This window comes from Actinoplanes teichomyceticus ATCC 31121 (genome assembly GCF_003711105.1).
Classification (GTDB): Bacteria; Actinomycetota; Actinomycetes; order Mycobacteriales; family Micromonosporaceae; genus Actinoplanes; species Actinoplanes teichomyceticus.
The window spans coordinates 114,436-170,311 of the sequence record NZ_CP023865.1; the positions used below are offsets into that span (position 1 = coordinate 114,436).

The window sequence follows — 55,876 nt, forward strand, 5'->3', positions numbered from 1 at the left end:
ATGTCCACGAGGAGTCAGGGTACCGGCCCGCTGGTGCGGTCAACCTGTACGACCGCTGTGGATACCTTGTGCTTCCGGTCGAGAAACCCGCCGGTCACACGCGGTCGGTCCCGGGTTCAGCGGAGGGTGTTCGCCCGGCCCGGGTGCCGGTCGGACGGCCGACCGGCACCCGAACCCTCCGTCACAGCCGCGGGTCGACCGGCTCGGACTCGGCGGCCAGGATGGCGAAGACCAGCTCGTGCACCCGCCAGAACGGCGCGCCCTCGGCCAGCCGGTCCAGCGCGGCCAGGCCCAGACCGTGCTCGCGCAACGCCAGGCTCCGTTTCCGGCCCAGGTTGCGCTGCCGCAGCCGCTCCAACTGCTCCGGGCGGGTGTACTCCGGGCCGTAGATGATCCGCAGGTACTCCCGGCCGCGGCACTTCACCCCGGACTGCACCAGCCGCCCCCGGCCGTCCACCGCGGCCAGGCCGGCGTACGGCTTCACCACCATGCCCTCGCCACCGGCCCCGGTCAGCGTCAGCCACCACTCGGTGGCCTCAGCCTCCGCGGCCGGGTCGGCCAGGTCCACCACCATCCGGCGGGTGGGCGTGAACAGCTCGGGATCGGCGGCGACCAAGCGGTCCGCCATTGCCAGATGCCAGCCGTGGTCCTTGCCCGCGAAGGACACTCCGGCACCGGCGAGCACCGCGAACGGCGCCAGCGTGACGCCCGCCAGGCCGTCGGTCGGTTTCACGTACGCCCGGTACGCCGCCGAGTAGCCGTCGATCTCCGACGAGCGCAGCTCGATCCGGTCGCGCAGCGCGGCCACGTCCAGTCCGCGGGCGGCCACCTGATCCAGCAGCCGCAGGGCGGCCGGCAGCGCGGCCCGGCCGGCCGCCCCCACACCGGCGTAGTGCTCGCGGATCAGGCCACCCGCCTTCGCCGACCAGGGCAGCACTTCCGCGTCGAGCAGCAGCCAGTCGGTGTCCAGCTCGGCCAGGATCGGCTTCACCGCCGCCCGGACCCGCGCCAGCAGCGGCTCGTCCAGCTCCGGGCCGAAGAACGGCCGCCCGGTACGGGTCCAGATCGCGTCACCGGCGCCCGCGGCCGAGACCCGGACCACGGCCCGGGAACCCATGTGCTTCTCCTCGCAGACCACCCGGTCGACGCCCGCCGCGCGCAGGTCGGCGAAGGCCGAGGACGGGTGCTCCAGGTAGCCGTCGACGGTCGAGCTGGAGCACGGCGCCATCGTGGGCGGCAGCCAGACCAGGGTCGCCGGATCGACCGAGAACCGGCCCATCACCTCCAGCGCGGCCGCGGCGTTCTCGGCCGGGACGGTGATCCGTCCGTACCCGTAATCGAGGTGCTTGCGGCCGGTGACGTCGGCGATGTCCAGCCCGCGCTCCGGCGCGGCCGCGACCGGAAGCAGCGGCCGGACCGGGGCGTAGTACTCCTTCGCCGCCGGGGTGTCGACCAGCTCACGCTCCGGCCAGCGGAGCGCGGTCAGCGCGCCACCGAAGACGCACCCGGTGTCCAGGCAGATGGTGTTGTTCAGCCACTCCGCTCGCGGGGTGGGCACGTGGCCGTAGACCACGGCGGCGGAACCGCGGTACTCCTGGGCCCACGGGTAGCGCACCGGCAGGCCGTACTCGTCGGTCTCGCCCGTGGTCTCGCCGTAGAGCGCGAAGCTGCGCACCCGCCCGGACGCCCGCCCGTGGTACGCCTCCTTCAGCCCGGCGTGCGCCACCACCAGCTTCCCGCCGTCGAGCACGTAGTGGCTGACCAGGCCCTCGATGAAGGCCTGCACCTCGCGGACGAACTCCGCCGGCTCGGCCGACAGCTGCTCCAGTGTCTCCGGCAGCCCATGGGTGAGCTGTACGTTGCGCCCGTTCAGCTTGCGGGCCAGCTTCTGCTCGTGATTGCCGGGTACGCAGATCGCGTGACCGGCCGCGACCATGCCCATCACCAGGCGCAGCACACCGGGCGAATCCGGGCCACGGTCCACCAGGTCGCCCACGAACACCGCCGTGCGACCCGCCGGGTGCACCGCGTCGACCGGGCGGCCGTACGCGTCCCGGACCAGCTCCCAGCCGAGCTTGCCGAGCAGGGTCTCCAGTTCCGCGCGGCACCCGTGCACGTCGCCGACGATGTCGAACGGCCCGTGCTCGTCACGCCGGTCGTTGAACAGCTTCTGGTAGCGGATCTCGGCGGCCGCGATCTCGTCCGGCCCGCGCAGCACGTGAATCTTGCGGAAACCCTCGCGAGCCAGCTGACCGAGGGAACGCCGCAGGTCACGGTGCATCCGGGTGAGGACCCGGCGATCGAAGGAACGGTCCGGCCGAGCCTGCGTGCGCTCCCAGGCCAGGGACTCGGGCACGTCCAGAACGACCGCGACCGGCAGTACGTCGTGCTCCCGGGCCACCTTGATCAGGCCGGCCCGCGCGTGCGACTGCAGGTTGGTGGCGTCGACCACGGTGAGCCGGCCGGCGGCCAGCCGCTTGGCGGCCACGTGGTGCAGCACGTCGAAGGCATCCGCGGAGGCGGACTGGTCGTTCTCGTCGTCGGCGACCAGGCCCCGGAAGAAATCCGAGGAGAGCACCTGGGTGGGCGCGAAGTGGGTGCGGGCGAACGTCGACTTGCCGGACCCGGAGATGCCGACCAGCACGACCAGGCTGAGCTCGGGAATGTCGATCATGCGGTCACCTCCGTACTCGTCTCGTTCGTCATTTCGGCCGTCGCCTCGCGGGCCGTCGCGGCCGGGTGCGGGGATGCGGTCGCCGGGCCGGTCGCCGCCGCGGTCCGGGTGAAGAGCGCCAGCTGCGTGGGCGCGCCGGTGGTCTGGTCCGGGTCGCCGACCCCGCGGATGGTGACGGAGTAGCCGTAGCGCTGCGCCACGCCGGCCGCCCAGGCGGCGAACTGCGCTCGGGTCCACTCGAAGCGGTGGTCCGAGTGCCGCATCCCGGTCAGCCCGGGGTAGTGCACGTTGTACTCCACGTTGGGCGTGGTCACGACCACCGCGCCGGGTCGGGCGCGCCCGAACACGCCGGCCTCCAGGGCGGGCAGCCGGGGCAGGTCGACGTGCTCGATCACCTCCATCAGCACGGCCGCGTCGTAACCGCCGAGCCGCTCGTCGTGATAGGTCAGCGCGGTCTGGATCAGCCGGATGCGGTCCCGCTGGCGCTGCGGCAGCCGCTCCAGCCGGAGCCGGCGGGCCGCCTGTTCCAACGCCCGGGCCGAGACGTCGGCCCCGACGATCTCGGTGAACCGGGGGTCCTCGAGCAGGGCGGCGAGCAGCGCACCGGGCCCGCACCCCAGGTCCAGCACCCGGGTGGCGCCGACCTCGGCGAGCGCGGCGAGCACCGCGTCGCGGCGCTGCCCGGCGAGCGGCGCCTTGCGGGCCACCGGCAGCTCCGCCTCCTCCTCGGTGACCGGCTGATCCGCGTCCAGCAACTCCAGCGCGGTGGTCGCCAGCGACTTGCGGTGCGCCAGGTAGCGGCGGGCGATCAGCACCTTCGCCGGGTGGTCGGCGAGCCAGCCGGCGCCGGAGCGGAGCAGTTTCTCGATCTCGTCCGGGGCGACCCAGTAGTGCTTGCCGTCGTCGAGCACCGGGAGCAGCACGTAGAGATGGTTCAGCGCGGCGGCGAGCCGCAGCGTGCCGGTCAGGGTCAGATCGACATAGCGGCTGTCGCCGCCGAGCTCCGCCTCCAGCGGGATCGGCGTGGCGGTCACCGTCCAGCCGAGCGGGCCGAACAGCCGGGTGACCAGCTCGGCGCCGCCACGCAGCACGGGCACCCGGATCTCCAGGGGGATCGCCTCGGCGGCCAGCTCCGGCCGGTCCTTCGAGGCGCCACGCAAGGCGGTGCGGAAGACCTTGGCGAGTGCGCTGGCGAGCAGGCTGGAGGCGGCGTAGGGACGGTCGTTCACGTACTGACCCAGCTCGAAGGTGTCGGCGCGGGCGCGCAGCCGCTGCGGGTCCACGTCCAGCAGCAGGGCGGCGGTGCACCGGTCGGCGGTGGCCTCGGGATACATGACGTAGGCCGTGCCGGTGGGCATGTCGAACGCATGGACCTTGCCGGGGTGTTTGACCAGCAGGTAGCCGAGGTCCGTCGCGGGCCGGTGGGTCGTCGTCACGGTGAGCAGCACGCCGTCGATGGTGACAGCGCCGGACGACGCGGGCGATCGAATTGCCGCCGCCTGTGGACAACGCCGATCCATCGATTTGCCGGCGGCCGCAATGATTCGGGTTCCCGGAACCGTCGTAGGAGCGGAGGTGCCCGTGACCTACGAGGAATTCGCCGACAGCCGGCTCAGCGCGTTGCTGCGCTATGCCGTCATGCTGACCGGCGACCCGAACACCGCTCAGGACCTGGTGCAGGAGACCATGCTGCGGGTCCAGCTGAACTGGCGGCGGGTGGCACACAGCGACTCACCCGACGGCTACGTGCGCAAGATCCTGACCAACCAGTTCGTCGAGTCCCGCCGTGCCTCCTGGTGGCGTCGCGTGCTGTTGCGAGCCGACCCGGATCCGGTGGTCGCGGCACCCTCCGACCACGCCGCCGAGAGCGCCGAGCGGGACCGGGTCTGGTCCCTGCTCGCCAGCCTGCCGCGCCGTCAGCGAGCCGCCCTGGTGCTGCGCTATTACGAGGATCTGCCCGATCAAGAGATCGCCGACATCCTCGGCTGCGCCGTCGGGACGGTGCGATCGTCCATCTCGAGAGGGCTCGACGCGCTTCGCGCCGAGCTGGTGGAGGCCCGATGAGCAGGGTTGAGGAAGAGTTGCGGGCCGCCTTCGCGCGGCACGAGGCACTCACGCCGGCCGTCGGGCCGGTCCGCGACCGCATCGATTTCGCTTGGGTACGCGTCAGACGCCGACGTGCCAAGCGACGGGTGATCGGCGCCGCCGCGGCGGTGCTGCTCGCCGGTGCCGCACTGCCGGTCGTGTCCGCCTCCTGGCGGCACGGGGGACAACCGGAGGTGTCGGACGCGGCGGTGCTGTCGGGCCAGAGCGCGGCGGCTGCCCCGGTCACCGGCCCGGTGGACGTGCTGCTGATCGGCAGTGACCGGCGGGTCGGCTCGGCGACCGCGCTGGCCGACACGGTCATGCTCCTGCACGTGCCGGCCGACCGCGGCGCCGCGTGGATGGTGAGCTTCCCGCGGGACGGGCTGGTCACCATTCCCGGCCGCGGGACCATCAGGCTGAACGCCTCGCTCGCGCTGGGCGGTCCCGATCTGGTCGCGAAGACGGTGACCACGCTGACCGGGGTGAAGCCGGACGCCACCGTGACAGTCGACTTCACCGCCCTGCGCGCGGTGACCGAGGCGGTCGGTGGCGTGCGGATGTGTCTCGAACAGGCGATTCCCGCCGGCTTCGGTCGCCGGGGTTTCGCCGCGGGATGCCAGCCGATCGACGGCGACGACGTGACGGCGTTGCTGCGGGCACGGTATGGATTGGAGAGGGGCGCCTACGACCGGGATCGGATCAACCAGCAGTTCCTCCGGGCCCTGGCCGACAGGGTGACGGCGGGTGGCGCGGTGCCGGACGCCTCCACGATGCAACGGCTGCTGGCTCAGGCGAAAGACGGCATCCGGGTGGATGGCGACATGACCAGGCTGCTGCAGGTGGTGGAGGCGCTGGGCTCGCCCCGGCTGGCCGGCATCAGCGAGCAGACCTTCCACAGCCAGGTGACGGATGACCACTGGCAGGGTGAGCGGATCTACCCCACCGTGGGCAAGGAGCTCTACCAGGCCATCCGCGACGACAAGTTGGCCGCTTGGGCCGCGGCCAACCCGGACTACGTCTCCCGCTGAGGGCTCCGCCTCCGGAGGCGCTCGCGCCAACTGTCGCTTGCGCCTGGCGCTGCCCGCGCCCGGCCGGACCGATTAGGCCGCGTTTCGTAAGTGCGGGCGAGGTGTGACGTGTCCCGGCGTGGCGGTTGTCGATACGAAGTGAGGTCTCCGGTAAACGGGTTAGCGACCAAGCAAACCTGAACCACCGGAGACCTCGTGCCCAGGGTAGCGGCAGCGAGGCGACACGATCTCACCGACGTTCAGTGGGCGGTGCTGGAACCTGCGCTGCCTGCGGAGCCACGGCGAGGCCGTCCGCCGCGATGGACGAAACGGCAGATCATCGATGGGATCCGGTGGCGGGTCCGGGCGGGAACACCGTGGCGGGACGTGCCCGAGGTGTACGCACCCTGGCAGACGTTGTATCGCTGGTTCCGGCGCTGGCAGCGCGACGGGACGTGGGCGAAGATCCTGGCCCGGCTCCAGACCCGGGCCGACGCCGCCGGTGACATCGAGTGGGCGGTGAGCGTCGATTCCACGATCAGCCGTGCCCATCAGCATGCCGCGGGTGCCCGTCGTGATGGTGACCTGCAGAAGGAACCGCCGGGTGGGGTGTTCGCCGAACCCGGCGATCATGCTCTGGGCAGGTCCCGGGGCGGGTTCACCACCAAGACCCATCTGGCCTGTGAGCAGGGTCGTAAGACGCTGTCGACGGTGATCACCGCTGGTCAGCGGGGTGACAGTCCGCAGTTCATCAAGGTCCTGGAACGCATCAAGGTCTATCGGGTCGGTGGTGGCCGGCCCCGTACCCGGCCGGATCTGGTCCTGGCGGACAAGGCGTACACCAGCCGGGGCAATCGCGGGTACGCCCGCCGCCGCAGGATCAGGGTGTGCATCCCGAGCAAGGCCGACCAGGACGCCTACCGCAAGGCCAAAGGCTCCAAGGGCGGGCGTCCTCCGGCGTTCGACCCGGTCGTGTACCGGCAGCGTCACGCCGTGGAATGCGGCATCAACCAGCTCAAACAGAACCGGGCGATGGCCACCCGGTACGACAAGCTTGCCGTCCGCTTCGAAGCCACCGTCACCATCGCCGTCATCAACCAATGGCTCTGATGACCTTTACGAAACGCGGCCTAGTGCTTGCGCCCGGTGCGGCTTGCCGATCGTGGAGGCTTGCGTCCGGTGGTTGCTCGCCTCCGGGTGGTGGAGGCGGGTGGTGCAGGCTTGCGTCCGGTGGTTGCTCGCCTTCGGGTGGTGGAGGCGGGTGGTGCAGGCCTGCGTCCGGTGGCTGCTCGCCTTCGGTGGAGGTTTGTGTCCGTTGGTGCCTGCCGTCGGTGTGGCTTGCGTCAATGGCGCTGGTGGGGTCTGCGCCCGGCGGCGCTGTGTCCGCCGGGCGCAGCGAATGGCCCGGGCCGCCTCCGCGCAGTGAATGGTGCCGTAATGCGCGCAGCCGTGACCGACGGCCGCGGCCTGCGGTCGTGGCGGCAGGGCGTGGTCGGTGGTGTCCATATGCTGTGTTGGCCGGGCATGGCCAGCCATGTTGTGGACTGTCGCGCGCGGCGGTTGCAGCCGGCCGCGTTCGGCGGCGTGCGCCCGGATCGACGGCGTGCCCGGATCTGGGCGTGCGCGGATCAGCGGCGTGCGCGGATCAGCGGCGTGCGCCTCGATCAGCGGCGTGCGGTCAGATAGCGGGGCGTGTCCCGATCAGCGGTATTCGTCGTCGAACTCGACGACACGACGCTGTTCGTCGGCGTCCCACTCGTTGGCCTCGGTGAACGCGGGTGTGTCGTCAGGCTCGTCCTCCTGCCACGTCGGTACCGCGTTCAGCCGCTGCTCGGCGGCGTCCACCTCGGGTGTCTCCAGGGCGGCTTCCTCAATCAGACGCATCATCTCGGCTCCCTTCTCGTGTCGCCGGTTCCTGTCCATGGTGCGCGTCCGGGGATCCGAATGCCCCCCAAACCGACACGATCCCCCTTTTCGCGTGTCGCTAAGCATGCGTCCGCCCCCGAATGGCGTAAGTCGGGTAACGGCGCGGCGGATGTCGGGATCCAGGCGGCCGGGTGAGACCTGCGAACCACCGGGTTACCCGGCACTGCCGAGCCGGAGTGTCCGGTTGTTCGGTGCGGCGGTTGGGGGTGTGCCGGTTGTTTCGGTGCGGCGGTTGGGGGTGTGCCGGTTGTTTCGGTGCGGCGGTTCGGGGTGTGCCAGCTGTTTCGGTCCGGCGGTTCGGGGTGTGTGCCGGCTGCTCCGGTGTGCCTCGCCCGGAGTCCGCCGATCGTCTCCGGTGCGGGAACCGATCGCCGGGAGCACGGCGACGCCCAGCGCCCGAGAGCGAAGCCCCAGCCACCCGTACGACAGCGGGCCGAAGGTCCGGGGTTCGTAGGTCGAACGGGCGTAACCGGGATCACACAGCACGAAGGAGGCGCCGTCGGGCCCGGTCCCCGGGGTGCCGGGAGGCCGTGGCAAAGCCGGTGATTCCGCACCGATGCCGGACCAAGCAGACCGCCCGGAGGACCCGGCGACCAGGCATGAAGACCTTTCGTGGCACGGCCGCCGGACCTACCGGCTGCGGCAACATCGGCCTGTTCAGGCCGGGTGAAAGGCGTCGGCGAGGGCGGCGTCACGACGGAGTGCGAGCGCTCTCGTGGCCTCGACCGTGTCGATCTGTCCCACAACAGGCGGAGATGACCGGTAGCTATTTATCCCTTTCACGGCATCTGCGAGATTCCGGTTGCGAGTTTCGGGGTGATTTCCGCTACGCACCGCAACTGCGGAATACTGCCTGCTGGAGGACAGCGCGGTCCTGCCCTCTGCTGCCCGTATGTAAAGAGCAAGGAGCGCACCGATGCCTATCGCTTCCCCCGAGGTCTACGCCGAAATGATCGATCGCGCCAAGGCTGGCGCGTTCGCGTACCCGGCGATCAACGTGACGTCCTCGCAGACCCTCAACGCGGCCCTGCAGGGCTTCGCGGAGGCCGGCAGCGACGGCATCATCCAGATCTCCACCGGTGGCGCGGAGTACGTCTCCGGCCCCACCGTCAAGAACATGGTCACGGGTGCTGTCGCGCTGGCCGAGTTCGCCACCGAGGTGGCGAAGCACTACCCGGTCAACATCGCCCTGCACACCGACCACTGCCCGAAGGACAAGCTGGACAAGTACGTCCGGCCGCTGCTCGCGATCTCCAAGGAGCGCGTCGCCAAGGGTCTGGCCCCGCTGTTCCAGTCGCACATGTGGGACGGCTCGGCCGTACCGCTGGACGAGAACCTCCAGATCGCCGAGGAACTGCTGGCCGAGGCCGCGGCTGCGAAGATCATCCTGGAGATCGAGGTCGGCGTCGTCGGTGGCGAGGAGGACGGTGTCTCCGCCGCGATCGACGACAAGCTGTACTCGACCGTCGAGGACGGCCTGGCCACCGCCGCCAAGCTGGGCCTGGGCGAGAAGGGCCGCTACATGACGGCCCTCACCTTCGGCAACGTGCACGGCGTCTACAAGCCGGGCAACGTCAAGCTGCGTCCGGAGATCCTCAAGGAGATCCAGGAGGCGGTCGGCTCGAAGTACGGCAAGGAGAAGCCGTTCGACCTGGTCTTCCACGGCGGCTCCGGCTCGCTGCTCTCGGAGATCCACGGCGCGCTGGACTTCGGCGTGGTGAAGATGAACATCGACACCGACACCCAGTACGCGTTCTCCCGTCCGGTCGCGGACCACTTCTTCCGCAACTACGACGGTGTGCTCAAGGTGGACGGCGAGGTCGGCAACAAGAAGGCGTACGACCCGCGCGCCTGGGGCAAGCTGGCCGAGAACGGTCTGGCCAAGCGCGTCGTCGAGGCCTGCGAGCACCTCCGCTCGACCGGCACCACGCTCGCCAAGTAAGTAGTCCGGCGGGAGAACCAGTCTCTCGACGTAAGCAGGCATAGCGGCCGGTCCCCGTAGGCGGGGACCGGCCGCTCTCGTCTTGCAGGCGTACGCGGGGGAATGGGTACGATCGTGCGGTCTTGATCAAGGGACGGTGATCGTGCTCGCTATCGAGGGCTGGAAACCCGAGTGGCATCACGATGCCGAGGCCCTCGCCGCCACGCACCGGCACATGTTCGTGCGGCTCATCGGGCGGAGACTGCGATCGAGCTGGCTGCTCTGGGATGTCGCGCAGCGGGGCTGGTTCGCCGACGGGCCGGTCATCCTCGACTTCGGGACGAGCCGGGTGGAAATCAGCCACCGCAAGTTCGACGAGTGCGCGATCACCTGGGATCAGATCGACATGTCCGTTCCGATCGACATGTATGAGCACTTCGACTGGCGTGCCGACCCGCACGCCGCGCTGCGCAGGGCGCGTGGCTGCCGGCTCCGCGCGGTCAACATCATCGAACGGACCACTTCCGCGGACTGGCGGCCACGGGTGCTGCACGCGGTCGAGTTCCTGTTCGACGAGGCCCGTCTCGCCGTCTACAACGCGATGGACGAGAACGGGCTCACCGACGTACCGGAAGGGGATCTTCCCGCGGCGCACTGGCGCCGCGTCCACATCGCCTGAACCGCCCGCGCGGCGCGGAAGCCGGCGGCTTCCGGGAGCCGGCGCACTGAATCGTCAGCAATCCCGGCAGCCCGGCATCGGCAGCGCGGCATCGGCGTCGGCCGCGTGGCACCGGCAGCCCGGCACCGGCATCGGCAGTCCGGCACCGGCAGCCCAGCGTCGGCCGCGTGGCACCGGCAGCGCGGCATCGGCAGCCCGGCACTGGCACCGGATGGCCGGCACCGGATGGCCGGCACCGGATGGCCGGCACCGGATGGCCGGCAGCTTCCCGTGGCCGGCGCGCCGGACCGTCAGCAGCTTCCGGCGCCGCCGCTGTCGCAACCGCCCGCCGACCCGGCGGCGCCCGCACCGCCCATGGCGTGCAGAGCGCCGAGCCCTTCGTAGCCGGTCGAGGCCGGCGCACGGTACGTCTGGTGGTCGGCCACCCTGCTGTTGCCCCGCCGGACCACCCGGATCACTCCGGCCAAGCCCAGTGGCAGGCCCACGGCGATCAGAAGAACCGTCAACATGTGTGTCCCCCGCTGTCAGTAGCTGCCGCTGCCGCTGTCACCGCCGCCGAACGAACCGCCGCTGTCGCCCCACGAGGAGGACGACCCGCTGTCCGACCAGGACGACCCGCTGTCGTGGTGCCCGGAGCCGTGGTGACCCCCGTGGTGCCCGGAGTCGTGGTGACCGCTGTCGTGATGGCCATGGTAGTGGCCGTGTGAGTGGCCGTGGTGGTGGCTTTCGGCGCTGCCCGACGGGCTGTCGTCCACCGGGATGTAGCTCAACGCGGAGTCCAGCGACGCCGCCGTGCCGGTGCTGACCGGCCCGGCCGGATGCCGCCGCTGGGCCCGCCGTCCGGTCAGCACCGTGACGAGCGCCAGGATCGCGATGCCCGCGAGGGCGAGGAGCAGGATCGTCATGACCGCAGTGTGCGCCCCGCTGCCAACCCCGCCTGACCTGCGCTCATCCGGACAGCGCCGCCATCGCCTCGTCGAGCGAGTCGGTGACCACTATCAACCCGGACTGGTCGCCGTGCGGGGAGCGGGCCAGCAGCGTTCCGAGCAGATCCACCACCGGCAGCTTGGTCCAGTGCTCGACGCCGAGGAAGACGAACGCCCCGGACGGCCCGTCGGTGCGGTAGAACGTCTTCGTCGCGGCCTGGAAGATCTCCTGGACCGTGCCGGCCCAGCCGGGCGCGAAGACGATCCCGCCCCGGGACAGGCGCAGGATCGAGTCCTCCCGGACGGCGTTCGAGAAGTACTTGCCGATCTGCCCGGCGAACAGGTTGGCCGGCTCGTGGCCGTAGAGCCAGGTGGGCAGGGCCAGGCCACCGTGCCGGAGCCGGTCGGCCAGGTCGGTCGCGGGCGGCGGATAGGTCGCCCGGACGCCCAGGGCCGCAGCGGTGTACGGCTCATGGTCGGAGAAGTACGGTGCCGGTGCCAGCATGTCGATGGCGGCGGCCAGCTCCCGCTCGGTCCGGGAGGCGAAGTACGCCCCCAGGTTCGCGGCCTCCATCACGCCCGGCCCGCCGCCGGTCACGATCAGCCGGCCGGCGCGGGCCAGCCGCCGGGCCAGCGACGCGGCCATCCGGTACGGCTGCGACCCGCGCGGCTCGGCGTGCCCGCCCATGATCCCGACCGCGCCCGCGGTGCCGTGCGTCGCCGCCCAGGCGGCCAGCGCCTTGCCCAGCGCGTTGTCGATCCCGGCGTCGTGCAGTCGCTGGGCGAGCGCCTCGCGGACATCCGGGACGGCACCGCCGCGCTCGACGAAGTGCCGGTAGACCACGGTGTCGTACATGCCGGCGAAGCCGGACTCGGTGAACCCGGCGGCCAGGTCGTCCGGGGTGTAGAGCATCGCGGGATGCGTCGGGTAGGGCAGCGTGCGGAACGGGGGAACCAGGTGCGCCCCGCGGCGGATCAGGTCGATCTCCACCTCGGGTGAGGCGAGCCGGCAGCCGACGAACAGGGTGTCCCGGACATCCACATCCGACAGATCGGGCGGATGACGGTCCAGCCGTAGACCAAGAACGATCAGTCCGGCCAGGGTGCCCTTGGCGACGTGTACGTCGAGTTCCGCGCGGGACTCGATCTCGGAGGCGGTGGAGTCGAACGGCACATCGCCGCCGAGCACCGGTTGCAGGGGATCCGGCATGCGTCCATGTTGCTCCTGCCGCGCGAGCACCCGGCAGGCACCCGCCCGTTGACACCGAACCTAGAGTTGTCGCATGCGTGCTGCGTCGGGATCGATGTTCGGGCTGGCCTACGGCGATGCGCTCGGTAAGCCCACCGAGTTCATGAGCTACCCGGCGATCGTGGCCAGGTACGGTCCGGCCGGCCCACGGCGGCTGGAGGGCGAGCCGGCGCTGGTCACCGACGACACCCAGATGGCGCTCGCGGTCGGTGAGGCGCTGCTGCAGGTGCCCAGCCCGACCGCGCAGTCGTTCGAGCCGGTGCTCCGCCGTCGTTTCCTGGCCTGGGCCTACAGCCCGGAGAACGACCGCGCGCCCGGTATGACCTGCCTGCGTGCCTGTGACGCGCTCGCCGACGGCCGGCCGTGGACCGAGGCCACCCAGACCGGCTCCAAGGGGTGCGGGGCGAACATGCGGGTCACCCCGGTCGGCCTGGCGCCCGGGCTGACCGACGACCAGCGGGCCGGTGTGGCGCAGTTGCAGGCCGCCCTCACGCACGGGCATCCGACCGGGCTGGCGGCGAGCGAGCTGACGGCGTACGCGGTCTTCTGGCTCCGCGGCGGCCTGCCGCCCGCGCACCTGCTCGCCGCCCTCCGGGATCGCTGCCATGAGCAGCGCAAGGTCTATCGCGCCGACTGGCTGGGCGAGCTGTGGCGGCAGCCGGCGGTGGCCTCGCCGGAGGAGTTCATCGCACACGGCTGGGACGAGTGCGCCGCGGCGCTGGACCGGGTCGCCGCCGGGCTCGCCGCCGGTCGGTTCGAAGGCGACCCGTGCCTGGTCACCGGCGCGGGCTGGATCGCCGAGGAGGCGCTGGCCGGGGCCCTCTACTGCTACCTGATCTCCCCGGAGGAGCCGGTCGCCTGCCTCGGCCGCGCCGCGGCCTCGTCCGGCGACTCGGACTCGATCGCCTGCCTGGCCGGCGCGTTCGCTGGCGCCGCGCTCGGCCTGGGCGCATGGCCCGCCGGCTGGCAGACCCAGATCGAGTACGCGGGTCGCCTGGTCCGGCTCGGCACCGCCTGGGACTGAGTCGCATTCCGGTACGCGGGTCGCCTGGTCCGGCTCGGCACCGCCTGGGACTGAGTCGCACTCCGGTACGCGGATCGCCCCCGATCCGACTCGGCACCGCCGGGGACTGAAGTTCGTTCCGGTACGCGGGTCGCCCGGGCTGCGCCGGCACCGCCCAGGGACTGCATCGCACCCCCGTGGGCGGAAACGCCGAGCCGCCGGAATGATCCCCGGGCGACCGGGTTGAATGAGGACATGCAGAACCTCCTTCCCGAGCCGCCGGCGACCCGACTCCCGGCCGACGCCGAAGCCGACCAGGCCCTGGCCGCCGCCGCGGTGGCCGGCACCGACGAGGCGTTCAAGGCGGTCGCCGCCAGATATCCCGCATACAGCGCCGCGTGGGCGCCGCTGGCCGCGAACGCGCTGGCCGCCGGCGAGGCGGTGACCGCGTACGCGTACGCCCGCACCGGCTACCACCGCGGCCTGGACGCCCTGCGCCGCAACGGCTGGAAGGGCCACGGCCCGGTGCCCTGGGCGCACGAGGCCAACCAGGGCTTCCTGCGCTGTCTGCACGCGCTCTCGCAGGCCGCCGCCGCGATCGGTGAGGCCGACGAGGCGGCCCGGTGCGCCCAGTTCCTGCGCGACAGCGACCCGGCCGCCGCCGACGCCCTGTCCTGACCGTTCCGGCGACAGCCGGGATCACCGGGCTGCCGAGCAGCCGGCCCGCCGACAGATCAGGGCCCGGCTACAGATGAGGGCCCTGGTTACGAACGGGACCCCGGTTACGGACCGGGGTCCCGGTTACGGACCGAGGTCCCGGCTACAGGCGAGCCGGGCGTCCCGGTTACAGGCGAGCCGGGCGTCCCGGCTACAGACCTTCGGCGACCGCTGCGGCGATCTTGAGCCAGGCATCCTTCGTGTTGCCGGACAGGGCGCCGTAGCGGATCGGTTCGCCGGAGTCGAGCCGCCGTTCGTACGGGGCCAGCAGCACCGCCCGTGTGCGCGCCGCGAAGTGTCCCTGGATCGCCGGCAGGTCGATGTCCTTGCGGGTCGGCGGCATGGTCACCACGGTCACCGCCTGCCGCACCAGCCGTTGCCGGCCGCTCGTCTCCAGATGGTCGAGCATCCGGGCGGCGGTCTCCGCGGAGTCGTTCCGGGCCGACATGGTGATCACCAACTGGTCGGTGGCGTCGATCGCGGCCTGCCAGTTCTCCGCCCGGACGTTGTTCCCGGTGTCCACGAAGATCAGTTTGTAGAAGCGGCTCACCACGTCCCGGATCTCGGCGAACGCCTCCGCGGTGAGCATCTCGCCGGCGGTCGCCGACTCGTCGGAGGCGAGCACGTCGAACATGCCCTCGCCCTGGGCGCGGACGTACTTCGACAGGTCGCCGACCCGGCCCCGCCCGCGCGCGAGCAGATGCAGGTCGGTGAGCATGTCCCGGACCGTACGGGCGTGGAAGTCCTGCTGGGCACGCATCCCGAGGGTGCCCTGCGTCTCGTTGTTGTCCCAGGCCAGGACGTACCCACCACGCTTCTGCCCGAACGTCATGGCGAGCAGCAGCGTGGCCACGGTCTTGCCGCCGCCGCCCTTCGGGTTGACCACGGTCACCTGGCGCAGCCCGCCGAAGTTGCGGCGAACCGTCTCGACGTCCTTCTTGTACTCCAGCTCGCGCTTGCCGGGCGGGAGCTTGAGCAGACCGAGGGTGCCCTTGCCGACCAGCGCGCGCGGCCCCATGGTGGCGGCGGGCTGGGGTGGCGGGGCGAGCCGCCGGCGGGCGAATTCCTCGGCGGTGGGGGTCCGGCCGCCGCCGTTGCCGGTGAGGGTTTCCTCGATCGGGTCGGCGGCGCCCGGGCGGTAGACCGCGCCGCTGGGTGGCTCAGCGGCCGGGGTGGGCGCCGGCACGCGTACGCCGGGCTGGTAGATCGGCCCATTGGGGTGCGTCGCCGGGGTGGGCGGCACGGGCCGGGCGGGCGGGACGACGGGGCTTTGCCGGGGCGGCTCGGGCGGGGCCGGGGGCTCCGCGGGCCGGCGCGGCGGCTGCGCCCACGGCGAGTCCGCGCTGGTGTGGCCATACGGCGACGTCCCGGTACCGGGAGCCGGCGGCGCCGCGCCGTTCCCGGCCACCGGCGGCACCGCGGTCGGTGGCACCGCGGTCGGTGGCACCGCGGTCGGTGGCACCGCGGTCGGTGGCACCGCGGTCGGGGGCGTGCCGTGCAGGGCCGGTGGTGGCGTGCCGTGCAGGGTCGGCGGTGGCGCGCCGTTCGGGATCGGTGGTGGCGCGCCGTGCAGGGTCGGTGGTGGCGCGCCGTTCGGGATCGGCGGTGGCGCGCCGTTCGAGGCCGGCGGTGGCTGCGGAACAGCCGAGGCCGCGGGCCTCCTCGCCGCCGGGACCGGCGCCGGATGCTCCGGCGCCGGCTCGTCCCAGAACGGCTCCACGTCCCGCACCGGACTGCTGCCCGGAATGCGGCCGGTGTGCTCGTCCTCCACGGATCAGACCTCCCCGTCCGAACTGCCCAGTAAACCGAGCGTTCCTCAGGGTGGCACAGACCCTACGCGGCGTACACCGCCCACGCGCCGGCCTCGGTCCACCAGGACCGCTTCCGGCTGGTCGCGCCGGCCACGCCGTCATCGAGAAATTGCAGCTCACCCTCGCGCGGCAGGACCGAGACGGCGCGTCCGCGGGCGCGACGCACCTCGACCCGTACCCGAGTGCCCTTGAACCGCTGCTTGACGACGACCGGAACCGCCACCGCGACCTCGACCCGGCCGTCGGCCGGATCCCCGTCGGCCAGCAGCCGCAGGCCGTCGAACTCGGCGTACCCGCCGCCGTTGCCGATCACACAGGCCAGGATCGGCTCCTCGCCCGCGGAGAGGACGTTGTCGTCCACCTCCACGCGGCCGCGCCACGGCACCGCCGCGCCGTTGTCGTCGGCGCCGCCGAGCAGCGCGCCGTCCAGCGTCACCGAGCCGCCGTCGTTGCGCAGCAGGTCGAGGCGGCGGGTGGCGCCGGTGAGCACCGCCTGGGCCACCTCGGCCGGGGTGCGTGGCAGGCCGAGCTGCGCGGCCAGGTCCGCCCGGTTGCCCGGGTCGAGCGGCAGGATCGCCAGTGGCGGCAGATCCGGCACGGTCCGGCTCGCCGCCAGGTCCGCCGGACGCTTGCTGGGCGGCGGAGCCCACCGGCGGACCATCCGGCGCATCACGGCGCGCAGCTGGCCGTCGGTCGCGCTGGCCACCACCAGGCGCAGGTCGCTCGCCGGCGCCGGCCAGGTCAGGCCGTCCGGGCGGGCCGGGCCGTCGAAGCGGGCCAGCACCGCGTCGATCTCCTGATCCGAACCGGCCGTCACGGTCTCCACCCGGGCGCCGGCCTCGCGCAGCGCGTCCGCGCAGGCCAGCACCGGGGTACGCGGCGTGGCGCAGGCGGTGTTGCAGCCGCCGCAGCCGGAACCGCACGAGTCACCCGACCCTTCGGCCAGGCTCAGCAGCACGACCTCGATCACGACTCAGACCTCGCCGAGCACCGAGTGGCGCTCGATGACCGCCTCACGACCGGGACCCACGCCGACGATCGAGATGCGCGCGCCGATCCGGGACTCGACGAACTCGACGAAGTCCTGCGCCTGTTTCGGCAGGTCCTCGAACTTGCGGCAGCCCGAGATGTCCTGCTTCCAGCCGGGCAGCGTCTCGTAGATCGGCTTGGCGTGATGGAAATCGGTCTGGTTGATCGGCATCTCGTCGTGGCGAACGCCGTTCACGTCGTACGCCACGCAGACCGGGATCTCGTCCAGCCCGTCGTAGTTGTCCAGTTTGGTCATGGCGAAGTCGGTCACGCCGTTGATCCGCTGTGCGTACCGGCCGATCACCAGGTCGAGCCAGCCGATCCGGCGCGGGCGGCCGGTGGTGGTGCCGTACTCGTGGCCGACCTCGCGCAGGTAGTCGCCCCACTTGTCGTGCAGCTCGGTCGGGAACGGACCCTCGCCGACCCGGCTGGTGAACGCCTTCAGCACCGCGACCACCCGGTCGATCCGCGTCGGCGGGATGCCGGAACCGGTGCAGGCGCCGCCGGACGTCGCGTTCGAGCTGGTGACGAACGGGTAGGTGCCGTGGTCCACGTCGAGCAGGGTGGCCTGGCCGGCCTCGCACAGCACGACCTTGTCCTGGTCGATGGCCTGGGACAGCTCCAGGGCGGTGTCCGCGACGTACGGCCGGAGGCGGTCGACGTAGGACAGCAGCTCCTGGACGACCTCCTCGACCTTGACCGCGCTGCGGTTGTAGATCTTCGACAGCACCTGGTTCTTGAACGCCAGCGCGGCGGTCACCTTCTGCCGCAGGATCGACTCGTCGAAGAGGTCCTGGACCCGGATGCCGACTCGGTTCATCTTGTCGGCGTAGGTGGGTCCGATGCCGCGGCCGGTGGTACCGATCCGCCGGGCGCCCAGGAACCGCTCGGAGACCTTGTCCAGCGAGCGGTTGTACGACGCGATCACGTGCGCGTTCGCGCTGATCCGCAGCCGGGACGTGTCGATGCCGCGGGCCTCGAGGCCGTCGATCTCCTGGAACAGCACGTTGAGGTCCACGACGACGCCGTTGCCGATCACCGGTACGACGTTCGGGGAGAGGATCCCGCTCGGCAGCAGATGCAGAGCGTACTTGTCGCCGTCGATGACGACGGTGTGGCCCGCATTGTTGCCACCGTTGAACTTGACCACGTAGTCCAGCCGGTCGCCCAGCAGGTCCGTGGCTTTGCCCTTGCCCTCGTCGCCCCACTGGGCGCCGACCAACACGATCACCGGCACTTTTCGTGATGCCCTTCCCGAACAGGCAATGCCCCAGAACAGGCAATGGCCCCAAGGTCGTACCTGGAGGAGCCCGGGTACTGCCGAAGTTTACGCGACGGTGTCGCAGGTAGGATGGGCCGTCGTGCGCGTACTTCTGATCGGCTCCGGTGGGCGCGAGCACGCGCTCGCCGTCGGGCTCGCCGCCGACCCGTCCGTCGAGTTCCTGGCCGCCGCGCCGGGCAACCCCGGAATAGCCCAGGTGGCCCAGCTGCACCCGGTCACCGCCACCGATCCCGCCGCGGTCGCCGCGCTCGCCGTCGAGCTGAGCGCCGACCTGGTCGTGATCGGGCCGGAGGCCCCGCTGGTGGCCGGCGTCGCCGACGCGGTGCGGGCCAAGGGCATCGCCTGCTTCGGACCGAGCGCGGCCGCCGCCCGGCTGGAGGGTTCGAAGGCGTTCGCCAAGGAGGTGATGGCCGCGGCCGGGGTGCCGACCGCCCGGTCGTTCGCCTGCTCGACCGCGGCCGAGGTGGCCGCGGCGCTCGACGAGCTCGGCGCGCCCTACGTGGTGAAGAACGACGGCCTGGCCGCCGGCAAGGGCGTCGTCGTCACCTCCGACCGGGCCGTCGCCGAGAGGCACGCCGCGGAATGCGGCAAGGTGGTCATCGAGGAGTACCTGTCCGGTCCCGAGGTCTCGCTCTTCGTGGTCACCGACGGCACCGCGGCCGCCCCGCTGATGCCGGCGCAGGACTTCAAGCGGCTGCGGGACGGCGACGAGGGGCCGAACACCGGCGGGATGGGCGCGTACGCGCCGCTCGACTGGGCGCCCGCCGACCTCACCGAGCGGGTGCTGCGGGAGACCGTCGAGCCCACCCTCGCCGAGATGCGCCGACGGGGCACCCCGTTCGCCGGGCTGCTCTACGTCGGCCTCGCCCTCACCCCGGACGGCCCCAAGGTCATCGAGTTCAACGCGCGCTTCGGCGACCCGGAGACCCAGGTGGTCCTGGCGCTGCTGGCCACGCCGCTGGCCGGCCTGCTCAAGGCCGCCGCGACCGGCACGCTGGCCGGGCACCCGCCGCTGCGCTGGCACGAAGGCTCCGCAATCACGGTCGTCGTGGCCAGCCACAACTACCCCGGAACCCCGCGCACCGGCGACGTCATCTCGGGCGCCGAGGTCCCCGGCGTCATCCACGCCGGGACGGCACGTGCCGCCGACGGCAACCTGGTCTCCGCGGGCGGTCGTGTCCTCAGTGTCACCGCCACCGGCGCCGACCTTCCGGCCGCCCGGCAGGCCGCCTACGCGCTGGTCGACAGCATCTCGCTGGAGGGCGCGCAGTACCGCACCGACATCGCGCTCCGCGCGATCAACAACGAGATCAAGATCTAGAGCCCGATCCCGTACGGCCCGCGGACCCGCAGGGCGTGCGGCGTACCGGAAAAGGGTGCGCGGGCCGCACCACGGGGAACCGTGACCGGACCGCACACCCTTTTGCGTTTCTCCGATCCGGCGCGGAGCGCGCCGGATCACCCCTCGCAGCGCGGGCCCGGGAGAAATCGGGCCCGGAGCGTCACGCCTTCGGGATGTCGAAGAGCTTGGCGATGCTGGCGGCCAGGGCCAGGTCGCCCTTCGCCTTGATCTTGCCGGTCATGAACAGCATCATCGGGTTGCCGTCGCCCGCGACGACCTTGAGGAACGTGACCGCGTCCATGGTCATGGCCAGCTTCGGCTCGCGCGCCGGCTGGTTCGTGACGGTGCAGGCGCCGTTCTCGATGACGGTCTCGTAGGTGTTCGAGGCGCCGTTCGGGCCGGTGATGATCCAGTGGATGACGGCGTGGGCGTCGCCGGCCTTGTCCGCGCGGAACAGCGTGGGCATCCGGTCGAACACCTCGTCGAGGATCTTGCCCCGCGCGTCCGACGCCATGATCTCGCCGAGCTTGGCGTCCGGAGTGGACTTGACGAGCTGAGCGAACTCCTTCGGGCCGATCGAGGACAGGGACTCGGCGTTGAAATCAGTCATCAGGGGACCTTTCGGGATGAGCGTCGAACCTACTCGTCAGTAACCTTAGCGAGGATGCCGCTTTCTCGTGCAGTGTGCCACTCTCCAACAAGTGTTGGACGGTCGGTCCGTCAGCGCCATAGGCTCGCCGACATGTCTTCCCGAGATGCCACCGCGGCCGATCAAGCGGCGTTGCGCGCGCTGGCGCACCCGGTCCGGCTGCGCATCATGTCGCTGCTGACCGGCGCGTCGCTGACCGCGGCCGAGGTGGCCCGCGCGCTCGGCATCAGTCACGCCAACGCCAGCTACCACCTGCGCAATCTGCTCTCCGGCGGGCTGATCGTGGCGGCCGGCGAGGAGAAGATCCGCGGGGGCCTGGCGAAGCGGTACAGCTACGACCCGGCAAGTCCGGGGCGGCCGTCCACCCCGGAGTGGAGCCGGCTGTTCGGCCCGGCGGCCGGCGAGCCGACCCGGCCTGCCGCCCTGGGACACCGGCCCGGCGGCGCCGGCGTGCTGGCCGGCGCGGAGATCTGGGTCGACCCGGCAACCTGGCGGGACGTCCGTGACCGGATCGCCGCGGCGGTGCACGATCTGCACGCCGCGGCCCGCCCGCCGGGCAGTCCGGGCACCATCCGCACCAGCACGACGGTCGCCCTGTTCGAGATGGGGCACGGTTTCCACAACGCGCCAGGCGCTCTCGGGCAACTGCCCGGCGCGGGATTCCCCGATGTACGACACGCGGGTGACGAGCCGCCCGGCGCAGGGTTTCACCGTGCGCCGCGTCCGGGCGGGGAGGCGGCGGGTCCGGGGGTTCACCGTGCGCCGCGTCCGGGCGGGGAGGCGGCGGGTCCGGGATTCCACCGTGCGCCGCGCCCGGGCGGGAAGGCCGCAGATCCGGGATCTCACCATGCGCCGCGTCCCGGCGGCGTGCCGTTCGAGGCGGAATCGCATCACGTCGCCCGGCCCGAGCGGCAGCCGGAGTGAGCGCCCGGACCGCGTTGCGCCGGCCCGCTTTCCGGTTCCTGCTCGCCGGTCGCGCCGTCGACGCCTTCGGCAACGCGTTCGCCCCGATCGCGCTCGCGTTCGCGGTCCTCGACCTGACCGGCTCCGCCAGTGACCTGGGCCTGGTCGTCGGCGCCCGCACCGTGCTCAACGTGATCTTTCTGCTCTTCGGCGGGGTCCTTGCCGACCGGCTGCCGAAAAACCTCCTGATGGTCGGGTCCAATCTGGCCGCCGCGCTGACCCAGGCGGCAGTGGCTGCCCTGGTGCTCACCCACACCGCGACGATCCCGCTGCTGATCGGGCTGTCGGCGGTCAACGGCGCGGTGACCGCGGTCGCGATGCCGGCCAGCGCGGCGCTGCTGCCGCGCACGGTCGCCGACGAGGAGCGTCAGCAGGCCAACGCCCTCAACCGGCTGTCCCTGAACAGCGCCGTCATCATCGCTGCTCCGCTGGCCGGTGTGGTGGTTGCGACGGTCGGCCCGGGCTGGGGCATCGCGGCCGACGCCGCGACGTTCGTGATCTCCGCCTGCTGTTTCGCGCTGATCCGGCTGCCCGCGCAGGCGGGAGCGGGCCGTCCGGCGGATCCAGGCCGTCCGGTGGAGGCGGGCCGTCCGGTGGAGGCGGGCCGTCCGGTGGAGGCGGGCCCTCCGGCGGATCCAGGCCGTCCGGTGGAGGCGGGCCCTCCGGTGGAGGCGGGCCGTCCGGTGGAGGCGGGCCGTCCGGTGGAGGCGGGCCGACCGGCGGATCCAGGGCGACCGGCGGATCCAGGCCGACCGGTGCAGGTGGGCCGTCCGGTGGGGGTGGGCCGCGATGCCGAGGCGGAGCGGAATACGGAGGTCGGCTGGGACCCGGAAGTGCCCGGCGGCGCCGAGGCGGCGGGTCGGGGCGCCGAGGCGGCGGGTCGGGGCGCCGAGGCCGTCCCATCGTCGGGCGCGCCGCCCGCGGCCGCGCCAGGTGTCCTGGCCGAACTGCGCACCGGCTGGTCCGAGTTCCGCTCGCGCACCTGGCTCTGGGTCGTGGTGGCCGGCGCCTGCGTGATGAACATGGCCTGGTCGGGCGGCACGCACGTGCTGGCGCCGGCGCTCGTCGACACCACGATCGGCCGGCGGGCCTGGGGCGTGGTGCTCGCGGTGCAGACCGCCGGCATGATCGTCGGAGGGTTGGTCGCGATGCGGTTACGCCTGCGGCACTTCCTGCGGTACGGCGTGATCGCCCTGGTCGCGATGGCCGCACCACTGATCGTTCTCGGTCTGGACCCGCGCGTTCTGCCGCTGGCCGCCGCGGCGTTCCTGGCCGGTGTGGCGCTGGAGCAGTTCGCCGTCGGCTGGGAGACCACGATGCAGGAGCACATTCCGGCCGACCGGCTGGCGCGCGTCTACTCGTACGACATGGTCGGCTCCTTCATCGCGATCCCGCTCGGCGAGGTGGCCGTCGGCCCGATCGCCGAGCGCTTCGGCCTGCGGCCCACCCTGCTCGGGGCCGCCGCGGTCCTGCTGGTCGCCGTACTGGGGATGCTGAGCAGCTCAGATGTCCGCACGCTGCGTCACCGGGTGCCGGGGGCGGCGCCGGACCGCATGGAAGAATCGGTGCCGTGACCATCCCGAACGTGCTTGCCAGCCGCTACGCCTCCGCCGACCTCGTGGCCCTGTGGTCGCCGGAGGAGAAGATCCGGATGGAGCGCCGGCTCTGGCTGGCTGTCCTGAAGGCCCAGCGTGACCTCGGTGTCTCGGTGCCCGAGGGCGCGGTGGAGGCGTACGAATCCGTTCTCGACCAGGTCGACCTGGCCTCGATCGCGGCCCGTGAGCGGGTCACCCGGCACGACGTGAAGGCGCGCATCGAGGAGTTCTCCGAGCTCGCCGGCTTCGAGCAGATCCACAAGGGAATGACCTCCCGTGATCTCACCGAGAACGTCGAGCAGTTGCAGATCCGGGCGTCGCTGGAGCTGATCCGCAACCGCGTGGTGGCCGCCCTGGCCCGTCTCGCCGCGCTCGCCGTCGAGCACTCCGACCTGGTGATGACCGGCCGCTCGCACAACGTCGCGGCGCAGGCCACCACGCTCGGCAAGCGGTTCGCCTCGGCCGGCGAGGAGCTGCTGATCGCGTACGAGCGGCTGGACGACCTGATCGCCCGCTACCCGCTGCGCGGCATCAAGGGCCCGGTCGGCACCGCCGCCGACCAGCTCGACCTGCTCGACGGCGACGCGGAGAAACTGGCCGGCCTGGAGGCACGGGTCGCCGGGCACCTCGGCTTCGCCCGGGTGCTCAGCAGCGTCGGCCAGGTCTACCCGCGCTCGCTGGACTTCGACGTGGTGTCCGCGCTGGCCCAGATCGTGGCCGGCCCGTCCTCGCTGGCCACCACGATCCGCCTGATGGTCGGCCAGGAGCTGGTCACCGAGGGCTTCAAGCCGGGCCAGGTCGGCTCGTCGGCGATGCCGCACAAGATGAACACCCGGTCGTCCGAGCGGGTGAACGGCCTTGCCGTGATCGTCCGCGGTTACCTGTCGATGGTCGGCGAGCTGGCCGGCGACCAGTGGAACGAGGGCGACGTCTCCTGCTCGGTGGTGCGCCGGGTGGCCCTGCCGGACGCGTTCTTCGCCACCGACGGGCTGTTCCAGACCTTCCTCACCGTGCTGGACGAGTTCGGGGCGTACCCGGCGGTGATCGCCCGCGAGCTGGACCGGTTCCTGCCGTTCCTGGCCACGACCAAGATCCTGGTGGCGGCGGTGCGCAAGGGCGTCGGCCGCGAGGTCGCGCACGAGGTGATCAAGGAGCACGCGGTCGGCGTGGCGCTGGCCATGCGGGAGAAGGGCGCGACGGTGAACGACCTCTTCGACCGGCTCGCCGCCGACGGCCGCCTGCAGCTGACCCGGGCCGAGATCGACACCCTGGTCGCCGACCGGGCCGCCTTCGTCGGCGCCGCCCCGGCGCAGGTGCGCGCGGTCGCCGACCGGGTGGCCGAGATCGTCGCGAAGCACCCGGAGGCGGCCGGGTACGCGCCCGCGCCGATCCTCTGAGCCGGACGAGCGGGTGGCCCGTGCCGGGCTCGGCACGGGCCACCCGTCGGCGGGATCAGACGCCGGCGACGGACGTGATCCAGGCGCGGTTGTAGGCCACGCTGCCGTAGTACTGCCGGCTGGTGCCGTCGGCGGTGGAGGCGACACCGACCTGGGCGCCGTTGTAGACCTGCGGCCCGCCGGAGTCGCCGCGCCACGCGTTGCCGTTGAGCCTGCTGCTGGCGATCGCCCGGCCGCCGTACGCGTCGGTCGCGTTGGTCGAGGTGACCTGGACCGTCGCGGTCTTCAGGGTGGTGGCGGCGTCACAGCCGGAGTAGCAGGTCATGCCCCACCCGTAGATCGAGTTGGTGGAGCCGACCGGCGGGTACGAGCTGGACAGTGGCATGTAGGTGGTGGACACCGCGCTGCTCAGGCGCATCAGGGCCAGGTCGTTGCGGGTGCTGGTGCTGCTGACCGTACGGGTGACGCCGCCGGACGTCCGATTGACGCTGCCGACCCGGACCGACATGGTGCCGCTGATGCAATGCCGCGCGGTGAGCACGTAGTTCGCCGAGATGATGGTGCCCGAGCAGGTGAAGCTGCCGTTGCTGAACACCGCCGCGGCCCATGGCGCCGAGGACACCGTGCTGCCGCCGATGATGTAGGGCGTGACGTCGTCGGCGTGGGCGGCGGCGGGGACCGCGAGCCCGGCGGCGAGGCTGGCGAGAGTCGCGGCCATGAGTCGAATGCGCACGTCGGATTCCTTTCGAGGGATGCCGGGGGGATGGCGCGCGCTGTTGTTAATCGAATTCGATGGATAAAACGTAGGGGTCGGCCGACGGGTCGCCCACCTTCCAATCCACCCCTATCACCATGTGATGGCCCTCTCCGGGGCGGCAGGATCGACCGGTGTGGCCGGGAGACCGCCAGTTCAGTGAGGTTTGCGTCGGGCGGCCGACACCGGCCGATGGGTTCCGGACAGGTTTGACCAGGTAGGCTTCGCGTGCTTACACCTATCAGTCAGGAGTGCCCGTGGCTCGCGTCGTGGTCGACGTCATGCTCAAGCCGGAGATCCTGGACCCGCAGGGTCAGGCGGTGGCGAATGCCCTGCCCCGGCTCGGCGTCACCGATGTCTCCTCTGTCCGCATCGGCCGTCGGATCGAGATCGATTTCGCTGGCGAACCCGACCTGGATCGGGCTCGTGAGATCGCCGACAAGCTGCTCGCCAACCCCGTGATCGAGGACTTCGACATCCGGGTCGTCCAGGATGCGGCGGAGGTCGCCTGACCATGCGGATCGGTGTGGTCACCTTCCCCGGATCGCTCGACGACGGGGACGCCGCCCGCGCCGCCCGGATCGCCGGAGCCGAGGCGGTCCGCCTCTGGCACGGCGACCCGGATCTGCGCGGGGTCGACGCCGTGGTGTTGCCCGGCGGCTTCTCGTACGGCGACTACCTGCGCTGTGGCGCCATCGCGCGATTCGCTCCGGTCATGGAGTCGATCATCGACGCGGCCCGTGGCGGCCTGCCCGTGCTGGGCATCTGCAACGGTTTCCAGGTCCTCTGCGAGGCACACCTGCTGCCCGGCGCGCTGACCCGGAACCAGCACCTGCACTTCCGTAACCGGGACCAGTGGCTCAAGGTCGAGGCGACGAACACCGCCTGGACCAACCGGTTCACGCCCGGCCAGGAGATTCTCATCCCGGTGAAGAACGGCGAGGGCTGTTTCGTCGCCGACCCGAAGACGCTGGATGCGCTGGAGGCGGAGGGCCGCGTGGTCGCGCGCTACATCCGCGGCAACCCCAACGGCTCGCAGCGCGACATCGCCGGGATCACCAACGAGGCCGGCAACGTCGTCGGCATCATGCCGCACCCGGAACACGCCGTGGAGGCGCTGACCGGCCCGTCGCTCGACGGCCTCGGCTTCTTCACCTCCGTCCTGCGGGCCCTGGCAGGGGCGACCGCGGACGGTCAGCTCGCAGGGGGACAGCAGTGACGACGCAGCAAGACAAGACCGGTTTCGCTGCGACCGACGTACTGGCCAACGAGTTCCAGGACGGGCCGGACACCGTCGCCAAGGCCGAGCAGACGCCGGACGAGCTGCAGCCGTTCGCCGATCTGGGCCTCAAGGACGACGAGTACGCGAAGATCCGCGACATCCTCGGCCGCCGCCCCACCGCGTCCGAGCTGGCGATGTATTCGATCATGTGGAGTGAGCACTGCTCGTACAAGTCGAGCAAGGTGCACCTGCGTGAGTTCGTGGCCAAGGTCCCGAAGAACACCCGGATGCTGGCCGGCATCGGCGAGAACGCCGGCGTCGTCCAGGTCTCCGACGACCTGGCGGTCACCTTCAAGGTCGAGTCGCACAACCACCCCAGCTACGTCGAGCCGTACCAGGGCGCGGCCACCGGCGTCGGCGGCATCGTCCGGGACATCCTGGCGATGGGCGCCCGCCCGATCGCGGTGATGGACCCGCTGCGATTCGGTGCGGCCGACCATCCGGACACCGCCCGCGTGCTGCCCGGCGTGGTGGCCGGCATCGGCGGCTACGGCAACTGCCTGGGCCTGCCGAACATCGGGGGCGAGATCGTCTTCGACCCGTGCTACCAGGGCAACCCGCTGGTCAACGCGCTGAGCATCGGCGTGCTGCCGGTCGAGCGGTTGCAGAAGAAGGAAGCCACCGGCGCCGGCAACGTCGTCGTGCTCCTGGGTGCCCGCACCGGCCGGGACGGCATCGGCGGTGTCTCCGTGCTCGCGTCCGCCACCTTCGACGAGGAGGCCGAGCAGCGCCGCCCGTCGGTGCAGGTCGGCGACCCGTTCATGGAGAAGCTGCTGATCGAGAGCTGCCTGGAGCTGTACGACGCCGGCCTGGTCACCGGCATCCAGGACCTCGGCGGCGCCGGCCTCACCTGCGCCCTCACCGAGACCGCCGCGGCGGCCGGCACCGGTATGCGGGTCTGGCTGGAGCGGGTCCCGCTGCGTGAGGCGTCGATGTCGCCGACCGAGATCCTGGCCAGCGAGTCGCAGGAGCGCATGCTCCTGATCGTCACCCCGGAGAACCTGGACGCGGTGCTCAAGGTCGCCGAGAAGTGGGGCGTCTGGGCCACCGCGATCGGCGAGGTCACCCCGGCCGCCGAGGACGGCTCCCCGGGCCGCCTGGTGATCACCTGGAACGACCACGTCGTGGTGGACGTGCCGCCCGGCTCGCTCGCCGACGACGGCCCGGTCTACGAGCGGCCGCTGCGCGAGCCGTCCGACATGATCCTGCTGCAGGCCGACCGGGCCGAGACGCTGCCGCGTCCGTCGACCGGCGACGAGCTGCGGGACACCGTGCTGCGGATGATCGCGTCGCCGAACCTGTGCGACAAGAGCTGGGTCACCGAGCAGTACGACCGCTACGTGCTCGGCAACACCGTGCTGGCCCAGCCGGAGGACTCCGGTGTGCTGCGGCTCGACGAGGAGACGAACCTCGGCGTGGCGCTGTCGGTGGACGGCAACGGCCGGTTCGCGCGACTCGACCCGTACGAGGGCGCCAAGCTGGCGCTGGCCGAGGCGTACCGGAATGTCGCCGTCACCGGCGCCGAGCCGATCGCGGTCACCGACTGCCTGAACTTCGGCTCGCCGGAGGACCCCGCCGTGATGTGGCAGTTCGCTCAGGCCGTGCGCGGTCTGGCGGACGGCTGCCAGCAGCTGGGCACCCCGGTCACCGGTGGCAACGTCAGCTTCTACAACCAGACCGGCGCCGCGGCGATCCACCCGACCCCGGTGGTCGGCGTGATGGGCCTGTTCGACGACGTCACCCGGCGCATCCCGATGGGCTTCGCGCCGCCCGCCAAGACCGGCGGTGACCTGCTCTTCCTGCTCGGCGAGACGCGGGCGGAGCTGTCCGGCTCGGAGTGGGCCTGGGTGACCCACGGCCACCTCGGTGGTCGTCCGCCCAAGGTCGACCTGGCCGCCGAGCAGGCGCTCGGCAAGGTGATGGCCCGGGCGTCGCAGACCGGCCTGGTCAGCGCGGCGCACGACCTCTCCGACGGCGGCCTGGCCCAGGTTCTGGTGGAGAGCTGCCTGCGGTACAACGTCGGCGCCAAGGTGACCTTCCCGGCCGGTGGCGAGTCGGCGTTCGTCCAGCTGTTCAGCGAGTCGGCGGGGCGGGCCCTGGTGGCCGTGCCGCGCGGCCACGAGAAGGCGTTCGTCGCGCTGGCGGCCGAGCTGGGTGTCCCGTGCGCCCAGATCGGGGTCACGTCCGAGGAGGCGGCGCTGCAGGTCACCGACCAGTTCACGATCCCGCTGGACGAGCTGCGCGCGGCGTACTCGGCGACCCTGCCGAAGCTGTTCGGCGGGCCGGCCGAGCCGGCCGCGGCGGAGTCGGAGGCCGAGGTGGGCGAGATCCGCTCGGTGACCCTGGAGCTGATCGAGCCGAGGGCGCAGGAGCCGGGCGGACCCGTCCAGTCCTGATCAAGCGCGCGTGAAGGCCGGCCGGGGATCTCCCCGGCCGGCCTTCACACTTTCCCGGCTCGAAGAAAAAAGGCCCCGCGCACGATGCGCGGGGCCTTTCCGACAGCTGCTGGAGGTCAGCCCTCCCAGTCGCGGTTACGGCGGTCCGGATCCTGCCCGTACGCCCCGCCGCGCTGGTCGTAGCCACCCTGGGTGCCGTAGCCACCCTGGTCGTAGCCCGCGCCCTGGGCGCCACCGTGCTGGTCGTACCCCTGGGTGCCGTAGCCGCCCTGGTCGTACCCGCCCTGACCGGCGTACCCACCGGGCTGGGCGTAACCGCCCTGCTCGTAGCCGCCGCCGTAGTTACCGCCCTGCGGGCCGTACCCGTCGCCGTTGCCGCCCTGGTCGCCCCACCCGGCGCCACTCTGGCCGGGGTAGCCGCCACCCTGCTCGTACCCGCCCTGGCCGGCGCCGTAGCCGCCGCCGTAACCGGCCTGGTCGTCGTACCCGCCGTTGCCCGGCTGGTACATGCTGGTGTGCTCGTCGTAACGCTGCGCGGGCTGTTCCGGCTGGTACATGCTGGTGTGCTCGTCGTACCGCTGGGTGCCGTTGTCGTAGCCGCCGGCCTGCTGCGCGCCGTACGTGCCGGTCGCGCCGCCGAAGTTGTCACCGGCCCCGGCGCCGTAACCGCCGCCGCCCTGGTTGTCCCACTGGCCGTTGTCGGCTCCGAGGAAGCCGCCCTGCGGGGGGATCGGGGCGCCGTACGGGTCGGGGAACTCGTCCTCGACCGGCGGCCGGTGGATCATCGTGGGCGCGTCGCTCAGACGTGCGGCACCGGCGCCCATGCCGGCTCCGGCGACCATCGTCGCGTCGTTGCCGCGACCGGCGCCGACCGGCGCGGCCACCCGGGTCGCGTCGTCGCCGTACCGGCCCGGGCCGGACGAGGACGGGCCCGGTCCGGCGCCCAGGCCGAGGCCGCCGTCGGAGTCGTCGTTGTTCGCGGCGTTCTTGCGGCGCAGCCAGACCAGGACCATCGCGCCGACACCGGCCGCGACCAGCAGGCCACCCATGATGATCAGCAGCCAGGAGCTGCCGCCGCTGTCCTCCGAGGCGCTCTTCGTGTCGCCGGCCAGCGTGTTCGTCTGGTTGGTGGGCGCCTCGTCGGTGGGCTCCTCCTCCTCGAGGGCCTCGTCGGTCGCCGCGGTGCTGGCCGAGGCGCTGGCCGACGCGCTCGGCGTGGCCGACGGGGATGCGGCCAGCGCCTTCAGCGTGACGGTCGCGGTGACGCTCTTGCCGACGACGCCCTTGACCGTGGTCCGGGCGGCCTTGTAGCCGTCCATGGTCGCGCCGACCGTGATCGAGCCCGCCGCGATCGGCGCGCCGTCCGACGACGTGAACGCGAACTCGCCGTTGCCGTTGGTGCTGGTGCTGTACTGGTGGCCGGCGCTGTCCCGCATGCCGACGGTCGCCCCGGCGAGCCGGGTGCCGTCACCGGCCTTGACCTTGCCGGAGACCTGCCGGACGGTCGTCTCCTTCGGCGCTTCCGGGCCCTTGACCGTGATGGTCGCGCTCTGTGAGGTGCTCTGGCCGTCCGTCGAGGCGGACACCTGGAAGGTGACCTGCTGCGACTGCCCCTGGCCGACCGACGGCAGGACGATCGTCGCGGAGAACGAGCTGCTCTTGCCCGGCTCGATCTTCACGGTCTTGTCGCCGCAACCGCTGTTGCACGACCCGCCGCTCAGGCTGGCCGACACGGTGGTGTCGGTGACCGCGTCGCCGGTTCCGCCGGTGGGCCCCGGGTTACCAACCGTGTATTGCACGGTTACAGTACTTCCGGAGTCGCCACTCGACGGTGCTGAGATCTTCACGGAGGGTGCGTCTGCCAGAGCAGCCGTCTGCACACCGGCCACCAGGCCGGCGACCAGGGCCAGGAACGCACCGGCCTGAGTTGCCCGGCCTCGTAGGTGCGTCGTCACGTCCACCGCCTTCCGTGTCGCGCGGTCCCCGGTTCTGCGCCGGTCAGATCTCCCGCGACTTGTACGCCGTCGGCAACTATGCCTTGTCGCACGTCTTTTGCGCGACCCAGGGGCGTGTGCCGTTGTCGGCGAACCGAGTCGTATCGTCCCGACATGTCTCCTGCGCACAATAAATCCGAGTCGGTGTCCGGGGCGTTGGACGCGCTGGACGGCGGCGCCGAACCTGACCGCGCGGTACTGCGTGATGCGGTCCGAGCACTGCTGACCGAGTTGTCCCGCCGTGCTCCTGGCCGTTCGGTGGAGGTGCGAATTCCACCTTTCGGTGCGATTCAGTGCGTGCCCGGTCCGCGGCACACCCGCGGCACACCGCCCAATGTGGTGGAAACGGATCCGGTGACCTGGCTACTCGTGGCCACCGGTCGCCTGGCCTGGGCGGAAGCGGTCCGGGACGGGCGCCTGCGGGCCAGCGGGATCCGGACCGATCTCACCGAGTACCTGCCGCTGACCCCGGAATGAGCCCGGGCCGGGCGCCTCTGGGCTCGCGTACACTGGGCGGTCGGAGCGAGCGGAGTTGAGGCAGACCACCACTTCGGATGGGTCAGCGCTTCGAGCAGTTCGTGCGGATCCGACATGAGGGAGCGAGCAGGTGCCCCGAGGCGACGGCCGATTGACCGACGATCTCGACCCCCAGGAACGCGGCCCCCAGGATGCCTGTGGCGTCTTCGGCGTCTGGGCCCCCGAGGAAGAGGTTGCCAAACTCACGTACTTCGGACTCTACGCACTGCAGCACCGGGGCCAGGAGGCCGCCGGCATCGCGGTGAGCGACGGCTCCGGAGTCGTGGTCTACAAGGACGTCGGCCTGGTCTCCCAGGTCTTCGACGAGCCCACCCTGGCGAGCCTGCGCGGACACCTGGCCATCGGCCACGCGCGGTACTCGACCACCGGGGGGTCCAACTGGGAGAACGCGCAGCCCACCATCCGCGCCACCACGGCCGGCACGACGATCGCGCTGGCGCACAACGGCAACCTGGTGAACACCGCCGAGCTGGCCAAGGAGGTCGCCGACCGCGGCCTCGAGGTCGGTGACGCCACCTCGGACACCGCGCTGGTCACCACGCTGCTGGCCGGCCGCCCCGACATCTCGGTCGAGGCCGCCGCGCTGGAGGTGCTGCCCACCCTGCGCGGCGCGTTCAGCTTCGTCTTCATGGACGAGCACACGCTCTACGCCGCCCGCGACCCGCAGGGCGTGCGCCCGCTGGTGCTGGGCCGGATGGAGCGCGGCTGGGTGGTCGCCAGCGAGACCGCCGCCCTGGACATCACCGGCGCCAACTTCGTCCGTGAGGTCGAGCCCGGCGAGATCATCGCGATCGACGAGCACGGCCTGCGGTCCTCGCGGTTCGCCGCGCCGGAGCCCAAGGGCTGCCTCTTCGAGTACGTGTACCTGGCCCGCCCGGACACCACGATCGCCGGCCGCAACATCTACGCCGCCCGGGTCGAGGTGGGCCGCAAGCTGGCCGCCGAGCACCCGGCCGAGGCGGATCTGGTGATCGGCGTGCCGGAGTCCGGCATCCCGGCCGCGATCGGGTACGCGGAGGCCTCCGGCATCCCGTACAGCGCCGGCTTCATGAAGAACGCGTACGTCGGCCGGACCTTCATCCAGCCGTCGCAGACCATCCGCCAGCTCGGCATCCGGCTCAAGCTGAACCCGCTGCGCGAGGTGGTCCGCGGCAAGCGGATCGTGGTGATCGACGATTCGATCGTGCGCGGCAACACCCAGCGTGCCCAGATCCGGATGCTGCGCGAGGCCGGCGCCCTCGAGGTGCATGTCCGGATCTCGTCGCCGCCGGTGAAATGGCCGTGCTTCTACGGCATCGACTTCGCCACCCGAGCCGAGCTGATCGCCAACGGTCTGGAGATCGACGGCATCCGCCGCTCGATCGGCGCCGACAGCCTCGGTTACGTCTCGCTGGACGGCCTGGTCCAGGCGACCGAGCAGCCGAAGACCCGGCTGTGCATGGCGTGTTTCGACGGGCAGTACCCGATCGAGCTGCCGGCCGCCGATCTGATCGGCAAGCACGTGCTGGAGGGTGTCGGTCGCCGCGCCGGCATGCCGGGCGCCTCGGAGCAGGCGGCCGAGGCCGCTGTCACCGGGCTGGAGGCCGGCTACGAGGCCCGTGAGCATCCGGACGACCACGCGGCACCGGCGCCGCTGGTCGCCAGTCCGGGCGGCGCGAACGCGCTGCACCACCCGTGACCTGATCAACTGTGACTCTGCCAGTTCCTGCAGAACCGCTAAGGGGAGAACCGTGACGCACGTGTCCGAGCGCAGTGCCGGATCGAACGGCGCTGAGGGCGCCGACCGACAGCTGTGGACGGCTGGCGCCGGCCGCGGGCCGCGTAAGCGCTCCGCGACGTACGCGGACGCGGGTGTCTCGATCCACGCCGGTGACCGGGCCGTCGAGCTGCTCAAGTCCAAGGTGAAGAAGACCACCCGGCCCGAGGTGATGGGTGACCTGGGCGGCTTCTCCGGCCTGTTCCGGCTGAACACCGCGAAGTACTCCAGCCCGATCCTCGCCTCGTCCACCGACGGCGTGGGCACCAAGCTGGTCATCGCCCAGCAGCTCGACATCCACGACACCATCGGCATCGACCTGGTCGCCATGGTCGTCGACGACCTGGTGGCCTGCGGCGCCGAGCCGCTGTTCCTGCTCGACTACATCGCCTGCGGCGAGGTCGTGCCGGACAAGGTCGCCGAGATCGGCGCCGGCATCGCGGACGGCTGCCGGTACGCCGGTTGTGCCCTGCTCGGTGGCGAGACGGCCGAGCACCCGGGTGTGCTGCGCCCGGACGAGTACGACGTCTCGGCCACCGGCGTCGGCGTCGTCGAGGAGAGCGAGATCCTCGGCAAGGAGCGGGTCGAGGTGGGTGACGCGGTGATCGCGATGCGCTCGTCCGGTCTGCACTCGAACGGGTACTCGCTGGTCCGGCACGTGCTGCTGGGCGCGGGCCGGATGCGCCTGGACACCGTGGTGGACGACTTCGGTACCTCGCGCACCCTGGGCGAGGAGCTGCTCACCCCGACGAAGATCTACGCCAAGGACTGCCTCGGCCTGATCGAGGAGACCGACGTCCGGGCGTTCTCGCACGTGACCGGCGGCGGCATCCCGGGCAACCTGGTCCGCATCCTGCCGGAGCACGTGGACGCGGTGGTAGACCGTTCCACCTGGCGCCCGCAGCCCATCTTCGACCTGATCCAGGCCAAGGGCCGGATCGAGGACTCGGAGATGGAGGCCACCTTCAACATGGGCGTCGGCATGTTCGCGATCGTCTCCGCCGACGACGCGGACCGCGCGATGGCCTACCTGACCGGTCGCGGCGTCGAGGCCTGGCAGGTCGGCGAGGTCCTGGAGGGCACCGGCCAGGTGCAGATGATGGGCTCGTACACCCGGGGCTGACCCATTGTGGTGATCATGTCCGCAACAGCGCGTGACAATGGCTGTGAGGCGGTTATGAGATCCATCGCCACCTGATCGCGAGTCTGGCTCGCCATAGGTCGCCCGTGGAATGATCCGTGTGTGCCGATGTCCGGCACATACGGATCTTTCGCGTGAGTGGTGGACCGCGAGGCCTAGCCTGGCCCTGTGTCACAGGTGCCGGACAGGAGGTGCGCGATGGCGGGCGCGTGGAGCGGGATGCGAGGCATCTCGACGCAGCCGGATTACGTAGTCATGCAGCCGACTACACTCTGTAATCTCGCCTGCAATTACTGTTACCTGCCCTTCCGGCGGGACAATCGCAAGATGCCGGTCGCCGTGGCCGAGGCGGTGGCTGCGGAGGTCGCCAGCTACGCCCGTACCGGAAGGTTCTCCGTGGTGTGGCACGGCGGCGAGCCGCTCGCCGCGGGCCGGGACCACCTGGCCGCGCTGTTCGCGCCGTTCGGCGCCGGTGTGGAACACCACGTGCAGACGAACGCGACGCTGATCAACGATGCCTGGTGCGACTTCTTCGAGGCGTACCGGGTCCGGGTCAGCGTGAGCGTGGACGGGCCGCGCGGGCGCAACGGCGACCGGGTGGACCGCGGCGGCAAGCCCGCGTACGACCTGATCGCCAAGGGGATCGGTGCGCTGCGCCGGCACCGGATCCCGTTCTCCACCCTGTGCGTGGTCTCCGACCCGGCTCCCGGCGTGGCCACCGAGCTGTACGACTTCTTCCTCGACCTGGGGTGCGAGGTGCTCGGCATCAACGTGGAGGAGCAGGAGGGGGTGAACCTCCGGCTGAACCGGCACGATCCGGGCGCGGTGAGCGCGTTCTGGGCCGAGCTGGTCGGCGCCTGGCGCCGGACGCCCCGGATTCACCTGCGCGAGGTGGAGTGGACGCTGCGGTACGCCGCGGCGGTCCTCGACGGCACCGCGGACAGCCTGCTGCCCCGCCAGCTGGACCCGATCCCGACCATCGCGCACGACGGCTCCGTGGTGCTGCTCTCGCCCGAGCTGGCCGGCTTCCACGATTCGCGGTACGGCGACTTCGCCAGTGGCAACGTGCTGACCACCCCGCTGCGGCGGATCCTGGCGGACGCCGGAGCGACCACACCGTGGATCGGCGAGTTCCTGAGCGGGGTCGAGGCGTGCCGGCAGAGCTGCCCGTACTTCGGCTTCTGTGGCGGGGCACACGCGGCCAACCGTTACTTCGAGCACGGCAGGTTCGACGTCACCGAGACGAACCACTGCCGGAACAGCAAGATTCGCCTATTGGAGGGAGTGCTGGATCATGCCCGAGATCACGAAGCCACGGCTGTCTGACGGCGTGGAGGCGGATCCGGTGACCGCGCGGGTGCACGACACCCGAGACGGGCTCGCCTCGCTCATCGCGGAAGCGGAGGAGGCTCGCCGGCAGCGCGTCGAGCACGCACCGCAGGATGGCGGCACGGCGGTCTGCGCCTGGAACCACTTCGAGAACATTCCTACGTTCTACAACTGGAACAACCGGCCACGCTGACGCGAGGCTTGGTCGAAGCCCACGCGGACGGAGCCCGCGTGGGCTTCAGTGCAACCGTAGGAGTTGGTTGACCGCGACACACGGAAGCACGCGGTCAACCGCGTGCTCTGTGCAATACGGGTCAGCGCCGCCTTGTTGGCGACCAGGTGTCCTGGTCGTCTTCAGCGTCGTCCTCGTCATCATCGACGAACTCGTCGTTGTCGTCGTCGAAGTGACGGTCCGGCTGGCGGGCTCCCGCCAGTTCGCGCTGCAAGGCGGTGAGGTCGGTGTTCGGGGAGTGATACTTCAACTCCCGGGCCACCTTCGTCTGCTTGGCCTTAGCACGGCCGCGCCCCATGGCTCGACCCCCTCGCACAGAATTCGGGGCAGCCCGAAGGCGGGCCCCGATGACGTCAGGCATCTCTCGTGGGTCTTACGGTACATGGACGACGGCGCGTTCGGCACCTCGGGTTGCGTGTGACACTGCCGCGCGTCGCGGTTTGCCTCTTTCCTCGTCGCGCGGCAGGTCCGGAACGCCTCTAGCGGAGGTAGATGGAGCGCAGCCGGCCGACGTCCGCCATGCGGCGTTCGGCCAGCCGGTCGGCGGCCACCGCGGGCGGCACGCCCTCGTCCCCGGCGAGCTGCAGGATGCGCCGGGTGGTGTCGAAGATGCCGGTCGCCCGCAGCTTCGCCCGCTCGAAGTTGAAGCCCTCGATCTCGTCGGCCACCTGGATCACGCCGCCGGCGTTCACCACGTAGTCCGGCGTGTAGAGGATCCCGCGGTCCTCCAGCAGCTTGCTGATGCCCGGGTGGGCGAGCTGGTTGTTGGCCGCGCCGGTGACCACCTTGGCGCGCAGCACCGGGACCGTCTCGTCGCTCAGCGCGCCACCCAGCGCGCACGGCGCGTAGACGTCGAGGTCCGAGGTGATCAGGGTTTCGGTGTCCGGCACCAGGTGGATCTGCGGGTGGTTGGTGCGGGCCCACTCCAGGGCGGCCGGGCTGACGTCGGTGGCGACCACCGTGGCGCCGTCCTCCAGCAGGTGCCCGGTCAGGTACTTGCCGACCTTGCCGAGGCCGGCGACGCCCACCGTGCGCCCGGCCAGCGTCGGGCTGCCCCAGGTGTGCTCGGCGGCGGCCCGCATGCCCTGGAAGACGCCCCAGGCGGTGAGCACCGAGGAGTCCCCGGCGCCGCCGTGCTGGACGCTGCGGCCGGTGACGTAGCGCGTCTCGCGGGCGATCACGTCCATGTCCGGCACGTACGTGCCGACGTCGCAGGCGGTGTAGTAGCGGCCGTGCAGGGACTCGACGAACCGCCCGTACGCCCGCAGCAGCGCCTCGGTCTTGATCGTGGCCGGGTCGCCCCAGATCACCGCCTTGCCGCCGCCCAGGTCGAGACCGGCGAGGGCGTTCTTGTACGCCATGCCGCGGGAGAGCTTGAGCACGTCGGCCAGTGCGGCCTCCTCGTTCTCGTACGGGTAGAACCGCGTGCCGCCGAGCGCCGGCCCGAGGGCCGTCGAGTAGATCCCGATGATCGCCTTCAGGCCGGTGACCCGGTCCTGGCAGAAGACGACCTGTTCGTGCCCGGTGGCCTCATTGCCGTCGGTGTCGAACACACCCATCGTTCCCTCTCCTGTTTCTCCTGTGTGGGCCTTCGTGGGGCCCTGCGACCCGGCGGGGTAGGCCGGACAGTGCGAGCGTAGTCGTGCGAATGGCACGGCGATTACGCCCGCGCGGGAAGTTCCGTGCCGACGATTTCGTGAAAGGATCGCGCCGTGCCGTCACTGTTCGCGTCCTACCTACGGATCTACGAGCCACTGACCGCCTTCGACCGGGAGCGGCAGGTCTTCTGGCGCCGGTACGCCAAGGAGGGCCGGGATCTGGGGCCGATCGAGGGGCCGGCCCGGCAGCGCGCCGCCGTGCTGGAGGCGCTCGGCGCGGGCTGGACCAGGTTGCCCGACCTGCCCGACGAGGCGTACGTCCTGGAGTGGGACAACGCCCTGCTGATCTGTCCGTGGAACCTGCGCCTGCGGGTGGCCGAGGCGGCGCTGAGCGCCCGCGACGGCGTGCCCGCGGTGCTGGCCGACGCCTTTGTCCCGCCGGTGCTGGCCGGGCAGGCCAAGGCGGTGGTGGAGGACTGGCGCAGCGGGGCCCGGGTGCTGGAGCAGGGCGTGCCCCGGGTGCACGAGCAGATCGCCACCTGGGGCGTGCCGCTGCGCTGGTTCACCTTCGTCGACCTGGAGGAGCGCGACATCGCGCTGACCGGTCGCCGGCGCACGCTGCGTTACCGCACGGAGATCTCCAAGGCGCGCCGCCGCGCGCACCGGGCGGTCTCGGTGCTGCGCAAGTCGCTGGGCGACGCCCCGATCACCGAGGCGGTCGAGGAGGGCACCCGCTGGCTGGAGGAGTTCCACCCGCGCTCGGTGGTGGAGCTGGACTACGGCGGCCTGGTCAACCTCCTGCCGGAGGACAGGCTGCGGGAGGACGACTCACCCGGACTGGTGGCCGCCGGACTGTCGGCGCTCTCGCGTGGCGACGCCGAGGCGGCCAGTGAGGCGTACGAGAAGCTGGTCGCCAGGTGGCGAGTTGTCCAGCTTCTGGAGCGGAGCAACTGACCGGCGAAAACCGGGCAAACCGGGGCCTTTATCCCCCGCCGGGAGCGCTCCCGAGGCGAGCACTCTTCGTGATCACTGCCAGGCGAAGCGTGATAATCGGACTAAACGCGACACTATCTGGCGTAGAAAACGGGTAAAAATCGGGCATGCTTCATCCGTCTATCTGGGGACGTTCGTCCGTTCGGCCCATGTCGGACATCGGGGACTAGCCGGACCATGAGAGACGCACCGGCCGGCGGGACCCCGGCCGATGTTTTTAGGTACCTGTGGAGGAGTGACCGATGGCATCGCGTACGCACGATCCTGAGCCGCTACTAACGCCGGCCGAGGTGGCGTCGATGTTCCGAGTCGACCCGAAGACCGTCACCCGGTGGGCGAAGGCGGGCAAGCTCAGCGCTATTCGCACGCTGGGTGGCCACCGCCGCTACCGGGAGTCGGAGGTTCGTGCCCTGCTGCAGGGGCAGATTCCCACGCAGCGTCAGGGTGACTGACCGGTTCGACCTAGATCGTTGCAAGGGGCGTGCGCTGGGGAAGGCGTAACGCCCCTTCTTCGTGCCACCGATTCTCCAGTTTCCTCGATCAACGATCCACCGCCGATCAGGAAACGATCACCCCACCGGCACCCGATCGGGGACCGGTCACCCATCGGGTGCGGCGAGCAGGAATCCGGGCACCGCGAGCGCGGCGAGAATCCGGGCACCGGGTGCGCGGCGAGCAGGAACCGACCGCCGGGTGCGCGGCGAGCAGGAACCGACCGCCGCGCTGTTCACGAGACGAGCACCGCGACGGTGCCGTGAGTTCCCCGCCGCAGCCGGCTGCCCAGCATCGTCAGCCGGCCGACCAGGCCGTACTTCCTCCGGATGCCCGCGCCGACCCGGAGCCGGTCCGCGGCGTCGCCGATCCGGGCGATGGCCTCCACCGCGTCGCCCCGGGGACGGCCCCGCACGTCGCAGGCGGCCACCGTGACCCGGCCGTTGTTGCGGATCCGCTTCACCTTCCCGGCGTCCGCCGGGGTCCAGAACGCCAGCCCGCCGCCGTCGGGAACCACCCAGAGCGGCGTGGGCACCGCGCGCCCGTCCTTGCGGAACGTCGTGAGCAGTACGTACTTCTCCGACCCGAGTTGCTCCAGGGCAGCCATGGCACAAGAGTAATGAGCATGGAGCAGCCGCCCATCGGCGACGCCTTCGGCGAGATGATCAGAGACGCGTACGCGGTACGGACCGGAGTCGGCCCGCGCCCGCTGGCCGGTGGGCGCCTGCCCCGCCCGGTGATCGAGGTGATCGAGCGGGACGACGGCCTGATCAACGGGGCGCCGGCCGACCACTACCTGGACGAGCCGGCGGACTGGCCGCCGCACGACCACCGGGCCCTGCGCCTGTGCCGCGGGCACGTGCTGGACATCGGCGTGGGCGCCGGCCGGATCGCGCTCGAACTGCAGGGCCGTGGCATGGCGGTGACCGGCCTGGACACCTCGGCCGGCGCGATCGAGGTGGCCCGCAGGCGCGGGCTGCGCGACACCGTGCTGAACACCGTGGACGGCTACGCCCGGGCGGCCGCCCGCTACGACACCTTCCTGCTGCTCGGCAACAACCTGGGCCTGCTGGAGGGCCCGCAGCGCGCGCCGGTGTTCCTGGAGGCGCTCACCCGGCTGGCGAACCCGGGCGCGCGGATCGTGGCGCAGGGCGCCGATCCGTACGGCACGCGGGACCCGGTGCACGTCGGCTATCACGAACGCAACCGCGCCCGGGGGCGGCTCGGCGGCCAGCTGCGCCTGCGGCTGCGCTACCGGCTGGTGGCCAGCGCGTGGTTCGACTACCTGAACTGCTCGATCGACGAGCTGGAGGAACTGCTGCGCGGCACCGGATGGCGGATCGCGTCGATCGACGAGAAGGACCGGCCGTACTACCTCGCGGTCATGGAGCAGGGCCGGTGACCGCCCTCTCCCGCGACCAGGTGCGCCTCAGCCGGCGGATGTCCCTGGTGCTGCGCCACCGGCCCGAGGTGGCCGGGCTGATCCTGGACGCGGGCGGGTGGGTGCCGGTCGCCGACCTGCTGGCCGCGCTGCGGATGAGCCGCACCGACCTGGATGCCGTGGTCGCGTTCAACGACAAGTCGCGCTTCGCGGTGAGCGTCGGCGCGGACGGCGTGGAGCGCATCCGGGCGAGCCAGGGCCACTCCCGGCGGGTCTCGGTCGATCTCGGCCTGCCGCCGGTCGAGCCGCCCGTGAACCTCTACCACGGCACCCCGCGGGCGAACCTGGAATCGATCATGCGGGACGGGCTGCGCCCGCGCGGCCGGCACCACGTGCACCTGTCCGGCGACGTGCCGACCGCGCTGGCGGTGGGCCGGCGCCGATCGGCGGACGTCGTGGTGCTGACCGTGGCGGCGGGGGCGATGGCCGCCGCGGGGCACGTGTTCCACCGCAGCGCGAACGGCGTCTGGCTGACCTCGGTGGTGCCGCCGTCGCACATAACGGTAAAACGGACAAATCCGTAATCTCCCAGGCTGATCGTCCCTCCACAATGGTGTCCCGACGGATCGCCGGACACCACACGGCAAGCCTCGTTAGCGTGGACGGATGGGGACGGTCACGCGGCGTCATCTCACCGATCTCCCCAGCACACCCGGTTTCTTCAGCGCGCTGCTTCTGGTCGCCGTACTGGCTGCGATCTCCCTCGGCCTGCCGGCGCTCGACCGCGCCGTCCCGGCCCAGCGGCCGGTGCCGGACGGCAAGCCGTACCGGGTGGGTGCCGGGGTCACCGTGATACCTCCGGACGGCGCCAAGCTGGACGTCACCGGCACCCGGCCGGCCGAGGACCGCGGCACCGCGCTGTTCCGGCTCGGCCCGGTGCGGTACGCGATCGCCGTCCAGCCCTTCTCCGGAGACCTGACCGCGGCCGCGCTCCGGCTGCGTCAGCGGATCACCGGCACCTCCGGCTACCAGATCACCGGCACCCAGCTCGCCGTCTCCACCGCCGGCGGCCTGGCCGGCCTGCAGGGCGGGTACACCGCCGGTGACCGCGGCGGCCGGTACGCCGTCTTCGTCGCGCACGGCCTGACCATCGAGGTCACCGTCAGCGGCGCCGATCTGGACCTGGGCCACACCCTGCCGGCGATCGACGCCAGCACCCGGACGCTGCGCTACGAGGGCGGGCGATGAGCGACGCGGTGCGGCCCGGCGCCACCCCGGCCGACCTGGCCCGGCTGCCCGCGTTCTGGGTCGTGGCCACGCTGCTGGGCGTCGGCGCGGTGCGGATGTCGCAGATCATCGGCCGTTTCCTGGAGACCTACCCGGTCGCCACGGTCACCGCGCTCGGGCTGTTCGCGCTGCTCGCCGTCCCCTTCTGGCTCTTCGTCCAGGAACTGGACTTCCTGGAGCGGGAACCGGCCGGGCTGCTCATGGTGGCGTTCGCCTGGGGCGGCCTGGTCGCCACCAGCGTCTCCATCCCGGGCAGCCTGGCCCTGGAGAACCTGATCGCCAAGCTCGGCTCGCCCGGCCTCGCCGCCGACTGGGGCGCCGCGCTGGCCGGCCCGTCGGTCGAGGAGATCGCCAAGACGCTCGGCGTGGTGGCCATCGTGCTGATCGCCCGCTCCCAGGTGAACAGCGTGCTGGACGGCGTCGTCTACGGCGCCCTGGTCGGGCTGGGCTTCCAGATCGTCGAGGACATCGTCTTCGCCATCGGCGCGGTGGCGCTGGCCGGGCAGGGCGACGAGGTCCAGCCGGTGATCACCACGTTCCTGGTCCGTGGGTTCCTGGCCGGCGTCTGGAGCCACACGCTGTTCGGCGCGCTGGCCGGGGCCGGGATCGGCTACCTCGTGGTCAGCACCGGCCGCAGCCACCGGCGCCGGATCACCGTGGCCGGCCTGGCGCTCTTCGGCGCCTGGGCCTCGCACGTGCTGTGGAATTCGCCGCTGTTCCGCGAGGGCCTGGGCAACGGCGCGGTGGCGCTGCTGGCCGTACTGGTCTTCAAGGGCCTGCCGCCCCTGCTGCTGATCCTGCACCTGGTCCGGCGCGCGCACGACCGCGAGGCGGAGTACTACGTGGCACGGCTGGCCGAGCTGAACGACCCCCAGCTGATCACCGAGGGGGAACTGCGGGCGCTGGGCTCCGGTTCGCGCCGGGCGGCGGCCCGGCGGCATGCCGCCGACCGGGCCGGGCGCCGGGCCAGAGCGACCGTACGCCGCCTGCAGCGCGCCCAGGCCCGGCTGGCCGTCGAGCTCAGCCGGGCGCCGGAGGCCGCCTGGCGACACCATTGCGAGGTACGCCGGCATCGCGCCACCCTGATCGCCCTGGGCCACCCGGAAGCGGTCGAGGGAGCCCGCTCCTGGCGGCACACCGCCTCCACGGTCGGCACCGCCGCGGTGGCGATCGCCGTGCTGTGGGTCGCCCTCTCCGCGCTCGGCGGCGCCTGACCACCGCCGGCTCCGGCGCTGCGCGGTGAGGTCCGCCTGCCGTCCGGATCGGCGCGGTGACGTCCGCGCTCGTGACCGGGCCGGTCCTGTTGATCCTCGGGGCGGGTGGTCATCGGGTGCGCGCCGCCGACTGCCGACTACCGGCCGCCGCGGCGAGCGCGCGGGGGTGGGCAACCGGCCGCCCGGCGGTCAGATGCGCAGGAACCGCAACACGGCGAGGACGCGGCGGTGGTCGGCGTCGGTCGGGGGCAGGTCGAGCTTGCTGAGGATGCTGGTGATGTATTTCTCGACGGCGCTGTGACTGACCTTCAGGGTGTCGACGATGCCGTGGTTGGAGCGGCCCTCCGCCATCAGCCGCAGCACCTCCAGCTCGCGGGGTGTGAGCCGGTCCATCGGGTCCTGGCGGTGGCGGACCAGCAGCTGCGCGACCACCTCGGGGTCCAGGGCGGTGCCCCCGGCGGCCACCCGATGCAGGGCCGCGAGGAAGTCGGACACCTGGGCGACCCGGTCCTTGAGCAGATATCCGACGCCGCTGGTTCGCACGGACAGCAGGTCGGTGGCGTAACGCTCCTCGACGTACTGCGACAGCACGAGGACGGCGACCGCGGGAAACTGGTGCCGGATGACGAGGGCGGCGCGGATGCCCTCGTCGGTGTGGGTGGGCGGCATCCGCACGTCGATCAGAGCCAGGTCGGGACGGTGCTCGGCGACCGCGCGCAGCAGCTGCTCGGCATCCGCCACCGCGTCGACGACGTCGAACCCGCCGTCGGCGAGCAGTTTGGTCAGACCCGCGCGGAGCAGCACCGAGTCCTCAGCGATCACGATCCGCACGGCAGCTCCACGGTGACCGTCGTCGGCCCGCCGGCCGGGCTGTGCAACGCGAACGTCCCGTCGACCGACGCGGCGCGCTGAGCGAGCCCGTGCAGCCCCGTGCCGCCGCCGGGTGTGGCGCCGCCTCGGCCGTCGTCGGTGACGACGACGCGGAGCCGGTCGGCGACGCGGTCCACGGTGACCTCGGCACGGCTCGCGTGGGCGTGCCTGGCGATGTTGGTGAGAGCCTCCGAGACGACGAAGTAGGCGACCGCCTCGACGACCGGCGAGCAGCGATCCGGCACGCTGACGGCGACCCGTACCGGGACAGGTGCGCGGGCTGCGATGCCGGACAGCGCCGCGTCGAGGCCACGGTCGTCGAGCACCGCCGGGTGCAGGCCGCGGACGAACTCCCGCAACTCGGCGAGGGCCTGTGTGGCCTCGTCGTGGGCCTCCACGATGGCCTGCCGGGCCGGTGCGGGCAGGTCGGTGAGGTTGGCCCGGGCCATGCCGAGATTCATCGCCAGGGAGACCAGCCGCTGCTGGGCGCCGTCGTGCAGGTCGCGCTCGATCCGGCGGCGCTCGGCGTCGGTGGCGGCGACGACCTCGGCGCGGCTGCGCGACAGCGTCTCCACCCGCACGGACAGCTCCTCGTTGCGGCTCGGCCCGAGCAGCGCCCGGGCCGCCGCCGTGTCGGCGCGCGCCACGACGCGGGCCACCCACGGCGCGGCGACCAGCGCCGGCGCCGCGAGGACCAGGTAGGCGGGCTCGGCCCAGGCCAGGAGAGTCGCCGACCAGCAGACCGCCACCGCGGCAGCGCCGGACACCCCGATGAACAGGCTGAGCACGTGGTAGCCGAACTGCCGCCACCACCCGTGCGACGGTGGGATCTCGACGTCGAGCAGCGCCCGGAACCGTCGGCGCTGCACCGCGGACAGGCCCCGCACCACCCGTGGCAGCGACAGCGTGGCGGTCACGGTGAGCACGACGAACAGGGTGGTCAGCGCGAGGTCGTCGCCGGAGGCGTACAGCAGGCTCCAGATCGCGCTGTAGCCGGCGCCGACCGGCAACCCGCACGTCAGCGCGAAGGCGGCCACGCCGAGCGGCAGCCCGGCCAGCGCGTGGAGGGTGGCACGCCAGGTGCGCGCCGACCAGAGGCCACTCAGCACCGTGCGGAGCGCGCCGGCGCGCCGGGGTACAGCCGTTTCCACCGAGGTCACGGGATCAACCTAGACAGGCCCGCCGGCGCGGGCCATGGTGCCACCCCACCCGCGGGGTGCGGGTAACCCCACCCCGGACCGGCTGCCCGCCCCACCGACAGCGCGCCCGGATCCCGGCAGGGTGATCACCGTTCACCCCGTCTCCCGAGGAGTCGCACCATGCCCGGACTCGCCCCGGCCCTCACCCGCCGGTCGCTGCTGTCGGCCGCTGTCCTGACCGCCGGCCTCGGCGTCATCACCCGCGCGCCGGCCGCCGCCCGGCCACGATCGGCCGCCGAGGGGTACACGCTGCCCATGCCGACCGGCCCCGAGCAGCTCGGCACCGTCGCGCTCCACCTCGTCGACCGCACCCGTACCGATCCCTGGGTGCCCGGGCGGCCGGTTCGCGAGATCATGATCCAGATCTGGTACCCGGCCCGGCACATCCACGGCCACCCGGCGGCGCCGTGGCTGTCGCCGGGCGCGGTGCCCCACTTCTCCGAGATGTTCGGCCTGCCCGCCGAGAGAGTCCGCGCGACGGCCACGCACGGCCGGGCCGGCGCACCGGTGCACGGCGGCCGTCCGGTCGTGCTCTACTCGCCCGGTCTGGGCGGCGACCGCGGCACCAGCACCGTCCTCGCCGAGGAGCTGGTGAGCCACGGCTACATCGTGGTCACCATCGACCACACCCACGACGCCAGCGAGGTCGAGTTCCCGGACGGGCGGGTCGAGGTGGCGGCCATCCCGCCCGACATCGACGAGCAGATCATCGCCCAAGTCGTCGCGGTTCGTGAGGCCGACACCCGGTTCGTCCTCGACCAGCTGGCCGTCGTCAACGCCGGTGGCAACCCCGACGCGGGGAACCGCCGGCTTCCCATCGGACTGCGGGGCGCATTCGACCTGAACCGGATCGGCATGTTCGGTCACTCACTCGGTGGCAGCACCGCCGCCGCCACGATGCACCACGACCGGCGGATCAAGGCCGGGGTCAACCTGGACGGCACACTCGTCGGCGCGGCCGCCGTCGCGGGCTCCGACCGGCCGTTCCTGCTGCTGAGCAGCGACCACGGCACCGACCCGGAGGACCCGACCTGGGACGCGTTCTGGACGAGCCAGCGGGGCTGGAAACGTGAGCTGAGCCTGACCGGCTCGGTCCACGGCTCGTTCAACGACGGCCAGGTGCTGTACCCGCAGGCCGCCCCGGAGATCGGCCTCACCCCCGAGCAGCTCGCCGGAATGGTCGGCACGCTGCGCCCGCAGCGTTCCGTCACCATCCAGCGCGACTACCTCCGGGCCTTCTTCGACCAGCACCTGCGGGGCCGGCGCAGCCGGCTGATGTGCGGCGCGGACCCGCGCTACCCCGAGATCCGTTTCGTCCGGTAACGCCGGTCAGCCGAGCGGGGCGTTCATCGCACGGGCGAGCAACGCGTCCCGGGAGCCGGCGCCGTCGCCTGCCGGCCAAGCCCGCATGGCGGCGTTCAGGCAGGCCACGGCGCAGGCGACGAGGGGCCCGGGGCGGGGGGTCGCGATCGGCGGGCAGGTCACCCGGCAGGCGGGCGGCGTCCAGCGGGACGAGCAGCTCCTCCCGGGCCTGCTGCTTTTCCCGGTGGCGGGCACATCCAGGGCGCCCTGGAGACCGACCCGGCCGACGTCGTCGCCACCTCCACCGTGCTCGCCGAGGCGCCGGGGCCGCTGGGCCTGGCGTTCGTCGGCATCCTGCACGCCGACCGCGCCGGTGAGCTGGCGCAGAGGCTGCGCCCCGCGGCCGCCGCGCCGGTGATCCTCAACCACGGCTCGATCTCCACGCCACGGGTGAACCGCGCCCGGGGACCGACTCCGCGGCCGGCGACCGATCCGGAACGGCTCGACGCCGCGATCCGCCGTAGCAGTACTAGCCGGCAGCGGCCGGGGGCAGCCCGCCGTCCCCGTCGACGATCGTGTCCGGCGTGCCGTCCTCGTCGAGGTCCACCATCGTCAGGTCGACCTTGCCGTCACCGTCGGTGTCGAACTGGAACAGGTCCGGCTTGCCGTCGCCGTCGGTGTCCGACACCCAGACGTCGGTCCGGCCGTCGCCGTTGGCGTCGCTGGTCATCAGGTCGACGCGGTCGTCGCCCCGGGTCTGCACGACCTCCTGCGGCTCACTCATATCGTCTCCTCCAGTCGGGTGCGGCACCGCGCGTCCGCCGATGCCGGCTCTACCGGGACGGATCGTCCGGCACAACCGCCACATCAGTACCCGGCGCGCGCAAGGCCAGTCGCCCCGCCTGTGACGGGTGTCGCTTCTGGCCCGTCCGGCCGGGGGTAACGTACGCCGTCGTGGATATCGCGGCAGACGGCACGGAGCACCTGTTCACCAGCAGCGGAGGCGGTGCGCTCGCCGAGCGGATGGGCATCGTGATCACCGAGGCGACGGCCGAGCGGGTCGTCGGCACGATGCCGGTCGAGGGCAACACCCAGCCGTACGGGCTGCTGCACGGCGGGGCGTCCTGTGTGCTCGCCGAGACACTCGGCTCGGTCGGCGCGGTGCTGCACGGGCAGACCGTGGACCGGCCGTTCGCGGTCGGGGTGGACATCAACGCCACCCACCACAAGGCGGCCCGCTCCGGGCTGGTGACCGGGACGGCGGTGCCGGTGCATCGCGGCCGGGCGGTCGCGACGTACGAGGTGGTCCTGGAGGACGAGGCCGGTGACCGGGTCTGCACCGCCCGCATCACCTGTCTGCTGCGCGGCGCCTGAACCGGCGGCGATCGATGGCCGATCCTTGACGGTTCCGCGTACGTTTGCAGCGTGACCGGAGTACCACAGCACGCGTTCGACGACGCCACGCAGATCCTCACCTGCGCTTTCAGTGGTGACAGCGAGGCTGTGGCCAGCACCTTCGACGCGGTCGTCGACCGGGACGGGGTGGTCGGCGCCTGGGACGTCGCGTGGTGCCTGGCCGCCACCATGGTCGGGGACCTGCCCGGCGGCGGTGGCTGGACGCTGGACTTCCCGGGCATCGACGACGCCCGCTATGACAAGCGCTGGGTCGCCCGGTTCGTCAGTGCCTACGTCAACGGCGACTTCCCCACCGGCGAGGCCCTCTTCGGCGCGGCGATCGCCGACGGCCAGCTGCCGGAGTGCCTGCTCGCCCTGGCCGGCTCCACCGTCGCGACCCTGCGGCACCGCGCCGCCTGACGGCCGGCGCGCAGCGCACCTGTGGCACCGGTGTCACGACTTCTTGTGGTAGAGCGCTTTCGCATACTGCGTCGCGGCGGCGGTGTTGTACATCGACGCCAGTGACATGAAGAACGAGTTGTCGGCGATGGCCCGGGACGCCTGAGCGGTCCCGGAGTATCGGATGTCAGCCTCCGCTTCGGACAGGCCACGTGCCTTGAACTGCCGGCGCATCGCGGTCTGGCCGGTGCGGAAGGCCTCGGCGGCCTCCTCGGCGTTCCGCATGTAGGACATCGCCTTCTCGCTCAGGGCTTCGGCAAGGTTGTAGGCCGTCTGTTCGGCCTCGTTGGTGAAGGTGTGCACGACGCTGTGCCTCCTCGCAAGCCGGGTCAACACGGACCGATCCCGATAACACTCTGATCGAGCTGACGGCGGCCTTCAAGGGGCGACCCCCGCCTGTGGACAGCCGAGGCGCCAGGGGTCACGGCCGGCGATCCGAGGCGGCGGACGCCGTCGTCACGGCGGTGGCCGGGTTTGTGCCGCGGACCGATCCGTGGCCTGTCATGTCCAGCTGAGTGGCGCGGCGTAGAGGGCGCGGGCGGCGTGCCGTGAATGGGCAACGCCGGCCCGGTTCGCATCCGGTCACCCGGATCGTTCGGTCAGTGCTCCCTGCCGGTCTCGCGGCGCCGCCTGTCCTCGGCGTCCGCGATGCCGTGCGCCACCGCCAGCCTGATCACCCGGTACAGCACAGCGATACCCAGCAGGCCGAGCAACACCGGCCCGATGATCCCCGCATCCATGTTCTGAGGCTAGGTCACGCGCACCTCAGCAGCTCACATACGAGAACACCGCCGGTGCCGCCGCGGGTGCGGGCCACCGGCTCCGGCGCAGGGCGGGATCACCGAACGCTGTGAGAGCGGTCACGAAGCTGATGCTCCTGCGGTGAGGAGGCTGATCGAGGCGCGTAGCGAAGGGTGAACTGTGATGGCGATCATGGGCGCTCCGCCATCGCCGGAGATCGACTTCCCGGGCCGGCCGAGCCGGGAAACGACGAAGCCCCCAGCCGCGTTTCCGCAGGTGAGGGCTTGCGTTCTGAGTTTTGCTGAAGAGTGGCCAGGGGCGGGGTCGAACCGCCGACCTTCCGATTTTCAGTCGGACGCTCGTACCAACTGAGCTACCTGGCCGTGCTTGGTGTTGCGGTCCTGACGGGACTTGAACCCGCGACCTCCGCCTTGACAGGGCGGCGAGCACTCCAACTGCTCCACAGGACCTTGCTATTCACTTGCTCTGGTGTGTCAGCGACTTGCACCGCTAACTTACCAGTACCCCCAACGGGATTCGAACCCGTGCTACCGCCTTGAAAGGGCGGCGTCCTAGGCCACTAGACGATGAGGGCAACTCCGCCATCATTGCACATCGAGCTGGCTGCTCGATCGGCAACGTTTGGTGGCCTTCGCCCCAACCGCGCCCCGTTGAGGCCTGCAAAGCATATGTGATCCACCGAGCGGTCTCCAAATCGGGACCCCCCTTTTCTCTCGCAAGCCCTTGACCAGGGAAAACGTGAGAAGGTCAGACGGAGGCGAGGAGCTGGACCGCCTCGGCGAGCCCGGTCAGCCGGGTGATGCCGGGCGGAAGTTCGTCGCCCGGCCAGCCCGGACCGGCCGCCGCGACCACCAGCGGTGGGTGCGGAGCGTCCCGGACGCGGGTGAGCTGATCCACCGATCCGGTGGCCGCGCACTGCGACCAGAGCACCACCGCGGCCGGGCCGGTCCGCCCGATCGCGTCCAGCAGCGCCTGCGGCGGCACCCGGGCGCCGAGGAGACGGCTCGGCACGCCGGCGTCGGCCAGCGCCGCGGCGAGCGCCTCCAGCGGCAGGGTGTGCTGTTCCTCGTCGGCGGCGGAGAGCAGGACCCGGGGTGTGCCGGGGGCCCGCTGCGCGGCCGCGAGCACCTCGGTGACGGTCCGCGACAGCAGGTGCTCCACCTCGACGAAGCGCAGGGTGGACTGATACCGGTCGCCGATCGCGGTGAGCACCGGGATCATCACCTCGGTCCAGGCGGGGACCACGCCGCGTTCCTTGACGGCCGCGCAGAGGATGTCGCGCATCGCCGCCGCGTCCAGCCGCATCGCGGCCCGGGTCAGGCCGCGGACCGTCCCCTCGCCGCTGCTGGCGGCGGTCTGGGCGGCCGGCGGCGCCGGTTGGTCACCGGGACCCGCGGACGGGGCGTTGCGGGCCCAGGCGGCGGCCTCAGCGGGCGCCACGCCCTGCGCGGTGAGCCGCTGCATGATCAGCAGCCGGTCCATGTCCTCGGCGGTGTACCGCCGGTGGTGACCGGGCTCGTGCCGGCTGGGGCCGAGCCCGTAACGCTGGTGCCAGGTGCGCAGGGTGGTGACCGCCACGCCCAGGCGGCGCGCGGCGGCCCCCGCGCTCAGCGCCTCATCGGCCAACCGATCGCTCCGCGAGAATCCGGAAGACCCCGGCGAGCCAGGGCGCGTACGTCTCCGGGGTGTCGGCCAGCCCCGCGGTGAGCTCGGGCACCGACACCCAGCGCAGCTCGGCCACCTCCGCCGGGTCCGGCCGCGGCACGACGCCCTCGGGCAGCGTGCCGAGCAGCACGTGGTCGTACTCGTGCTCGACGCGGCCGGTGGCCGGGTCGTCGGCGCGGTAGGTGTAGACGCCGAGCTCGGTCAGCGGGATGTCGCGTACGCCGAGCTCCTCGACCAGGCGGCGGCCGGCCGCGACGGTGACCTTCTCGCCCGGCTCGGGGTGCCCGCAACAGGTGTTGCCCCACCGCAGCGGGAAGCGGGTCTTGACCGCGGCGCGCTGCTGCAGCAGCACCCGGCCCTCCGCGTCGCGCAGGAAGACCGAGAAGGCCCGGTGCAGGCGGCCGGGGGCCCGGTGCGCGTCCGAGACGGTGGCCGAACCGACGGGCTGTCCCTGGACGTCGACCAGTTCGACGAGGTGCTCCTCGCGGGGGTTGAAAACCTGAGCGCTCATGCCACTCCCTGTGTGATCCGACTCGCGGCCAGCTTCCCCGAGATGAGTACCATCGGCACCCCCACCCCGGGCTGCGTGCCCGAACCGGTGAAGACCACGTTCGGCAGCGTGGGGTGCAGGTTCGACGGCCGGAACGGACCGGTCTGGGCGAACGTGTGCGCGGCCGCGAACGGCGTGCCGGCGGCCATCCCGTCGTCGGCCCAGTCGGCCGGCGTGACGATGCGCTCCACCTCGACGCCGTCCCGGAAGCCCCGGTAGCCGCGCTGTTCCAGGGTGCGCAGCAACTCGTCGGCGTACCGTTCGGCCAGCCCACCGCGCCAGTTCATCGGGCCGGCCTCCAGGTTCGGCGCCGGCGCCAGCACGTAGTAGGTGTGCCGGCCGGCCGGGGCCGCCGCGGGATCGGTGCGGGTCGGGTTGGTGACCAGCAGCGACGGGTCGCTCATCAGCAGCCCGCGGTTGATCACTTCGTCGAAGGTGCGCTTCCAGCCCGTACCGAAATGGATGTTGTGGTGGGCGATCTTCCGATAGGCCTGCGTCGATCCGATGTGCAGCACCACGCACGACGGCGAGTAGCGCAGGCGGCGCGCGCGCCGCGCCGGGAGCAGGTCGCGGTAGGCGATCGGCAGGTCCGGATTGAGTACGACGGTGTCCGCCGGGACGACCTCGCCCCCGGCGGTCAGCACGCCGGTCGCCCGGCCGTGCTCGGTGAGCACCCGCTCCACCGTGGTGTCGTAGCGGATCGTCACCCCGTGCTTCTCGGCGGCGCCGGCCAGCGCCTTCGGCACCGCGTGCATGCCGCCCTTGGGGTGGAAGACCCCGACCACCGAGTCGAGGTAGGCGATCACCGCGTACACCGCGAGCGCGTCGTGCGGCGCGAGCCCGGCGTACATCGCCTGGAACGAGAAGATCCGCTGGGTCCGCGGGTCACGGAAGTAGTCGTTGATCTTCGGCTGGAGCCGCCGGAACGCGCCCATCCCGAGCAGCCGCAGCAGGTTCAGGTTCAGCAGATCGGTCGGGCTGTCCAGGTTGCGGTCGATGAAGTGGTCACGCTCCAGCTGCCACAGCCGCCGGGTGAAGTCGACGAAGCGCAGGTAGCCGTCGGCCTCCCGGGCGCCGCAGACGGCGGCGATCCCGGCGGCCATCCGGGTGGTGTCGGAGCGCACGTCCAGGGTCGAGCCGTCCGGGTAGTACGCCCGGTAGGCCGGGTCCACCGGGGTCAGCTCCAGCCAGTCGGAGAGCTTCTCGCCGACCGCGGCGAGCGGCTCGGCGATCAGGTCCGGCATGGTCAGCACGGTCGGGCCGGTGTCGAACTCGTAGCCGCCGATCGACAGGCGCCCGGCGCGGCCGCCGGGCACCGGCTCGCGTTCGACGACGGTTACCTCACGTCCGGCCGCGGCCAGGTGCAGGGCACAGGAGAGCCCGGCCAGGCCGGCGCCGACTATCACGACGCGATCGGTGGGTCCGGTGACGGTGCGCACGCCGCGACTCCAAGGTGTGGACGAGAACGGGGAATTGATCATGCCGGACGCTGCGTCGCCACGGTGGCCAGTTCGACCAGTACGCTACGAGCCTCGGTCTCGATCGGCGCGTCGGCCAGAGCCGTGAGGCCCTCGGCGACGCGGGCCCGGATCATCTCCTCGACCCGCGCGGGCGCGCCGGTCTCCGCGACGATCTCGGCTTTCCGGCCGATCCCGGCCGTGTCGAGCTCGCCGAGCTGGGCCGGGGTGGCCATCCGCCGGGCCAGCATGAGCAGGGTGGTGGGTTTCCCGGTACGCAGGTCGTCCCCGGCCGGCTTCCCGGTCACCGCCGGGTCGCCGTACACCCCGAGCAGGTCGTCGCGCAGCTGGAAGGCCTCGCCGACGGTGGTGCCGTAGACCCGGTAGGCCTCGGCCACCTCGGGATCGTCCGTGCCGGCCAGGGCCAGCCCGAAGTCCAGCGGCCACTGCACGGTGTAGCTGGCCGTCTTGTGCCGGGCCACCACCAGGGCGCGGTCCACCGACCAGGACGCCGGATCGGTCTCGCCGAGCACGTCCAGGTACTGCCCGGCGACCGCCTCGATGCGCATCCGGTCGTACCGGGCGCGCACCTCCAGCAGCGTGGCCGCCGGCAGCGGGGTGCGGGCCAGCAGCTGATCGGCCCAGACCAGGCAGAGGTCGCCGATGAGCACGGCGGCCGACGAGCCGAACCGCTCGCCGTGCCGGGCGCCGAAGATCCGGTGCGCGGTCGGCCGGCCCCGCCGGGTCGCCGAGTCGTCCATCAGATCGTCGTGCACCAGGGCGAAGGTGTGCATCAACTCGAGCGCGCCGAGCGCCGGCAACACCGCTTCGGCGTTGCCGCCGGCGCCGGCGACCCCGCGCCAGCCCCAGTACGCGAACGTCGGCCGCAACCGTTTCCCGCCGGCCATCACCAGATCGCGTGCGGTCCGGGCGAACCCGCCGAGCGACGGGTCGATGGCGTCCAGCATGGCGATCTGCGGGGTGAGGAAGTCGGCGAGCGTTCCCTCGACGGCGTTGACCAGCGCGGTGTGGGAGACCTGCTGTCGGGGTATCGCTCCGAGACGGAGATTTCCCGCGAGGGTGTCATTGGCCACGTTCAGTACCGTACCCTAACTTTCGGAAGTTGCGTCGATTCGTGCGTCGATTTATCCGGAGGACCGGCATGGAAACCGACCTGGCCGCCGCCTACGAGCGCTGCCGTGCGCTGCACCGCGAGCACGGGCGCACGTACTACCTGGCCACCCGGTTGCTGCCGGCCTGGAAACGCCGCCACGTGCACGCCCTGTATGGATTCACCCGGTTCGCCGACGAGATCGTCGACCGGACCGAGTCCCAGCCGAGCGACCAGCGCGCCGCCGCGCTGTCCGCCTGGTCCGCCCGGTTCCTGGCCGGCCTGCGCGGCGAGCCGGTCGACGACCCGCTGCTGCCCGCCGTGCTGCACACCATCGCGGTCTTCGGGCTGGACCTCGCGGACTTCGAGAAGTTCCTGCGCAGCATGGCGATGGACCTGACCGTCACCGGCTACCCGACCTACCCCGACCTGCTCGACTACATGGAGGGCTCGGCCGCCGTGATCGGCACGATGATGCTGCCGATCCTCGGCTCCAGCGACCCGGCCGCCGCCCGGGAGCCGGCCCGCCAGCTCGGTTTCGCGTTCCAGCTCACCAACTTCATCCGGGACGTCGCCGAGGACACCGCCCGCGGCCGGGTCTACCTGCCCGAGGAGCACCTCGCCGAGTTCGGCGTCACCCGTGCGGACCTGGCCGCCCGCGTCGCCACCCCGGCGGTCCGCGCGCTGATCCGGGCCGAGGTCGCCCGTGCCCGCGAGCACTACGCGGCCGCCGCCCCCGGCATACCGCTGCTCGAACCCGCCTCGCAGGCCTGCATGCGTACCGCGTTCCAGCTCTACGGGGGCATCCTCGACGAGATCGAGTCGGCCGGTTACGACGTCTTCACCCGCCGCGCCACGGTGCCGAACCGCCGCCGCGCCGCCGTCGCCGTCCGCAGCCTGCTCACCCGGCCCGGCACCCGCGTCCGGCTGGCCGCCTGAGATGGGCCCCCGGATCGCGCTGCTCACCCGGGACCTGCGGATCCACGACAACCCGCTGTTCGCCGGGCCCGATCCGGTGGTGCCGCTCTTCGTGCTCGATCCGCGACTGGGCGGCCTCTCCGCCAACCGCCAGCGCTTCCTCCACCAGAGCCTCGCCGACCTGCGCGGCACCCTGCGCGCCCGGGGCGCCGACCTGGTGGTCCGCCACGGCGACCCGGTGGCCGAGGCGATCAGGCTGGCCGGCCGGACGGGCGCGTCGACGATCGCGGTCGCCGGTGACGTGACCGCTTACGCACAGCGGCGGGAACGCCGGCTGCGCGCGGAGACCGTGCGGCACCGGATCCAGCTGGAGATCACCCCGGGCGTCACGGTGCTGCCGCCCGGCGCGGTCCGCCCGGGCGGGGGCGCGAGCTCGTACCGGGTCTTCACGCCGTACTTCAAAGCCTGGGCGAACGCCGGCTGGCGCGGGCTGACCGCCACCCCGGCGAACCTCGCGATGCCGGCCGGCATCGCGCCGGGCGACCTTCCCGCGACACCCGCCGGCGAGTCGCCCGACGCGGTCCCGGGCGGCGAGACCGAGGGCCGCCGCCGGCTTTGCGCCTGGTTGGGGCAGATCTCCCGGTACGACGACGACCACGACGACATGGCCGCCGACAACACCAGCCGGTTGAGCGCCTACCTGCGCTTCGGCTGCCTCTCCGCGCTCGAGGTCGCCCTCGCCGCCCGGGCCGACGACTCCCCGGGCGCGCAGGCCTACCTGCGCCAACTCGCCTGGCGCGACTTCTACTACCAGGTCACCGCGGCCTTCCCGCGACTGTCCACGCAGCCCCTGCGCCCGGCCGCCGACCGCGACTGGCGCTACGACGACGACGCGCTGCGGCACTGGCAGGACGGCCTGACCGGGGTCCCGATCGTCGACGCCGGGATGCGCCAGCTGCGCGCCGAGGGCTGGATGCACAACCGGGCCCGGCTGATCACCGCGGCGTTCCTGACCAAACATCTCGGCATCGACTGGCGTCCCGGCCTGCAGTGGTTCTTCCGCTGGCTGGTCGACGGGGACGTGCCGAACAACTCCGGCAACTGGCAGTGGACCGCCGGCACCGGCAACGACACCCGCCCCTACCGCCGGTTCAACCCGGTCCGTCAGGCGCAGCGGTTCGATGCGCAGGGCGTGTACGTTCGTCGCTACGTACCCGAGCTCAAAGGCGTCGACGGCCCGGCCGTGCACCAGCCGTGGCGCCTTCCCGACGCGGTACGCCGCGGCCTCGACTACCCCGGACCGCTGGAGTCGCACCGGGACGAGGCGGTCTGGCTGCGGGCCTGAATGCTCCGCCCGGCCCGCCGGGCGGGAGTGGGGTCCACCGGCTGGGTTGCGTCCGTCAAAACGTCTCGCCGGTGGACCCCGCGTCGCTTACCCAGCGCCGAGCCGTCCGAATCGAACCCTGGGAACGCTCCCGGCGGGGCGGGCGGTGTCCCTCGGCGTGTCCGCTTCCGCGCCGGTCCGCGAACCCGTCCCACCGCCCGGC

The 55,876-nt window shown here is 71.9% G+C and carries 56 protein-coding genes and 3 tRNA genes (1 of these 59 cut by a window edge); 30 read left to right on the top strand and 29 right to left on the bottom strand.

The features are described 5' to 3' along the window. From ACTEI_RS00485 to ACTEI_RS00495, 3 genes are all read right to left on the bottom strand, one after another. Positions 1–8, bottom strand: partial view of a DedA family protein gene (locus ACTEI_RS00485; RefSeq protein ID WP_239082221.1) — the start only. The gene continues 811 nt to the left of window position 1, outside the view; only the first 8 of its 819 coding nucleotides appear in the window; it begins with the start codon at positions 6–8; its stop codon lies off the left edge, out of view. Between the two features lie 173 nt (positions 9–181). Then, complete coding sequence (locus ACTEI_RS00490; RefSeq protein ID WP_122975828.1) at positions 182–2,674, bottom strand: polynucleotide kinase-phosphatase; 2,493 nt, start codon at positions 2,672–2,674, stop codon at positions 182–184. Next, positions 2,671–4,122, bottom strand: a complete 1,452-nt coding sequence (locus ACTEI_RS00495; protein ID WP_122975829.1) for a 3' terminal RNA ribose 2'-O-methyltransferase Hen1 — start codon at positions 4,120–4,122, stop codon at positions 2,671–2,673. Before ACTEI_RS00495 ends, ACTEI_RS00490 begins: the two co-directional genes overlap by 4 nt. A 133-nt stretch (positions 4,123–4,255) precedes the next feature. Between ACTEI_RS00495 and ACTEI_RS00500 the strand changes: the two genes are divergently transcribed. The 3 genes from ACTEI_RS00500 to ACTEI_RS00510 all read left to right on the top strand — a co-directional run bounded on the left by ACTEI_RS00500 (position 4,256) and on the right by ACTEI_RS00510 (position 6,876). Next, complete coding sequence (locus ACTEI_RS00500) at positions 4,256–4,738, top strand: SigE family RNA polymerase sigma factor (protein ID WP_122981839.1); 483 nt, start codon at positions 4,256–4,258, stop codon at positions 4,736–4,738. Then, a complete protein-coding gene (locus ACTEI_RS00505) occupies positions 4,735–5,787 on the top strand; it encodes an LCP family protein (RefSeq protein WP_122975830.1) in 1,053 nt (350 codons plus the stop codon). Before ACTEI_RS00500 ends, ACTEI_RS00505 begins: the two co-directional genes overlap by 4 nt. A gap of 195 nt (positions 5,788–5,982) precedes the next feature. Then, positions 5,983–6,876, top strand: a complete 894-nt coding sequence (locus ACTEI_RS00510; RefSeq protein ID WP_122975831.1) for an IS5 family transposase — start codon at positions 5,983–5,985, stop codon at positions 6,874–6,876. Positions 6,877–7,467: 591 nt separating this feature from the next. Here ACTEI_RS00510 and ACTEI_RS00515 read toward each other — a convergent pair. Continuing rightward, complete coding sequence (locus tag ACTEI_RS00515) at positions 7,468–7,653, bottom strand: hypothetical protein (RefSeq protein WP_122981840.1); 186 nt, start codon at positions 7,651–7,653, stop codon at positions 7,468–7,470. A 955-nt stretch (positions 7,654–8,608) separates the two neighbouring features. Between ACTEI_RS00515 and fbaA the strand changes: the two genes are divergently transcribed. After that, positions 8,609–9,634: a class II fructose-bisphosphate aldolase gene (gene fbaA / locus ACTEI_RS00520; RefSeq protein WP_122975832.1), complete on the top strand. Its 1,026-nt coding sequence runs from the start codon at positions 8,609–8,611 to the stop codon at positions 9,632–9,634. A gap of 136 nt (positions 9,635–9,770) precedes the next feature. Continuing rightward, positions 9,771–10,292 carry a hypothetical protein gene (locus tag ACTEI_RS00525; RefSeq protein ID WP_239082733.1) on the top strand — a complete coding sequence of 174 codons (522 nt, stop codon included), beginning with the start codon at positions 9,771–9,773 and terminating at the stop codon, positions 10,290–10,292. A gap of 290 nt (positions 10,293–10,582) precedes the next feature. Here ACTEI_RS00525 and ACTEI_RS00530 read toward each other — a convergent pair whose 3' ends face one another. From ACTEI_RS00530 to ACTEI_RS00540, 3 genes are read right to left on the bottom strand one after another with little or no spacing between them, the layout of a single operon-like run. After that, positions 10,583–10,801 (bottom strand): hypothetical protein, encoded by a 219-nt coding sequence (locus ACTEI_RS00530; RefSeq protein ID WP_122975833.1) that lies wholly within the window; start codon positions 10,799–10,801, stop codon positions 10,583–10,585. A gap of 15 nt (positions 10,802–10,816) precedes the next feature. Next, positions 10,817–11,197, bottom strand: a complete 381-nt coding sequence (locus ACTEI_RS37670; protein WP_187646015.1) for a hypothetical protein — start codon at positions 11,195–11,197, stop codon at positions 10,817–10,819. 43 nt (positions 11,198–11,240) lie between these two features. Then, entirely contained in the window at positions 11,241–12,428 is a 1,188-nt protein-coding gene (locus ACTEI_RS00540) for an LOG family protein (RefSeq protein WP_122975834.1), read from the bottom strand. A 73-nt stretch (positions 12,429–12,501) separates the two neighbouring features. Between ACTEI_RS00540 and ACTEI_RS00545 the strand changes: the two genes are divergently transcribed. Next, positions 12,502–13,491, top strand: coding sequence for an ADP-ribosylglycohydrolase family protein (locus ACTEI_RS00545; protein WP_122975835.1), 990 nt, complete (start codon positions 12,502–12,504; stop codon positions 13,489–13,491). 234 nt (positions 13,492–13,725) lie between these two features. Beyond that, a complete protein-coding gene (locus tag ACTEI_RS00550; RefSeq protein ID WP_122975836.1) occupies positions 13,726–14,148 on the top strand; it encodes a DUF3151 domain-containing protein in 423 nt (140 codons plus the stop codon). 190 nt (positions 14,149–14,338) lie between these two features. On the opposite strand, the gene ACTEI_RS00555 is transcribed toward ACTEI_RS00550, so the two are convergent. From ACTEI_RS00555 to ACTEI_RS00565, 3 genes are all read right to left on the bottom strand, one after another. Continuing rightward, entirely contained in the window at positions 14,339–15,958 is a 1,620-nt protein-coding gene (locus ACTEI_RS00555; protein ID WP_239082729.1) for a cobalamin biosynthesis protein CobQ, read from the bottom strand. A gap of 62 nt (positions 15,959–16,020) precedes the next feature. Next, positions 16,021–16,968: a diacylglycerol kinase family protein gene (locus tag ACTEI_RS00560; RefSeq protein ID WP_122975837.1), complete on the bottom strand. Its 948-nt coding sequence runs from the start codon at positions 16,966–16,968 to the stop codon at positions 16,021–16,023. A 3-nt stretch (positions 16,969–16,971) separates the two neighbouring features. Beyond that, complete coding sequence (locus ACTEI_RS00565; protein ID WP_122975838.1) at positions 16,972–18,264, bottom strand: adenylosuccinate synthase; 1,293 nt, start codon at positions 18,262–18,264, stop codon at positions 16,972–16,974. A gap of 124 nt (positions 18,265–18,388) precedes the next feature. Here ACTEI_RS00565 and purD point away from each other — a divergent pair, with 124 nt between their 5' ends. Then, positions 18,389–19,630: a phosphoribosylamine--glycine ligase gene (gene purD, locus ACTEI_RS00570; protein WP_122975839.1), complete on the top strand. Its 1,242-nt coding sequence runs from the start codon at positions 18,389–18,391 to the stop codon at positions 19,628–19,630. A 181-nt stretch (positions 19,631–19,811) separates the two neighbouring features. Here purD and ACTEI_RS00575 read toward each other — a convergent pair whose 3' ends face one another. Then, complete coding sequence (locus tag ACTEI_RS00575; protein ID WP_122975840.1) at positions 19,812–20,261, bottom strand: SCP2 sterol-binding domain-containing protein; 450 nt, start codon at positions 20,259–20,261, stop codon at positions 19,812–19,814. 132 nt (positions 20,262–20,393) lie between these two features. Between ACTEI_RS00575 and ACTEI_RS37955 the strand changes: the two genes are divergently transcribed. The 3 genes from ACTEI_RS37955 to purB are packed head-to-tail and all read left to right on the top strand — an operon-like array spanning position 20,394 to position 24,255. After that, entirely contained in the window at positions 20,394–21,224 is an 831-nt protein-coding gene (locus ACTEI_RS37955) for an ArsR/SmtB family transcription factor (protein WP_239082728.1), read from the top strand. Next, positions 21,221–22,837: an MFS transporter gene (locus tag ACTEI_RS00585; RefSeq protein WP_164465803.1), complete on the top strand. Its 1,617-nt coding sequence runs from the start codon at positions 21,221–21,223 to the stop codon at positions 22,835–22,837. The genes ACTEI_RS37955 and ACTEI_RS00585 overlap by 4 nt, the downstream gene beginning before the upstream one ends. Next, positions 22,834–24,255, top strand: a complete 1,422-nt coding sequence (purB, locus tag ACTEI_RS00590; RefSeq protein ID WP_122975842.1) for an adenylosuccinate lyase — start codon at positions 22,834–22,836, stop codon at positions 24,253–24,255. The genes ACTEI_RS00585 and purB overlap by 4 nt, the downstream gene beginning before the upstream one ends. A gap of 55 nt (positions 24,256–24,310) precedes the next feature. On the opposite strand, the gene ACTEI_RS00595 is transcribed toward purB, so the two are convergent. Then, positions 24,311–24,988, bottom strand: a complete 678-nt coding sequence (locus ACTEI_RS00595; RefSeq protein WP_122975843.1) for a S1 family peptidase — start codon at positions 24,986–24,988, stop codon at positions 24,311–24,313. Positions 24,989–25,266: 278 nt separating this feature from the next. On the opposite strand from ACTEI_RS00595, the gene purS reads away from it, so the two are divergent. The 3 genes from purS to purL are packed head-to-tail and all read left to right on the top strand — an operon-like array spanning position 25,267 to position 28,687. Further along, positions 25,267–25,521 (top strand): phosphoribosylformylglycinamidine synthase subunit PurS, encoded by a 255-nt coding sequence (gene purS / locus ACTEI_RS00600; RefSeq protein WP_122975844.1) that lies wholly within the window; start codon positions 25,267–25,269, stop codon positions 25,519–25,521. Beyond that, a complete protein-coding gene (purQ, locus tag ACTEI_RS00605; protein WP_122975845.1) occupies positions 25,518–26,228 on the top strand; it encodes a phosphoribosylformylglycinamidine synthase subunit PurQ in 711 nt (236 codons plus the stop codon). Before purS ends, purQ begins: the two co-directional genes overlap by 4 nt. 41 nt (positions 26,229–26,269) lie before the next feature. After that, entirely contained in the window at positions 26,270–28,687 is a 2,418-nt protein-coding gene (gene purL, locus ACTEI_RS00610; RefSeq protein WP_239082731.1) for a phosphoribosylformylglycinamidine synthase subunit PurL, read from the top strand. Between the two features lie 116 nt (positions 28,688–28,803). Here the strand turns inward: purL and ACTEI_RS00615 are convergent, their stop codons facing one another. Beyond that, positions 28,804–30,486, bottom strand: a complete 1,683-nt coding sequence (locus ACTEI_RS00615) for a carboxypeptidase-like regulatory domain-containing protein (RefSeq protein ID WP_164465804.1) — start codon at positions 30,484–30,486, stop codon at positions 28,804–28,806. A gap of 309 nt (positions 30,487–30,795) precedes the next feature. Between ACTEI_RS00615 and ACTEI_RS00620 the strand changes: the two genes are divergently transcribed. The 5 genes from ACTEI_RS00620 (at position 30,796) to amcA (ending at position 35,637) form a co-directional block, all read left to right on the top strand. Beyond that, positions 30,796–31,158 carry a sterol carrier family protein gene (locus ACTEI_RS00620; RefSeq protein WP_122981842.1) on the top strand — a complete coding sequence of 121 codons (363 nt, stop codon included), beginning with the start codon at positions 30,796–30,798 and terminating at the stop codon, positions 31,156–31,158. A gap of 130 nt (positions 31,159–31,288) precedes the next feature. After that, entirely contained in the window at positions 31,289–32,896 is a 1,608-nt protein-coding gene (purF, locus tag ACTEI_RS00625; RefSeq protein ID WP_122975848.1) for an amidophosphoribosyltransferase, read from the top strand. 52 nt (positions 32,897–32,948) lie between these two features. Further along, positions 32,949–34,097 (top strand): phosphoribosylformylglycinamidine cyclo-ligase, encoded by a 1,149-nt coding sequence (gene purM / locus ACTEI_RS00630; RefSeq protein WP_122975849.1) that lies wholly within the window; start codon positions 32,949–32,951, stop codon positions 34,095–34,097. A 237-nt stretch (positions 34,098–34,334) separates the two neighbouring features. Continuing rightward, positions 34,335–35,441 (top strand): cyclophane-forming radical SAM peptide maturase AmcB, encoded by a 1,107-nt coding sequence (gene amcB / locus ACTEI_RS00635; protein ID WP_282958888.1) that lies wholly within the window; start codon positions 34,335–34,337, stop codon positions 35,439–35,441. Continuing rightward, positions 35,410–35,637, top strand: a complete 228-nt coding sequence (gene amcA / locus ACTEI_RS00640) for a multiple cyclophane-containing RiPP AmcA (protein ID WP_122975851.1) — start codon at positions 35,410–35,412, stop codon at positions 35,635–35,637. The genes amcB and amcA overlap by 32 nt, the downstream gene beginning before the upstream one ends. Before the next feature lie 121 nt (positions 35,638–35,758). On the opposite strand, the gene ACTEI_RS00645 is transcribed toward amcA, so the two are convergent. Then, the gene (locus ACTEI_RS00645) at positions 35,759–35,974 is read right to left on the bottom strand and encodes a DUF3073 domain-containing protein (protein ID WP_122975852.1); all 216 of its coding nucleotides are present in this window, start codon (positions 35,972–35,974) and stop codon (positions 35,759–35,761) included. Positions 35,975–36,155: 181 nt separating this feature from the next. Next, positions 36,156–37,235, bottom strand: coding sequence for a Glu/Leu/Phe/Val family dehydrogenase (locus ACTEI_RS00650; RefSeq protein WP_122975853.1), 1,080 nt, complete (start codon positions 37,233–37,235; stop codon positions 36,156–36,158). A gap of 153 nt (positions 37,236–37,388) precedes the next feature. Between ACTEI_RS00650 and ACTEI_RS00655 the strand changes: the two genes are divergently transcribed. Continuing rightward, a complete protein-coding gene (locus ACTEI_RS00655) occupies positions 37,389–38,228 on the top strand; it encodes a DUF8083 family protein (protein ID WP_122975854.1) in 840 nt (279 codons plus the stop codon). Between the two features lie 281 nt (positions 38,229–38,509). Beyond that, a complete protein-coding gene (locus ACTEI_RS00660; protein ID WP_014687221.1) occupies positions 38,510–38,719 on the top strand; it encodes a BldC family transcriptional regulator in 210 nt (69 codons plus the stop codon). A gap of 275 nt (positions 38,720–38,994) precedes the next feature. Here ACTEI_RS00660 and ACTEI_RS00665 read toward each other — a convergent pair whose 3' ends face one another. Continuing rightward, complete coding sequence (locus ACTEI_RS00665) at positions 38,995–39,366, bottom strand: PPOX class F420-dependent oxidoreductase (protein ID WP_122975855.1); 372 nt, start codon at positions 39,364–39,366, stop codon at positions 38,995–38,997. 18 nt (positions 39,367–39,384) lie between these two features. On the opposite strand from ACTEI_RS00665, the gene ACTEI_RS00670 reads away from it, so the two are divergent. From ACTEI_RS00670 to ACTEI_RS00685, 4 genes are all read left to right on the top strand, one after another. Next, complete coding sequence (locus ACTEI_RS00670) at positions 39,385–40,161, top strand: class I SAM-dependent methyltransferase (protein ID WP_122981843.1); 777 nt, start codon at positions 39,385–39,387, stop codon at positions 40,159–40,161. Then, positions 40,158–40,724 (top strand): RNA 2'-phosphotransferase, encoded by a 567-nt coding sequence (locus ACTEI_RS00675; protein WP_239082727.1) that lies wholly within the window; start codon positions 40,158–40,160, stop codon positions 40,722–40,724. Before ACTEI_RS00670 ends, ACTEI_RS00675 begins: the two co-directional genes overlap by 4 nt. An 82-nt stretch (positions 40,725–40,806) precedes the next feature. Next, positions 40,807–41,388: a hypothetical protein gene (locus ACTEI_RS00680; protein WP_122975857.1), complete on the top strand. Its 582-nt coding sequence runs from the start codon at positions 40,807–40,809 to the stop codon at positions 41,386–41,388. Next, the gene (locus ACTEI_RS00685; protein WP_122975858.1) at positions 41,385–42,641 is read left to right on the top strand and encodes a PrsW family intramembrane metalloprotease; all 1,257 of its coding nucleotides are present in this window, start codon (positions 41,385–41,387) and stop codon (positions 42,639–42,641) included. The genes ACTEI_RS00680 and ACTEI_RS00685 overlap by 4 nt, the downstream gene beginning before the upstream one ends. Positions 42,642–42,830: 189 nt before the next feature. On the opposite strand, the gene ACTEI_RS00690 is transcribed toward ACTEI_RS00685, so the two are convergent. Further along, positions 42,831–43,472, bottom strand: coding sequence for a response regulator (locus tag ACTEI_RS00690; protein ID WP_122975859.1), 642 nt, complete (start codon positions 43,470–43,472; stop codon positions 42,831–42,833). After that, on the bottom strand, positions 43,460–44,671 hold the full coding sequence (locus ACTEI_RS00695) for a sensor histidine kinase (protein WP_122975860.1): 1,212 nt from the start codon (positions 44,669–44,671) through the stop codon (positions 43,460–43,462). Before ACTEI_RS00695 ends, ACTEI_RS00690 begins: the two co-directional genes overlap by 13 nt. 159 nt (positions 44,672–44,830) lie before the next feature. On the opposite strand from ACTEI_RS00695, the gene ACTEI_RS00700 reads away from it, so the two are divergent. Further along, positions 44,831–46,033, top strand: a complete 1,203-nt coding sequence (locus ACTEI_RS00700) for an alpha/beta hydrolase family protein (protein WP_122975861.1) — start codon at positions 44,831–44,833, stop codon at positions 46,031–46,033. Between the two features lie 6 nt (positions 46,034–46,039). On the opposite strand, the gene ACTEI_RS00705 is transcribed toward ACTEI_RS00700, so the two are convergent. Both ACTEI_RS00705 and ACTEI_RS00710 read right to left on the bottom strand, forming a co-directional pair. After that, positions 46,040–46,441 (bottom strand): hypothetical protein, encoded by a 402-nt coding sequence (locus ACTEI_RS00705; protein ID WP_122975862.1) that lies wholly within the window; start codon positions 46,439–46,441, stop codon positions 46,040–46,042. 100 nt (positions 46,442–46,541) lie between these two features. Continuing rightward, on the bottom strand, positions 46,542–46,796 hold the full coding sequence (locus ACTEI_RS00710; protein WP_122975863.1) for a hypothetical protein: 255 nt from the start codon (positions 46,794–46,796) through the stop codon (positions 46,542–46,544). Between the two features lie 239 nt (positions 46,797–47,035). Between ACTEI_RS00710 and ACTEI_RS00715 the strand changes: the two genes are divergently transcribed. Together ACTEI_RS00715 and ACTEI_RS00720 are read left to right on the top strand one after the other, a co-directional pair. Next, positions 47,036–47,386 (top strand): hotdog fold thioesterase, encoded by a 351-nt coding sequence (locus ACTEI_RS00715; protein ID WP_122981844.1) that lies wholly within the window; start codon positions 47,036–47,038, stop codon positions 47,384–47,386. 51 nt (positions 47,387–47,437) lie between these two features. After that, a complete protein-coding gene (locus ACTEI_RS00720) occupies positions 47,438–47,827 on the top strand; it encodes a hypothetical protein (RefSeq protein WP_122975864.1) in 390 nt (129 codons plus the stop codon). Between the two features lie 33 nt (positions 47,828–47,860). Here ACTEI_RS00720 and ACTEI_RS00725 read toward each other — a convergent pair whose 3' ends face one another. The 9 genes from ACTEI_RS00725 to ACTEI_RS00760 all read right to left on the bottom strand — a co-directional run bounded on the left by ACTEI_RS00725 (position 47,861) and on the right by ACTEI_RS00760 (position 53,394). Further along, a complete protein-coding gene (locus ACTEI_RS00725) occupies positions 47,861–48,169 on the bottom strand; it encodes a hypothetical protein (RefSeq protein ID WP_122975865.1) in 309 nt (102 codons plus the stop codon). A gap of 296 nt (positions 48,170–48,465) precedes the next feature. Then, on the bottom strand, positions 48,466–48,606 hold the full coding sequence (locus tag ACTEI_RS36650; protein ID WP_164465805.1) for a hypothetical protein: 141 nt from the start codon (positions 48,604–48,606) through the stop codon (positions 48,466–48,468). A 310-nt stretch (positions 48,607–48,916) separates the two neighbouring features. Beyond that, positions 48,917–48,990 (bottom strand) — tRNA-Phe (locus ACTEI_RS00730). Positions 48,991–49,003: 13 nt separating this feature from the next. Next, a tRNA-Asp gene (locus ACTEI_RS00735) sits at positions 49,004–49,077 on the bottom strand. Positions 49,078–49,129: 52 nt separating this feature from the next. Then, positions 49,130–49,202, bottom strand: a tRNA-Glu gene (locus tag ACTEI_RS00740). A 173-nt stretch (positions 49,203–49,375) separates the two neighbouring features. Then, on the bottom strand, positions 49,376–50,254 hold the full coding sequence (locus ACTEI_RS00745) for a MerR family transcriptional regulator (RefSeq protein WP_122975866.1): 879 nt from the start codon (positions 50,252–50,254) through the stop codon (positions 49,376–49,378). Then, positions 50,244–50,804 carry an isopentenyl-diphosphate Delta-isomerase gene (idi, locus tag ACTEI_RS00750; RefSeq protein WP_122975867.1) on the bottom strand — a complete coding sequence of 187 codons (561 nt, stop codon included), beginning with the start codon at positions 50,802–50,804 and terminating at the stop codon, positions 50,244–50,246. Before idi ends, ACTEI_RS00745 begins: the two co-directional genes overlap by 11 nt. After that, positions 50,801–52,282, bottom strand: a complete 1,482-nt coding sequence (gene crtI, locus ACTEI_RS00755) for a phytoene desaturase family protein (RefSeq protein ID WP_187646014.1) — start codon at positions 52,280–52,282, stop codon at positions 50,801–50,803. Before crtI ends, idi begins: the two co-directional genes overlap by 4 nt. A 38-nt stretch (positions 52,283–52,320) precedes the next feature. Further along, positions 52,321–53,394 carry a polyprenyl synthetase family protein gene (locus tag ACTEI_RS00760; RefSeq protein WP_372443316.1) on the bottom strand — a complete coding sequence of 358 codons (1,074 nt, stop codon included), beginning with the start codon at positions 53,392–53,394 and terminating at the stop codon, positions 52,321–52,323. A gap of 68 nt (positions 53,395–53,462) precedes the next feature. Here ACTEI_RS00760 and ACTEI_RS00765 point away from each other — a divergent pair, with 68 nt between their 5' ends. Continuing rightward, a complete protein-coding gene (locus ACTEI_RS00765) occupies positions 53,463–54,350 on the top strand; it encodes a phytoene/squalene synthase family protein (protein ID WP_122975869.1) in 888 nt (295 codons plus the stop codon). A gap of 1 nt (position 54,351) precedes the next feature. Next, positions 54,352–55,674: a cryptochrome/photolyase family protein gene (locus tag ACTEI_RS00770; protein ID WP_122975870.1), complete on the top strand. Its 1,323-nt coding sequence runs from the start codon at positions 54,352–54,354 to the stop codon at positions 55,672–55,674. Positions 55,675–55,876: the final 202 nt, after the last annotated feature.

What these genes read in the sequence shown, in the direction of transcription:
- ACTEI_RS00490 (WP_122975828.1), bottom strand. Translation starts at nt 2,674, where the DNA reads ATGATCGACATTCCCGAGCTCAGCCTGGTCGTGCTGGTCGGCATCTCC.
- ACTEI_RS00505 (WP_122975830.1), top strand. Translation starts at nt 4,735, where the DNA reads ATGAGCAGGGTTGAGGAAGAGTTGCGGGCCGCCTTCGCGCGGCACGAG.
- ACTEI_RS00515 (WP_122981840.1), bottom strand. Translation starts at nt 7,653, where the DNA reads ATGATGCGTCTGATTGAGGAAGCCGCCCTGGAGACACCCGAGGTGGAC.
- fbaA (WP_122975832.1), top strand. Translation starts at nt 8,609, where the DNA reads ATGCCTATCGCTTCCCCCGAGGTCTACGCCGAAATGATCGATCGCGCC.
- ACTEI_RS00530 (WP_122975833.1), bottom strand. Translation starts at nt 10,801, where the DNA reads ATGTTGACGGTTCTTCTGATCGCCGTGGGCCTGCCACTGGGCTTGGCC.
- ACTEI_RS37670 (WP_187646015.1), bottom strand. Translation starts at nt 11,197, where the DNA reads ATGACGATCCTGCTCCTCGCCCTCGCGGGCATCGCGATCCTGGCGCTC.
- ACTEI_RS00540 (WP_122975834.1), bottom strand. Translation starts at nt 12,428, where the DNA reads ATGCCGGATCCCCTGCAACCGGTGCTCGGCGGCGATGTGCCGTTCGAC.
- ACTEI_RS00545 (WP_122975835.1), top strand. Translation starts at nt 12,502, where the DNA reads ATGCGTGCTGCGTCGGGATCGATGTTCGGGCTGGCCTACGGCGATGCG.
- ACTEI_RS00550 (WP_122975836.1), top strand. Translation starts at nt 13,726, where the DNA reads ATGCAGAACCTCCTTCCCGAGCCGCCGGCGACCCGACTCCCGGCCGAC.
- ACTEI_RS00575 (WP_122975840.1), bottom strand. Translation starts at nt 20,261, where the DNA reads ATGACTGATTTCAACGCCGAGTCCCTGTCCTCGATCGGCCCGAAGGAG.
- ACTEI_RS37955 (WP_239082728.1), top strand. Translation starts at nt 20,394, where the DNA reads ATGTCTTCCCGAGATGCCACCGCGGCCGATCAAGCGGCGTTGCGCGCG.
- ACTEI_RS00620 (WP_122981842.1), top strand. Translation starts at nt 30,796, where the DNA reads ATGTCTCCTGCGCACAATAAATCCGAGTCGGTGTCCGGGGCGTTGGAC.
- amcB (WP_282958888.1), top strand. Translation starts at nt 34,335, where the DNA reads ATGCGAGGCATCTCGACGCAGCCGGATTACGTAGTCATGCAGCCGACT.
- amcA (WP_122975851.1), top strand. Translation starts at nt 35,410, where the DNA reads ATGCCCGAGATCACGAAGCCACGGCTGTCTGACGGCGTGGAGGCGGAT.
- ACTEI_RS00645 (WP_122975852.1), bottom strand. Translation starts at nt 35,974, where the DNA reads ATGGGGCGCGGCCGTGCTAAGGCCAAGCAGACGAAGGTGGCCCGGGAG.
- ACTEI_RS00650 (WP_122975853.1), bottom strand. Translation starts at nt 37,235, where the DNA reads ATGGGTGTGTTCGACACCGACGGCAATGAGGCCACCGGGCACGAACAG.
- ACTEI_RS00660 (WP_014687221.1), top strand. Translation starts at nt 38,510, where the DNA reads ATGGCATCGCGTACGCACGATCCTGAGCCGCTACTAACGCCGGCCGAG.
- ACTEI_RS00665 (WP_122975855.1), bottom strand. Translation starts at nt 39,366, where the DNA reads ATGGCTGCCCTGGAGCAACTCGGGTCGGAGAAGTACGTACTGCTCACG.
- ACTEI_RS00670 (WP_122981843.1), top strand. Translation starts at nt 39,385, where the DNA reads ATGGAGCAGCCGCCCATCGGCGACGCCTTCGGCGAGATGATCAGAGAC.
- ACTEI_RS00680 (WP_122975857.1), top strand. Translation starts at nt 40,807, where the DNA reads ATGGGGACGGTCACGCGGCGTCATCTCACCGATCTCCCCAGCACACCC.
- ACTEI_RS00685 (WP_122975858.1), top strand. Translation starts at nt 41,385, where the DNA reads ATGAGCGACGCGGTGCGGCCCGGCGCCACCCCGGCCGACCTGGCCCGG.
- ACTEI_RS00700 (WP_122975861.1), top strand. Translation starts at nt 44,831, where the DNA reads ATGCCCGGACTCGCCCCGGCCCTCACCCGCCGGTCGCTGCTGTCGGCC.
- ACTEI_RS00710 (WP_122975863.1), bottom strand. Translation starts at nt 46,796, where the DNA reads ATGAGTGAGCCGCAGGAGGTCGTGCAGACCCGGGGCGACGACCGCGTC.
- ACTEI_RS00715 (WP_122981844.1), top strand. Translation starts at nt 47,036, where the DNA reads ATGGGCATCGTGATCACCGAGGCGACGGCCGAGCGGGTCGTCGGCACG.
- ACTEI_RS36650 (WP_164465805.1), bottom strand. Translation starts at nt 48,606, where the DNA reads ATGGATGCGGGGATCATCGGGCCGGTGTTGCTCGGCCTGCTGGGTATC.
- idi (WP_122975867.1), bottom strand. Translation starts at nt 50,804, where the DNA reads ATGAGCGCTCAGGTTTTCAACCCCCGCGAGGAGCACCTCGTCGAACTG.
- ACTEI_RS00765 (WP_122975869.1), top strand. Translation starts at nt 53,463, where the DNA reads ATGGAAACCGACCTGGCCGCCGCCTACGAGCGCTGCCGTGCGCTGCAC.
- ACTEI_RS00770 (WP_122975870.1), top strand. Translation starts at nt 54,352, where the DNA reads ATGGGCCCCCGGATCGCGCTGCTCACCCGGGACCTGCGGATCCACGAC.